43 protein-coding genes and 1 tRNA gene (1 of these 44 running past the window's edge) are annotated in these 57,671 nt (G+C 42.0%); 20 read left to right on the top strand and 24 right to left on the bottom strand.

Going from position 1 to position 57,671, the window contains the following annotated elements; translation table 11 throughout:
* Positions 1-26, top strand: partial view of a serine/threonine protein kinase gene (locus JW841_01470; protein MBN1959588.1) — the final stretch only. Its footprint begins 1,666 nt before the window's first position; only the last 26 of its 1,692 coding nucleotides appear in the window; its start codon lies off the left edge, out of view; it ends in the stop codon at positions 24-26.
* Here the strand turns inward: JW841_01470 and JW841_01465 are convergent.
* Complete coding sequence (locus JW841_01465; GenBank protein ID MBN1959587.1) at positions 19-2,715, bottom strand: PAS domain S-box protein; 2,697 nt, start codon at positions 2,713-2,715, stop codon at positions 19-21. The genes JW841_01470 and JW841_01465 overlap by 8 nt on opposite strands.
* A 249-nt stretch (positions 2,716-2,964) precedes the next feature.
* On the opposite strand from JW841_01465, the gene JW841_01460 reads away from it, so the two are divergent.
* The gene (locus JW841_01460; GenBank protein MBN1959586.1) at positions 2,965-3,411 is read left to right on the top strand and encodes a hypothetical protein; all 447 of its coding nucleotides are present in this window, start codon (positions 2,965-2,967) and stop codon (positions 3,409-3,411) included.
* Positions 3,412-3,763: 352 nt separating this feature from the next.
* Here JW841_01460 and JW841_01455 read toward each other — a convergent pair whose 3' ends face one another.
* Positions 3,764-4,810, bottom strand: a complete 1,047-nt coding sequence (locus tag JW841_01455) for a sulfotransferase (GenBank protein ID MBN1959585.1) — start codon at positions 4,808-4,810, stop codon at positions 3,764-3,766.
* 39 nt (positions 4,811-4,849) lie between these two features.
* Complete coding sequence (locus JW841_01450; protein MBN1959584.1) at positions 4,850-6,310, bottom strand: sigma-70 family RNA polymerase sigma factor; 1,461 nt, start codon at positions 6,308-6,310, stop codon at positions 4,850-4,852.
* Positions 6,311-6,678: 368 nt separating this feature from the next.
* Between JW841_01450 and JW841_01445 the strand changes: the two genes are divergently transcribed.
* From JW841_01445 to JW841_01425, 5 genes are all read left to right on the top strand, one after another.
* A tRNA-Met gene (locus JW841_01445) sits at positions 6,679-6,755 on the top strand.
* 300 nt (positions 6,756-7,055) lie between these two features.
* Positions 7,056-8,468, top strand: coding sequence for a hypothetical protein (locus tag JW841_01440; protein MBN1959583.1), 1,413 nt, complete (start codon positions 7,056-7,058; stop codon positions 8,466-8,468).
* Between the two features lie 43 nt (positions 8,469-8,511).
* Positions 8,512-9,774 carry a phosphoribosylamine--glycine ligase gene (gene purD / locus JW841_01435; GenBank protein ID MBN1959582.1) on the top strand — a complete coding sequence of 421 codons (1,263 nt, stop codon included), beginning with the start codon at positions 8,512-8,514 and terminating at the stop codon, positions 9,772-9,774.
* The gene (locus tag JW841_01430) at positions 9,771-11,072 is read left to right on the top strand and encodes an adenylosuccinate lyase (GenBank protein ID MBN1959581.1); all 1,302 of its coding nucleotides are present in this window, start codon (positions 9,771-9,773) and stop codon (positions 11,070-11,072) included. The genes purD and JW841_01430 overlap by 4 nt, the downstream gene beginning before the upstream one ends.
* A gap of 25 nt (positions 11,073-11,097) precedes the next feature.
* Positions 11,098-12,372: an adenylosuccinate synthase gene (locus JW841_01425; GenBank protein ID MBN1959580.1), complete on the top strand. Its 1,275-nt coding sequence runs from the start codon at positions 11,098-11,100 to the stop codon at positions 12,370-12,372.
* Positions 12,373-12,374: 2 nt separating this feature from the next.
* On the opposite strand, the gene JW841_01420 is transcribed toward JW841_01425, so the two are convergent.
* The 4 genes from JW841_01420 to JW841_01405 form a co-directional block, all read right to left on the bottom strand.
* Positions 12,375-12,944 carry a hypothetical protein gene (locus JW841_01420; protein MBN1959579.1) on the bottom strand — a complete coding sequence of 190 codons (570 nt, stop codon included), beginning with the start codon at positions 12,942-12,944 and terminating at the stop codon, positions 12,375-12,377.
* A 112-nt stretch (positions 12,945-13,056) separates the two neighbouring features.
* Complete coding sequence (locus tag JW841_01415; protein ID MBN1959578.1) at positions 13,057-13,512, bottom strand: D-tyrosyl-tRNA(Tyr) deacylase; 456 nt, start codon at positions 13,510-13,512, stop codon at positions 13,057-13,059.
* Positions 13,513-13,519: 7 nt separating this feature from the next.
* Positions 13,520-15,388 (bottom strand): serine/threonine protein kinase, encoded by a 1,869-nt coding sequence (locus tag JW841_01410; GenBank protein ID MBN1959577.1) that lies wholly within the window; start codon positions 15,386-15,388, stop codon positions 13,520-13,522.
* Between the two features lie 63 nt (positions 15,389-15,451).
* Positions 15,452-15,772 (bottom strand): hypothetical protein, encoded by a 321-nt coding sequence (locus JW841_01405; protein ID MBN1959576.1) that lies wholly within the window; start codon positions 15,770-15,772, stop codon positions 15,452-15,454.
* 332 nt (positions 15,773-16,104) lie between these two features.
* Between JW841_01405 and JW841_01400 the strand changes: the two genes are divergently transcribed.
* The gene (locus JW841_01400; GenBank protein ID MBN1959575.1) at positions 16,105-17,106 is read left to right on the top strand and encodes a diguanylate cyclase; all 1,002 of its coding nucleotides are present in this window, start codon (positions 16,105-16,107) and stop codon (positions 17,104-17,106) included.
* 38 nt (positions 17,107-17,144) lie between these two features.
* Here the strand turns inward: JW841_01400 and JW841_01395 are convergent, their stop codons facing one another.
* From JW841_01395 to recN, 7 genes are all read right to left on the bottom strand, one after another.
* Entirely contained in the window at positions 17,145-17,411 is a 267-nt protein-coding gene (locus tag JW841_01395) for a YggU family protein (GenBank protein ID MBN1959574.1), read from the bottom strand.
* A 58-nt stretch (positions 17,412-17,469) separates the two neighbouring features.
* On the bottom strand, positions 17,470-18,021 hold the full coding sequence (locus JW841_01390) for a DivIVA domain-containing protein (protein MBN1959573.1): 552 nt from the start codon (positions 18,019-18,021) through the stop codon (positions 17,470-17,472).
* Between the two features lie 15 nt (positions 18,022-18,036).
* Positions 18,037-18,714, bottom strand: coding sequence for a YggS family pyridoxal phosphate-dependent enzyme (locus JW841_01385; GenBank protein ID MBN1959572.1), 678 nt, complete (start codon positions 18,712-18,714; stop codon positions 18,037-18,039).
* Positions 18,711-19,268 carry a septum formation protein Maf gene (maf, locus tag JW841_01380; GenBank protein ID MBN1959571.1) on the bottom strand — a complete coding sequence of 186 codons (558 nt, stop codon included), beginning with the start codon at positions 19,266-19,268 and terminating at the stop codon, positions 18,711-18,713. The genes JW841_01385 and maf overlap by 4 nt, the downstream gene beginning before the upstream one ends.
* An 80-nt stretch (positions 19,269-19,348) precedes the next feature.
* A complete protein-coding gene (locus JW841_01375) occupies positions 19,349-20,287 on the bottom strand; it encodes a peptidoglycan DD-metalloendopeptidase family protein (GenBank protein ID MBN1959570.1) in 939 nt (312 codons plus the stop codon).
* Positions 20,288-20,397: 110 nt separating this feature from the next.
* Positions 20,398-21,159: a Stp1/IreP family PP2C-type Ser/Thr phosphatase gene (locus tag JW841_01370; protein MBN1959569.1), complete on the bottom strand. Its 762-nt coding sequence runs from the start codon at positions 21,157-21,159 to the stop codon at positions 20,398-20,400.
* A gap of 124 nt (positions 21,160-21,283) precedes the next feature.
* On the bottom strand, positions 21,284-23,023 hold the full coding sequence (gene recN, locus JW841_01365) for a DNA repair protein RecN (protein ID MBN1959568.1): 1,740 nt from the start codon (positions 23,021-23,023) through the stop codon (positions 21,284-21,286).
* A 424-nt stretch (positions 23,024-23,447) separates the two neighbouring features.
* Between recN and JW841_01360 the strand changes: the two genes are divergently transcribed.
* Together JW841_01360 and JW841_01355 are read left to right on the top strand one after the other, a co-directional pair.
* Positions 23,448-25,181: a DUF2341 domain-containing protein gene (locus tag JW841_01360; protein ID MBN1959567.1), complete on the top strand. Its 1,734-nt coding sequence runs from the start codon at positions 23,448-23,450 to the stop codon at positions 25,179-25,181.
* Between the two features lie 503 nt (positions 25,182-25,684).
* A complete protein-coding gene (locus tag JW841_01355) occupies positions 25,685-27,040 on the top strand; it encodes an HlyC/CorC family transporter (GenBank protein MBN1959566.1) in 1,356 nt (451 codons plus the stop codon).
* Positions 27,041-27,047: 7 nt separating this feature from the next.
* On the opposite strand, the gene JW841_01350 is transcribed toward JW841_01355, so the two are convergent.
* From JW841_01350 to JW841_01330, 5 genes are all read right to left on the bottom strand, one after another.
* The gene (locus tag JW841_01350; GenBank protein ID MBN1959565.1) at positions 27,048-27,962 is read right to left on the bottom strand and encodes a carbohydrate ABC transporter permease; all 915 of its coding nucleotides are present in this window, start codon (positions 27,960-27,962) and stop codon (positions 27,048-27,050) included.
* A complete protein-coding gene (locus tag JW841_01345; protein ID MBN1959564.1) occupies positions 27,962-28,861 on the bottom strand; it encodes a sugar ABC transporter permease in 900 nt (299 codons plus the stop codon). Before JW841_01345 ends, JW841_01350 begins: the two co-directional genes overlap by 1 nt.
* Positions 28,862-28,995: 134 nt before the next feature.
* Complete coding sequence (locus JW841_01340; GenBank protein MBN1959563.1) at positions 28,996-30,249, bottom strand: extracellular solute-binding protein; 1,254 nt, start codon at positions 30,247-30,249, stop codon at positions 28,996-28,998.
* A gap of 357 nt (positions 30,250-30,606) precedes the next feature.
* Positions 30,607-33,054: an endopeptidase La gene (gene lon / locus JW841_01335; GenBank protein MBN1959562.1), complete on the bottom strand. Its 2,448-nt coding sequence runs from the start codon at positions 33,052-33,054 to the stop codon at positions 30,607-30,609.
* A 223-nt stretch (positions 33,055-33,277) separates the two neighbouring features.
* Positions 33,278-33,973: an N-acetyltransferase gene (locus JW841_01330; GenBank protein ID MBN1959561.1), complete on the bottom strand. Its 696-nt coding sequence runs from the start codon at positions 33,971-33,973 to the stop codon at positions 33,278-33,280.
* Between the two features lie 229 nt (positions 33,974-34,202).
* On the opposite strand from JW841_01330, the gene JW841_01325 reads away from it, so the two are divergent.
* Complete coding sequence (locus JW841_01325) at positions 34,203-34,718, top strand: hypothetical protein (GenBank protein MBN1959560.1); 516 nt, start codon at positions 34,203-34,205, stop codon at positions 34,716-34,718.
* A gap of 52 nt (positions 34,719-34,770) precedes the next feature.
* Here JW841_01325 and JW841_01320 read toward each other — a convergent pair whose 3' ends face one another.
* Positions 34,771-35,946, bottom strand: a complete 1,176-nt coding sequence (locus JW841_01320) for a hypothetical protein (GenBank protein ID MBN1959559.1) — start codon at positions 35,944-35,946, stop codon at positions 34,771-34,773.
* A 182-nt stretch (positions 35,947-36,128) separates the two neighbouring features.
* Here JW841_01320 and larE point away from each other — a divergent pair, with 182 nt between their 5' ends.
* Positions 36,129-36,959, top strand: a complete 831-nt coding sequence (larE, locus tag JW841_01315) for an ATP-dependent sacrificial sulfur transferase LarE (protein ID MBN1959558.1) — start codon at positions 36,129-36,131, stop codon at positions 36,957-36,959.
* A 26-nt stretch (positions 36,960-36,985) separates the two neighbouring features.
* The gene (gene larB, locus JW841_01310; GenBank protein MBN1959557.1) at positions 36,986-37,747 is read left to right on the top strand and encodes a nickel pincer cofactor biosynthesis protein LarB; all 762 of its coding nucleotides are present in this window, start codon (positions 36,986-36,988) and stop codon (positions 37,745-37,747) included.
* 72 nt (positions 37,748-37,819) lie between these two features.
* Here the strand turns inward: larB and JW841_01305 are convergent, their stop codons facing one another.
* Both JW841_01305 and JW841_01300 read right to left on the bottom strand, forming a co-directional pair.
* Positions 37,820-39,637, bottom strand: a complete 1,818-nt coding sequence (locus tag JW841_01305) for a VWA domain-containing protein (protein MBN1959556.1) — start codon at positions 39,635-39,637, stop codon at positions 37,820-37,822.
* 48 nt (positions 39,638-39,685) lie between these two features.
* Positions 39,686-41,293: a VWA domain-containing protein gene (locus tag JW841_01300; GenBank protein ID MBN1959555.1), complete on the bottom strand. Its 1,608-nt coding sequence runs from the start codon at positions 41,291-41,293 to the stop codon at positions 39,686-39,688.
* Between the two features lie 200 nt (positions 41,294-41,493).
* Between JW841_01300 and JW841_01295 the strand changes: the two genes are divergently transcribed.
* The 4 genes from JW841_01295 (at position 41,494) to JW841_01280 (ending at position 46,949) form a co-directional block, all read left to right on the top strand.
* On the top strand, positions 41,494-42,882 hold the full coding sequence (locus JW841_01295; GenBank protein ID MBN1959554.1) for a response regulator: 1,389 nt from the start codon (positions 41,494-41,496) through the stop codon (positions 42,880-42,882).
* Between the two features lie 309 nt (positions 42,883-43,191).
* Positions 43,192-45,738 (top strand): MMPL family transporter, encoded by a 2,547-nt coding sequence (locus tag JW841_01290; GenBank protein MBN1959553.1) that lies wholly within the window; start codon positions 43,192-43,194, stop codon positions 45,736-45,738.
* A gap of 6 nt (positions 45,739-45,744) precedes the next feature.
* Positions 45,745-45,948: a cytosolic protein gene (locus JW841_01285; GenBank protein MBN1959552.1), complete on the top strand. Its 204-nt coding sequence runs from the start codon at positions 45,745-45,747 to the stop codon at positions 45,946-45,948.
* Between the two features lie 104 nt (positions 45,949-46,052).
* Positions 46,053-46,949, top strand: a complete 897-nt coding sequence (locus JW841_01280; protein MBN1959551.1) for a Fic family protein — start codon at positions 46,053-46,055, stop codon at positions 46,947-46,949.
* Positions 46,950-46,983: 34 nt separating this feature from the next.
* On the opposite strand, the gene JW841_01275 is transcribed toward JW841_01280, so the two are convergent.
* Entirely contained in the window at positions 46,984-47,397 is a 414-nt protein-coding gene (locus JW841_01275) for a peptide chain release factor-like protein (protein MBN1959550.1), read from the bottom strand.
* Positions 47,398-47,438: 41 nt separating this feature from the next.
* Positions 47,439-48,353 carry a CPBP family intramembrane metalloprotease gene (locus JW841_01270; protein ID MBN1959549.1) on the bottom strand — a complete coding sequence of 305 codons (915 nt, stop codon included), beginning with the start codon at positions 48,351-48,353 and terminating at the stop codon, positions 47,439-47,441.
* Between the two features lie 486 nt (positions 48,354-48,839).
* On the opposite strand from JW841_01270, the gene JW841_01265 reads away from it, so the two are divergent.
* The 3 genes from JW841_01265 to JW841_01255 form a co-directional block, all read left to right on the top strand.
* On the top strand, positions 48,840-57,119 hold the full coding sequence (locus JW841_01265) for a VCBS repeat-containing protein (protein MBN1959548.1): 8,280 nt from the start codon (positions 48,840-48,842) through the stop codon (positions 57,117-57,119).
* On the top strand, positions 57,116-57,457 hold the full coding sequence (locus JW841_01260; GenBank protein ID MBN1959547.1) for a hypothetical protein: 342 nt from the start codon (positions 57,116-57,118) through the stop codon (positions 57,455-57,457). Before JW841_01265 ends, JW841_01260 begins: the two co-directional genes overlap by 4 nt.
* Positions 57,454-57,671, top strand: a 218-nt coding sequence (locus JW841_01255) for a hypothetical protein (protein ID MBN1959546.1), incomplete at its 3' end; no start/stop codon positions are given. The genes JW841_01260 and JW841_01255, both read left to right, overlap by 4 nt.

The following is a 57,671-nucleotide window of genomic DNA, read 5'->3' as shown; positions in this document are numbered from 1 at the left end:
CAACAACAAAAATGAAAATTAAATAGAGTTATTAAACGATTCGGCAACGGTTATTTTCAATCTTTGTAATTGATGCTTAAGATTTTCAAAAAGTTTATCAATCGATACCATTGCATCATTACGGGCTGCCTGTTCGATTTTACTAGCAGCTATTTTTAAACCTTCTGCTCCAACCGTTGCTGCTGCTCCTTTAATAGTGTGGGCACGAAATTCTGTTTGCTCTGTATCATGTGCATTGATTGCATCATATAAGTGTTGCATTAATTGAGGCATATCCTCAATAAAACCAGTAATTATTTTATATGCCATAACTTCGTCGTTTAATACTCTTTTCATAAATGCTTCACGATCAAATGCGATTACTTCATCATGTTCAGCTTGGGGTTCTGTTGGTAACCATTTTGCAAGCATCTCGGCAACAATCCTTGGGGTAATAGGTTTGGCAATATAATCATTCATACCAGCGGCTAGACATTTTTCTTTTACTCCACCTAACACACTTGCTGTTAAAGCTAAAACTGGTATTTGATGATTCAGCACCAATGATGATTCATTACGAATACGTCGTGTTACCGTATAACCATCAATATCAGGCATTTGGATATCCATTAGCACTAAATCAAACGGATTGCTTTCAAGTATTTTCAATGCCTCATTGCCATTGCTAGCAATTTCAGCTTTGACACCAAGCTTACGTAAAATACCCAGAGCTAATTGCTGATTGGTGTAATTATCTTCTACGATAAGAACACGCGCGTTAGATGCAACTTTAGGTAAACTTTCATTAATTAAAGAAGGTACATATACAGAAGGATGTAAACCTATGCCTACTTTAATGGTAAACCAAAATGTTGCACCCTTACCTGCTTCACTTTCAACACCTATTTGTCCACCCATTAATTGCACAAGTCTTTTACAAATAGCTAAACCTAACCCTGTACCACCGTATTTTCTCGTATGAGACGGATCAAGCTGCGTAAAACTCTTAAATAAGAGTCTTTGCATTTTTTGTGGAATTCCTATGCCTGTATCACTAATTACAAAACGAAGTATTACCTTATTTCCGTCAGCTTCTACAAAATTTGCACGAATAGATACGCTACCATTTGAAGTAAATTTTATTGCATTACCGGCGAGATTTAACAAAATCTGTCGTAAGCGACCAGCGTCTGCATGGATTATTTTAGGAATCGCGGGATCAACACAACAGGTATATTTTAAACCTTTGTCATGAGCAGGAACAATTAAAGACTGGCTAATTTCATTAATCAATATATCAATATTAAAATCTACATTTTCGATCTCTAATTTGCCTGCTTCTATCTTAGAAAAGTCTAATAAATCATTTAGCAGTGCCATTAATGAATCAGCACTTGAACGAACCATTTCTGCATAGCGTCTTTGTTCGTCACTTAAATTAGTGTCAAGCAATAGTCCAAGCATACCAATAACACCATTCATCGGTGTACGGATCTCATGACTCATCGTTGCTAAAAATTCACTTTTAGCAGCATTTGCTCGATTGGCTTCAGCTGCCATAACACTAGCTCTAGATGTTGCTTCTTGAAGTTCGCGATTAAGTCTATCTCTACTTTCTTCTACAAGTTTACGTTCGGTGATATCCATCACCACACCAGCTGATGTTTCAAGATATCGTTGCCCTGGTGGTCCGGCAAAAGATGACCTTCCGCGAGCCATTAACCAACGAATCGAGCTATCTGCTCTACGAACTCTAAATTCAGCTCGTAGGACACCATTCCCATTTGGATCACGAGCTTGTGCTAAAGCACCAAGCACTATTTCTTGATCTTCGGCAATCGCAGCTTCAGCCATCCAATTTTCACCAACCGGCAGTACTCCATTTGGATCAAGCCCATGAAGTGCCAATAACCCGAGCGAAAAATCTCCCGTGTTTGAAACATGATCATAGCTATAAGTACCCATTGCAGCTGCTTCTGCAACTAACTGCAAACGTTCTTCATTTAACTTTTTTTCTGAAATTACTCGATGTTGTTCAGTAACATCACGAATTGATGCAATAAAAATTTTACAGCCAAGGTATGTATGGTAAGAGCCAGCAATTTCAACTGGAAAAACCGTACCATCCTTTTTGCAATGCCAGCACAATTGTACTGGTTTCTTTTCTATCAACTGGTCATTTTTGATATCCGCAGATTTGATTGCTAATGAAGTATATTTTTTTTCAAATAATTCTTTGCGCGTATAACCATACAATTGAAATGCGGCTGGATTAGCATCAATAATCATATTGCTATCATAATCAACTAATAAAATTGCATCAGCATCTGCTTCAAAAAGCCAACGATAGCGCTCTTCAGAGTCTCGTAACTGTTCTTCAAGATACTTAAGCTTACTAATATTGTGAACTATTCCTTCTACCCCTACTTCATGACCTTTAGCGTCTTTTATTAAGCGTGCGCTTATTGAGACTTCTAATGTAGTGCCACTTTTAGTTATTGCTGTTGCTTCAAAATCTTTTATCGAACCATTTCTTTTAACGGCTGCAAGCATTTTGCTACGCTGTTTTGGATATTTCCATATTATTGCGCCTGATTGACCTATCAAATCATTTGCATTGTCATATCCAAGAATTTCATAAAAAACGTAATTGATAGTAGTAATAATACCCTTGGCATCTATACGAATATAGGCTTCATTAAGCCCATTTATGACATCATATTCAGTCATTTTCATCCACGTACTCTTAAGAAACACTAACCCTTAACATAATAGTTTTCTATTGGAATCATTACCGTCACCAGTGGCCACGGTTTACTGTACTAACACAATATCTTCTTGCTCAAAAGTGCATGCCACTAAAGTTACGGGGACAGAAGTCCGCCGCCAAAAGCTCTCAACCGATGCTTGCAAAAAAAAATAACCGTCTTATAAAATCAGTGTGTATGCAAGCAGGGTTACTCATTTCATAATAAAAGTGTTTTTATGGCAGAGCTTACAAAAAAACAGAAAAGCGCTAAGCGCGACGTCTATTTTATCGCAGTTATTATAATTGGATTGTTCGGATATGCTACCGCTCAACTGGGCTACGCTATTTCTAAAGGTGGTGTTAAAACTGACATCGAAGTCGTCGCTAGATTGCTGCTTTGCCTCACCTTCATTGCGGCAGGGGTTAATTTATTGCTGCTCAAAAAATTGGGACGTTTCATTTATTCATTGTTAGTCGTCGGCATATTTATAGCTACGCTCGTGCCCAATGGGCTGGATGTAAAACCAGTAGTAATTGGTATGTTATTATTTTTTCTAATCTTTCTATCCCGTACCTCCGTCACCGAAATTCTAAAACCCAACAAACTCGCTGAAAATACCGCCATAACCGCTGCTTCTGTGTCGACAAACACGACTACTACGGATACGTCAGCAAAATTATAAGCGCCTAGGTAAGACGGCGCACGTACCTAACAAAGGATTTCATGATTAAAGGCATGCTTAATAGAACTTAGAAAGTTACAGAATACCGATTTTTAGTTGATTTTGTATTTAATTCTGAATCCTGACTTTTGGATACTAATAAATAGCAGTCTTAAGATTGTTTCTTTGATGTTATTTCCTGGCGCCGTTACCTGTTGAAGGGCTGAGTAGTTATATTTTTATTATAACTGTTTGTAGCAATATCTATTCTGTAGCAATGTAGCAACATCTACCGTATTACTAACATCATGTGCGCGAAATAATTGTCAGTGTGGCATAAGCATTATAATATTCGTAAAATCAGGGGGTGCACCTATGTACGCAGTAAAACATCGCAATAATAGCGTATCTTTTTAATTAATTTTCCGAATAGGTTCTTGTGAATATTTTTACGCAAATGTAATAAAACTTGTCGTTTAATGCGATAAATATTCAACGGTGTTTGTGTAGGACTTGCCCTACCACTACTTAATGCAGCAAAAATTTCTTCTTTGGGATATCCCCATGCGGCTAAATGATCTTCATCAAGTGATGCTATACTCCTTCTGGCAATAGCCATAACTTTAGGACGCGCGAGCAAATCAGGCACCCACTTTTCTATTGAATCCCCTACTGGTCTTTGATGCTTTTCTACTGACATCGGATCACCATAACTCTTTGAAATATGTTTATACTGACCATAAGTTATGGTTTCAGGTTCATAGCTTAGCCTTAAGTGTTCGCAAATATGTTGCATCTGTTTTTCTGGCTCATTCACTAAATCTTCGTAACGTATGTGTACAAATGGTACGGGACGCTCATGAATAAATGCACCAATCGCGGGTATGTATCGTTGTATAATCGGATTTGTTTCAACAGCGGTTTTATAATCACCAGCAAAAAATGAATGAGCTACTGAATGTAAAATTGCCAAAGGGTGTCTAGTTAATACTATATATTTTGCTTGCGGATATAACTTCGTTAAAAATGGCAACACCAAAGCATATGCGGGAGTTTTATCAAGAAAGAACTCTTTGCCACTGGCATTAAGTACTTTTTCATAAAGCGTACTAGCATAGGCACGCAGCGCCTCAAGATAATCATTTTCTCCATTAGGCAATTCTTCACAAAACTCACGTAACGCTTGTGCGGCATTAATATGATCATATGGTGCTTTATCTACATTGGTGTAATATCCCAAATAAAATAGCGGTGTAATTAAATGCGGTTCTGGATGGGTGAAAATTTTTGAATGTGAACCAACCATACGCTGCAACAAAGTAGAGCCTGAGCGCGGCGAACCAATAATAAATATAAGGTTTTCTTGATTTAGCATCGTTAAAAAGCATGTAACATACTTTTGCCTAACGATGCTAGACATGCCAAGATACTGCATATTTATTGGGATTTTTACAGATGTTTAACTAATTTTGCGACGTTCACACATACGACGCATTTTCATTAATCCCTGGGCTTGGATCTGTCGTACACGTTCGCGCGACAGATTGTAAATCTTGCCAATTTCATCAAGTGTTTGATCGCTATCGTCGCCAAGACCAAAACGTCGGCGAATAATATCTTTTTCTATAGGATTAAGCATATGTAAAAGTTCACGCACACGCTCATGTGTATTTTCACGAATAACTGCTTCATCTAAACCAGGGTTGGTATCATCTCGTACTAGATCTAAATATTTTCGAGGATCATCACCCCCAACTGGTTCATCAAGAGAGACTGGATCTTGTTGTACCCCATTTAAAATCTGTTCAACTTTTATTTGTGGAATACGTAACGAACGTGAAAGTTCACCGGCGGTTGGAGCTCGCCCAAGTTTCTGCTGCAATTTTGTTGCGGCTCTACCAACCTGCCGTCGTGAATCAATTACATGTACCGGTAAACGTACTTGCGAGCCTTTATTGATAATTGCACGCTCAATCGATTGCCGAATCCACCAATGAGCATAGGTTGAAAAACGAAAGCCTCTTTCATGATCAAAGCGATGTACTGCTTTCATCAAACCAACATTACCTTCTTGAATAAGATCGATAAAAGGAATGCGATGGTGATGAAAATTTCGCGCGACACTAACAACAAGGCGTAAATTGGCTCGCACAAAATTATTGCGTGCTCGAATAGATGCACCGTGTGCTTGTTCAATCTCTGCGAGTTTCGCATGAGTTAAACGAAACGCCGGATTTGTATCAAGAACTCGTCTTCCCCAAACCTCTCGACGACATCGCCTAATAACACGTTCAAGCATTTCTTTATCGTAATCAGCAAAACGCATGCTGCGAATGGCTGACTCGACAAGTTTATCGCGCAGAGGTGAATTTTTAAGTTCGCGACGTTTGCTACGTAAGGCTGCACGTCTAACATTTTGTAACAACTTATCAAGTTTCTGTTGTACCGGCGGTTCAAGAGAAGCTGATTCAATACATACATGCACTAATGCTCGTGGAGATGAAAGCACTAGATTCCAAGTCTTATACTCTAAATCTTGTAGCATTCGTGCATTATTCATCTCTTGTTCGGGAGAGAATAATGGAATGTGGCTAAGCTGTTCCATATAACTAGCTAGCAGATCTTTGCCAGCTGCTATAGTTTGGCGATCACGTCGCCCTTCTAGTTCTTCGTCAATTATCGACTGCTCAGCAGCTAATTCTTCAGCAGTAGGTTCAATATCAGAAATAGGAGCTGGTTTCGCGGGCGCTTTTGCTCGGCGCTCGTGATTATGAGACACGGGCGTTTCCTTTTTTTTAAGCATTTCAATAGCAAGCAAACGTTTAGTGCGACTGCTATTAGATACTGGAATTGTGTCTGTCGCAAGTTTGGGGCGTCGTCTATGTACAACAGTTTTTTGACGAGCATTATTTTTTGCCATGGCTATGTCGACAACTCCGCGGACTGCGTCCGGTCATCGCGCGAAAGACTCACGCCTCCACCCCCATGGCAAGGTGCAAAGCACCTTTGCAGCACAACAAGTGCTGCAAATGAACCTCTCGTCCCGATAACGAAACTAACGCCAATCTGGGCGATCGTCGCCTCCTTACCGCCTTAAGAGGTCCACCTTTTTCCTTGCGTGCTTTAAAAAAGTGTTTGACCACTCTTTGATATATAGCATGACGGATTATGCCACAAAAAATCAACATTATTTGTTAACGCGCCGCGTCTTGCGATTATTACAATTACTATTACCCACTTGACACAATTGTTTAGCTACCGTAATCAAGCGCTCGATTGCAGTTTGCTGGCGATGTAGCTCAGTTGGCTAGAGCAAGCGGCTCATAACCGCTGTGTCCAGGGTTCGATTCCCCGCATCGCCACCATCAATCCTTAAAAAAATTGGGTATATAGCGATTTGCCTATGGTAAAAATTCAGCACCTATGGGCCGCCCAATATCTCATCGCAACCAGCATAACAAAAGCTGATATATTAAAAAGCTCTAGCAAAAACTACAATCACATAACTTTGACTACCTTGAGTTTATTAAAGGACAGAAGCGATCTTTACTTAAATATATTCATAAAGATTTTTTGTTTCACGCAAAATGATAAAGATAGTGTAAGGCTAAGACTTATGTTTCATAATAACTGCTACTTGGCGATAGATATCGTGAGGTATTAGCGTGTTAAAAAACGCCTTACTCACAGCTATCGGCCTTATACTTATCGGCCTGACACGTCTTGGTTTTAATACTATTGCTTTAAGATTTTTTGGCGAGCAAATTACCGGAGAACTCAACGTTACTTTATCGTTAGGTGTTTTATTATCAATACCTGCTTCAACGGCATTCGGACCCACTGCTTTACGTTTTATCGCTCAAGCTCGTGGCCAAAATCGGCAAGATACAATCTCTTGGTTATATCGCAAAATGTTGACTGGTACTGTGCTATTGGCTGCAATATCGGTAGTACTGGCGATTATTTATCAACAACCGTTAGCGATAAAACAAAAAATTAATGTCGATTTAATTAAACAAGCCGCGATTATTGGCGCCGTCTATGCAGGATATCTCTTCTTTCGTAATATTTTATATGCACTTGATCGTGTTAGTTTTTATGCTAAAAGTGAAATTAAAGTTGGCATTATTTTCTTTATAGTTTTGTTGATGTTAACTTACTTTGGTTTATCTCAGTTCTTACTTTTCGCATTCATTACCGGTCATGTTACATTTATCTTAATAACGCTATATTCTACTCGTAAAGAACTAGTAATACCTTGCCCTAAAAATAACCATGTAGCTTGGCAATCATTGGCTAGTTTTTCAATATTGGCACTTTTAGGTACCGCTGCCTCCTTATCAGTAAGAGAATTTGCCGTTTTTATTACTCCTAACGCAGCAGATATGGGAGCTGCCGCGCATTTAGCTCTGTCGCTATCTTTATTAGCGCCATTACAATTTTTACCACGTATGCTTCGTACTGTTCTTTTCGCCCATACGGCTGTACTTGACGGCGGCGGATATCGCGACCAAATTTCTTCAAGTATTAGTTTAGCAAATCACTGGCTTCTATTAGTTACGGTTCCGATTTGCTCAATATTAGTATTATTATCTGAACCTTTGATTGCAATATGTGGAGGTACTCCTACTGCTGAAAGATTACTCGTTTTTCGTTTACTAATTGCAGCAGCATGTATCGATGTAATTGCCACTCCTTCTGTAAATGCATTGCCCGGAATAGGTAATGTAAAAACTACTGCCTATGCCGCATTGTTTGCATTGGGTATAACCGTCCTATTATGGATATCTCTAATTCCAAGCTATGGTATGCTGGCGATTGCTTTTGGTATGTTAACAAATTCAGTTTTTAAAGGTGGGATACCTATCATAATAGCAAGGCAAAAATTGCATCTGCATTTTAGTCAAAAACCAATTATTATGTTTATTCTATTTATTCTTGCAGCATTATGCTTAGGTCTTCTTCACTTTTGGCATCGACCAATTCTTGTTTCGCTTATATATCTACTGACGACCGTGCCTTTTCTATGGCGCGAAGGAAAAACTATGGTACTCGATATCATTGGTCGTAAGACTTGACCTATAAGCTTCCTTGCGCCACATGGCGCGTGAAGAGTGATCCATGAAAATGTTAATCATTGGTGAAGGTGGCCGTGAAAGTGCGATTTGTCGTGCCTTGATGACCGCTAACCCAGCACCAGAATTAATTATTGCTCCTGGCAACGCTGGTACTGCGCATTTTGGTAAAAACCATAATATTGCTGTAAAAGACATTGATGGTTTAGTGGCGCTTGCTCAAAAAGAGCACGTTGATTTTGTCATTGTCGGTGGCGAAACTTCTTTGGTTTTGGGCATTACCGATCGACTAAAAGCAGTCGGTATTGCCTGCGCTGGTCCTAGCCAACAAGCTGCACAATTAGAAGGTTCGAAGATTTATACTAGAAATTTAGCGCGTGACGTTAATGTACCCTCTCCAAGCTTTGTAGTAACACGTAGAGAAGCTGAGCTTGCATGGGCTATGGATGCTTGGGAGGGTGTGCCAGTAGTCAAAGCGGATGGCTTAGCTAGTGGCAAGGGAGTCTTTCTACCTGATACCAAAGCAGAAGCACTCAGTATCGGCAATGAATTATTACACGGCAAATTAGGTGATGCCGGTCGAGAAATTGTTCTTGAAGAACGTCTTACTGGTATAGAAGCATCTTTCTTTTATGCTTGTGACGGTGTTCATGCTTTACCCTTGCCTAATGCTAAAGACCATAAACGTATTGGTGATAAAGATACTGGACCAAATACGGGTGGTATGGGGGCTATTAGTCCGAATCCTGTGGTAACCATCGAGATTGAAGAACGCGTTCGTGATGAAATAGTCATACCTATTTTGGCTGAATTAGAAAAACGAGGTACCCCCTTTGTTGGTTTTCTATATACCGGGGTGATGATCACCGAAACTGGACCAAAATTAATAGAATTTAATGTACGTCTAGGTGATCCTGAAGCTCAAGCTATTTTGCCACGATTACCTGCAGGATCATTTTTATCTCTTTGCAAGGGAATAGCCTTTGGTGAACTCGGTGGCTTGTCTTTTGAAATTGAGCCTTGGTGTACTTGTGCATTGGTGCTATCGGCAAAAGGTTATCCTGATAAACCACAAATTGGTGATCCAATCACAATCGAATCTCAATGCGAAAATACTTTTCGTTGGATTGATTTTGCAGGTGTTACTCAACGTGATGAAACCATAGTTACCAATGGTGGCAGAGTATTAGCTATTGTTGGACGTGGTACCACCCCTACTGCAGCGCGTAGTGCCGCATATGCAGGTGTGCAATACATTGCTTTCGAAGGTATGCATTACCGACGTGACATAGGTAGAGAACAATCGTGATAGGTCGTTATAAAACAACTGCTATTGATGCTATTTGGCGTGACGAAGGGATTTTTTCACGCTGGACTCAAGTAGAAGTTGCTGCATGTGAAGCTTGGCATGCCCGCGGTGAAATTCCTAATACCGAAATGTCTCAAATAAAAGAACGAGCATCTACCCCTGATCCACAGCGGGTGCGTGAGCTTGAAAAAATAACTGATCACGATGTTGTTGCATTTGTACGGGCTCTTGCAGAAATTGTTGGTGAACCAGCCAATCGTCATTTGCATCGTGGCCTTACTAGTAGTGATGTTGTTGATACCGGCCTTGCACTTGCCATGTTAGCAAGTCTTGACGTTGTTCTTGATGCATTAAAATCCTTAAGCCAGGCAGTAGCAACGCGAGCTCGAGAACATAAACTCACCCCCTGTGTAGGCAGAACTCACGGAGTACATGCTGAGCCCACTACTTATGGTATACGTCTAGCTGGTTGGTATACTGAAATACAGCGCAATATCGAAAGATTAACCAATGCAAAAAGTGAAATTGGTTTTGGTAAACTTTCTGGTGCTGTGGGTACTTTCAGCCAAAGTGACCCTGAGTTTGAAGGTTTTGTTCTCGAACGTTTAAAGTTAGCCGCTGAGCCGGTTGCTACTCAAGTAGTGCCACGTGATCGTCATGCATCTGTGATTGCCAAGCTGGCATTACTCGCTGGTGGTTTAGAAAGATTTGCTACTGACATTCGCGCTTTACAGCGTACAGAAGTACACGAAGCTGAAGAAGCCTTTGCTAAAGGGCAAACAGGTTCTTCGGCTATGCCCCATAAAAAAAATCCTATTACCAGTGAACGGCTATGCGGTATGTCACGTCTAATGCGTGGATATGCGCTTGCTGCCTTTGAAGATATTGCTCTATGGCATGAGCGAGATATCTCGCATTCATCGGTCGAGCGTATCGCCTTCCCGGATGCTTTTCATTTAGCTTTATATATGACTGAACGCATGACAAAGTTAGTGCAGAATTTGCGAATTTATAAAGAGCAAATGCAACACAATCTCGATCTCACCGGTGGTTTAGTGTTTAGCCAAAATGCTTTAGGTCTTTTACTAAGAGCAGGGATGGATCGCCAAGCTGCATATGCTCTAGTACAAACCGCAGCTTTACGCGTATGGGAGAAACAATCACCTACCTTACAAGCCGCATTATGGAATACCCCTGAAGTGCGGCAACTTGTATGCGAAAATGATCTGGCGCAGGCATTTGATCTTAGTGCGTATAATCGTCATGTTGATGCAATTTTTTCAAGAGCTGGTTTATAAGGTAAAAAAAAGGAGAAAATGATCTATGCCGGTCGTAGTTATCTTAGGTGCACAATGGGGAGATGAAGGCAAAGGCAAGATCACCGATTATCTAGCAGCCAAAGCAGATATTATCGTACGCTATCAGGGTGGTAATAATGCAGGCCATACGGTTGTGGTTGGTGACACAACATATAAATTTCATCTCATCCCATCTGGGATCCTGTACAAAGATAAAATTTGTGTGCTTGGCAACGGCGTTGTTATCGATCCTGAAAAACTTATTGGTGAATTAGACGGTATCACCGCACAAGGTATAAGCAGCGAAAATTTGCGCATATCAGATCAAGCGCATTTTATTTTGCCGACTCATCGAATTTTTGACCAACACTCTGAAGACAAAAAAGGTGAAGCTAAGATTGGCACAACTGGCCGAGGTATCGGACCAGCGTATCGTGATAAAGTTAATCGCTCAGGCATCCGATTAGGTGACCCTCGTGATCCGGTATTGCTGCGCCAACTTGTTGCGACTCACTTTGAAGAGCATGCTCAAGAGCTAATAGATGTTGATTGGACCATTGATAGGATGGTCGATTATTTATTGCACACTTATAAAAGATTAGAACCCTATGTTTGTAATACTCCCGCTTTAATCAACGATACCCTCGAAAAAGGTGGCAATATTTTACTTGAAGGAGCTCAAGGTACTCTGCTTGATATCGATCATGGTACCTATCCATTTGTCACTAGTTCTAATCCTACTGCCGGTGGTGCCTGCATTGGCTCTGGTGTAGGACCCACTCGTATTAATGCTATTGTTGGTGTGGCAAAATCTTATACAACTAGAGTTGGTGCAGGTCCGTTTCCTACAGAACTTTTTGATGAAACAGGTGCACTATTAGGTAAATATGGTCATGAATTCGGCACTACCACCGGCAGAGCCAGACGTTGTGGTTGGCTTGACTTAGTTGCCTTGCGTTATGCCATGCGTATTAATGGTATTACTCACCTCTGTATCACCAAACTTGATGTGCTTGATTCTTTTGAAGAAATCAAACTTTGTACTGCTTATTGTATTGGTGAAAAAGAATTCAATGATTATCCCTCACAATTGTCAACGATATCGCAAGTTAAACCTATCTACAAGACATTAAAAGGTTGGTGCAAACCAACAAGCGCCATGCGTTCTTTTACTGAATTACCTTCACAAGCCATTGCCTATATTGCCCGTATTGAAGATTATTTAAAAGTGCCAGTGGTTTTAGTTAGTGTAAGTCCAGAAAGGACTGCTAATCTGATCCGTCAAAATATTTGGCCATAACTTTAATGCAATCTTACTTGGTATCGGCCAATGATATGAAAAGGCCAAGCTTTTAAAGCAACACCTTCAACACCTTCGGCAACAAGAATTACATCGTATTCACCAACAGGAAACGGGTCACCTGGCATTTCATTCGTATCTGAAGGTCCTTGCCATTGTCGCGCTTGGACCCATACATGTGAAGCAAATTCACCAGGTTCTAATGTAACTGTTGCTAGAGGTTCATTAGTGCATAATTGGGTATTGCATTGACAATAGACATAAGGGTCATCGCCAAATTGATAATGAATCACGAGACCGCTTGGTCCTGGTTTTTCACAATCGCCAGTATCAAGTGCGCGCGGAATTACATCTGTAATTGTTTCGTTAATCTTTACAATATAATCGACATAGAAGCCTAGCTGAGCTTGTTCAATAGTGTAATCACAAGACTGATGGGGAAATTCAATACTTACACCAGGTAGATCAGATTGTGTCAGGCTGTAGCATATAATTTGTTCTGTTTCTTCTTTCCCGCAACCGATTAAAGTTAAAAGCACAATAAAAACTATAGCTGATTTCCACTGATACATTGGTCAATTTATCCTAAAAACGACAAGAAAATATTAGTGTAGCCGAAAATGCGACCGATTGAAGAATAAAAGTGACATGAATGAAAAAAAATTAATTTTTTCTCTAATGTTATTATTTTTTTTTATTTTCTGCAGTGTCTAACCAAATAGTAACAGGGCCATCGTTGCAAGACTCAACTTGCATCATCGCACCAAAAACACCAGTTGCCACATAAATACCACGAGCGCGAAGCGTTTCACAAAACTGTTCACATAGCTGTGACGCGACATTTGGCATTTCTGCTTCTTTGAAAAATGGACGCCTGCCACGTTTAGTATCAGCATAGAGCGTAAATTGACTTACTACTAAACATGATCCTCCAACATCAAAAACCGATAAATTCATTAAATCATTAGCATCAGCAAATATGCGTATTTCAGATATTTTTTTTGCCAAGGCCGTAGTTTCAGATTCGCTATCGCCTTTTTTGATGCCTAATAAAATCAGCAAACCGTGTTTAATCTCTCCTACAATAGTGTGCTCAACAAGCACTTTTGCCCATTTAACTCTTTGAATAAGTGCACGCATATATTTTTTACTTTGGTATAGTGATCGTGCGAGATACTTCACCATTTGGTGGCACTCGCAAATCAAGATAACGATTAATGTTAGCTTCTTTATTCACCAAGTGCAGGTGTACATTTCCTGATGGTATACGATAACGTCTAATTGGTGTGGTGCCTAAACGTTTAGTACCCAAGTAAACATCCAACCAAGTACCAACTGAGCGCAACGATAAATAGCCCATAGTAGCTTTGCTCTTTTTATTAACTGGTTTAGGAGTGACTTTGGCAGCAATTGAACTGGTTTTCACCTTATCTGGTATTTTCGGCGGGTCAACTGATGTAGCCGCACTTTCTTTTTCTAGTGTTAAAAAAGGTGTAGTAATTGGTTCTTTATCAGTATCACTATCAGCAATATCCATATTAGGTATTTTCGGTTGCTCAAAAACTACCGATGATTTTGGCGAAGACTCTTTAAGTTTAATTTCTTTAACCGTGGTATTTTTAATATCAGATTCTTTAGTAGGCAAAATCGTTTTAAGTGCTTTTACCTTGTTTCGAACTTGGCTAAAAAATTGGTTATTGTGTAATAAAACACCAACTGCTGTTATTATAGTAGCTACTAATAAAATCAAAAATATGTAGTTGAAAATACTTCGTGACGCTGATTTTGAAGCATTATCAGTACTAATAGTATTAGTAACTTTATCATCATTTGTAAGGTTAGGTGTAGGTGAAACCAAATTAGCTTCTGGTGTTGTTATTTTATTCTGAGTTAAATCTAAATTAACAACAGCTGTTGGTACTATGCTATCGGTCATAATTGCTGTTGGCGCAGTTGCAGCAGTTGGTTGAAAATCGTTAGCCTTTGCTGCAATTGCATTACTTGGAGTTTCTAATGTCTGCGATATAACTGCTTGCTCATCATTTTCGTCTTCATCCGCTGGCAACGTCATAGTTTGACGTTGTTTTTTATTCGTTTCAGAGTTCTTAATATCCACTAATGAGCCAAGCTGCACTGCACCTTCAACGCCAAGAGAATAACGAAAACTAGACAATTCTTTTTCAACATTGCTTAAACTTGCATAACGTTCGCTTGGTTTGGCTAACAAGCAACGTGAAATAATATTTTCAAGTTCTGTTGGAATATCTGTACGAATGCTACTGAGCTTTTTAATGTCACATTCAATTACTCGTCTTATAATATCAAGATCTGAATTACCTTGAAATAATCGTTGTCGAGCGATTATTTCCCATAATACAACCCCAAGACTGAATTGATCGCAACGACTATCCAATTCTTCGCCAGCAGCTTGCTCTGGCGCCATATAAGCAACCTTGCCTTTAATAGTACCTGCAGCAGTATGAGTCGCACGTGCCGCGGCTTTGGCAATACCAAAATCCATTATTTTTACATCACCAGCACGACTAATCATTATATTGTGAGGACTAATATCTCTATGAACGATATGTAACGGCCCTAAACGTTCATCTGCAAATGAATGTGCATATGCTAAACCACGCGCGATTGATTCTCCGATGGCTGCGGTTTCAGCAAAAGTTAAAGGTCTATCTCGCTTTTCACAATCAATTAATATTTGGCGTAAATCAGCACCGTCGATATATTCCATTGCCATAAAATAAACACTATCGACCTGCCCAAAATCATATATCTGCGTAATATTCGGATGCGAAAGGCGGCCAATAACTACTGCTTCATCAATAAACATCTGCACAAAGTTGGGGTCTAAACTAAATTGGGGCAGAATTCTTTTAACTACTAGGCGCTTTTTAAAACCAGCATCGCGATCGATAACAGCAAGAAAAATCTCAGCCATACCGCCAAAAGCAATTCGTCGTAGCAGACGATATTGGCCGAAGATTCCTTCGTCCGCATTCACTTGCGAACACTCCTTTAAAAAAAGACTAAGCTAGCAATAATTGATACCTACAACTACTGGCTATTATCCTTTTAAAATTACTGTGTCATCATTTTGATCACGCCCAAAGGTTTCTCGCTGCTGTGGATGTACCAGCCCCGGACGAGGTCCCTGACTAGGTAGAGACGCACGTTTTTTTTCTTTAATGCTAGATGTTGTTTTTTTGTTATTACTCTGTTTTTTGCTTAATACAGTTAAAAAACTATCATTAGGTTTAGGCGTTGAGCTTTTTTCTAATAAACGTTGTCTTTCTTCAAGTTGAGCAATACTTTCCGGAGTAACACCCATGCCCTTGCCAACAAGAACTGTATGTGGTTCAACACGACGATCATCATACTCACCCACAGCCCTAACTCCTACTTATATCTTTGATGGTAAAGCTATTTATTATCATAGCACTTTGCTTATGCTAAAAAAGGGCAAATCGCTGCAAAAAATTATAAATATCCGTATTCAATTGATTAGGGACACCCCCTAACTTACGAGAAAATTATTATCACTCTGACATTAATATTATTATCATGCTAAACTCTGATAACAGCTTATTGTTAGGGACACCCCCTAATTTGGTATTAATATAGTGTAAAAATATATACTCACTGCATAACCAGCAGTAAGTGCATATTGTGGATTTCGATTGGTTCGCTTGTTTTAGTTAAGGATTATTAGGTGCAAATATGACGCAAGAATCTCTTGACGAACGCTTGGTCTGGTTGCTTCAGGTAAGTCGCAGTATGCTAGCAACACGTGACCTTGATCGACTGCTTATGCTGATTACCGATGCATTTATTGAGTTAACCGAAGCAGAACGTGGATTTTTATTACTAAAAGACCGAGATAGCGGTAATTTAATACAACGTGTTGGACGAATGAAAAACGGCGTCAATATTAGCGAACAAGAAACCCGTATTTCAACGGTCGCCACTCGCGTTTTCAAAGAAAATAAGCCTGTCTTTGCAACTGATACTAGCGCGCAAAATGATTTGGCTACAAGACGTTCTATTCACGAATTGCGTTTAAAAATGATGGTTTGCGTCCCATTGGCAAGTGAAAATGAGCCTTTGGGGGTAATTTACGCTGATGGCAAATCAACATTAGATAAAGTCTTCACTCATACCAACCGCAGAACCATAGAAATGCTGGCCGAACATGCTACCGCAGCAATAGAAAATGCTCGTATGTTTGAGCGTGCCACAAATGATCCGCTTACCGGCCTGCCAAATTCTAGCCATTTCCTTTTACAATTAGCAAAAGTCATGCGTGAAGCGACACCAGATCAACCAGCAGGAGTCATTTTATTGGATGTTGATGCTTTTAAGCGTGTTAATCTCTCTGCAGGCGCTGAAATGGGTGATCGTGCTTTGGTTGATATAAGCATTACCTTACAAGACGTTTTGCGTGCTGACGGTCTTATAGCTCGTTATGGCTCTGATAAATTTGCCGTATTATTACCGCCTGATGATAGTGCACCAATTGCTATACGTTTACGCGATGTCGCTGAAAGAGCCCGCGCCGCCATAGCTACTAAAAATTACCATGGGGTGCAAATGAGCGCTTCTATAGGCGGTATTTCGTTTACTGGTACAGGCGCAGAAAGTGCCCCAGATTTGGTTGCAGCAGCCGATGACGCACTTGCAAAAGCAAGAGCTCGTGGTCAAGGTCATGTAGAGATATTTTAAAAAATTCCGCAGTTCGTGGGGTGTCCCTATTAAAACCTTCATTCTGCTGCTGGTGGACTCAACTTAAGCAACGCTAAATGAGACGGTATTCCAGATAATCTAACTGTTTTACGTCGATTAGTCGCCCCCCCGACAATTTCAATTTGTGCACGTGAAATAGCTAATGATTCAGCTAAAAATCGAATTAAAGCATCATTTGCCTTACCATCTACCGGAGGTGCGGTAAGCTGAATTTTTAATCGATTATCATGCACACCCATAATACGATTTCGTGAAGCACGTGGTGCGATTAAGACATCAAGCATAATACCATCAGCCTTAGGCGATAACCATTCAGGATAGCGAGTGATCACTATTACTATCTCATCCGATTAGGTCAGCTTGTGCCAAAGATTCAAGCGAAGGAGGTGTAGGAGCCCGAACCCTATCTAAAACTGTTACGGTAGCTTGTTGAGTCTCTTGATGGCTTTCATGATCATGAAGTTCAAGTAAGCGTACATGCGTTTGCAGCACACCACGTAATTCTTCAATGGCTCGGACTCGTTGACGTTTCAGTTCATTAATTTCTTCTATAACCTTGGTTACTCTTGCATGCGCACTATGCACTATTTTTTCAGCGCGCCCTTCTGCTTCACCAATAATTACTTCAGCTTCTTTGCGGGCTTGTTCTCGAATATCTTCAATGGCTTTTTGGGCGGTCATCATCGCTTCGCGCAAAGTTGCCTCACGGTCACGATGTTCCTCAAGCTCGTGTAAAAAACGACGTGCTTCGCTTTTTAGCTCAATATTCTCACGAACAAGTTCTCCCATTTGTTGTGAAACCACATCAAGAAAACTCTGTACCTCGCGGTGGTCACAACCCCTAAATACCTTACGAAATTGTTGCTGTTGAATATCTAACGGAGTTAATTTCATGTGGAGACTCCAGGTTTACGTACGTTCACCAAAAATAGCGGTACCAACACGAACCATAGTGGCGCCATGTTGAATTGCCGCAGTAAAATCACTGGTCATACCCATTGATAGTTCAATAGCCTTAATACCATCGGGGGTGGAAATGAGTGCTTTTTTTAAATCTGACATGTGAGCAAAATAGGGATTAGGGTCCACATTATATGGGGGGATACCCATTAGTCCAACCAACTCTAATCCATTGATGCGAGAAACATTTAAAGCTAATTGCACTGCTTGCTCAGGTTCAACCCCACCTTTTTGTGCTTCTTTACCTATATTGACTTGTATTAAAATTTTCGCCGTTTGCGATGTAACTCGTTTTGCTATTGCTTGCGCCAATTCAATGCTATCAACAGAATGAATCATATGGGCATATCGCAATACTATATTAATCTTATTGGTCTGCAAACGACCGATAAAGTGCCAACGTGCTGATAACCCACGCTCAGCAAAAGCCTGCGCCTTTTCTTGTAAACCTTGTGCAGTATTTTCGCCAAAATCTCTAACACCAGCTTCGTAGGCGGCAAACACCTTAACAAGGGGCTGAGTTTTTGAAACGACAATCAGCTTAATTGTATCTGGATTACGGTTGCATAAACTTGCACTTTTAGCAATTTTATCTCGCACTTGTGTCAAGTTCTCAAAAATATTCACGATACATCCTCAATAGCGCTAAGAACTTCTTTAAGCGGCAAGCCCATAACATTTGTGTATGAACCTTCAATACGATGAATTAAACTGCCGCCAACACCCTGTATCCCGTATGAGCCAGCTTTATCTAAAGATTCTCCAGTTCGTACATACTGTTTAATTTCAGCAGCACTTAAATTACGAAAACTAACTAATGTGCGTTCAACCCCTTTGATAATTTGATGGTTTTTACTAACACAGTAACCGGTATAAACTTCATGGGTTTTACCGGCTAATACAGTCAACATACGAATTGCATCTTCGTTATCAGTAGGTTTTTCAAAACGATTTTGGTCTAAAGCTACAATAGTATCAGCCGCTATTATTATTTCATTGCTTGCTTTTATTGCGGATAACTTACGTAACGCTAAGGCTATTGCACCTTCTGCAAGTTCACCTCCAGGCCAACTTTCATCTGCCCCAGATGGACGTACTTCAACTTCAAGGCACGCTGCTTCTAATAACATACGCCGACGAGGTGATACCGAGGCGAGAATTACGCGCCCTTTATTAGTCATGTGACAATATTATGAATTGATCTGCAGATGAGCAATTTTCTGGCAGGTTTACTTGTATAAACAATACTTAGGGGGTGTCCCTAATCAAGAATAAATTTCTCGGGGTCTTGAGGGATGCCATGGAGACGTACCTCATAATGCAAATGTACACCTGTAGTACGACCCGTTTTACCAACTGCGGCAATAAGATGGCCACGCTGTACTTTATCACCAATCTTAACTTTATAATCCGATAAATGAGCATAATGTGTTTGAATACCATAACCATGGTCTATAACTACCGTCTTGCCATATTCACCACGATAACCAACTGCAACAACTATCCCATCAGCTGGTGCAAAAACTGCAGCTCCGTGCTCCGCGGCAAAATCAACACCTTTATGCATTACTCGCCGATTGGTATAAGGATCTATACGTGTGCCAAATGAACTAGTAAGCAAACGAGATTTTACCGGACGAATAGATGGGGTTGAGGCAAGCAACATTTGATCTTCAGCAAAATGCTCTTGAAGATCGCGAATACTGCTTTCTTGACGTAATACCTCACTACTTAATGTTTCTATTTTCGAATCGATTAGACGCATTGCCAATTTCGAATCAAGAACTTCATCTTCATCGTCGATTCGTTCACCAGGAGCATAAAGAACTTTTGGGGTCTTCTTTGGGGTGGAAACAGGGCCAATGGCTAAATTACGATCAGGGTCATTTAATTCAGTAATGGCTCTAATTTTAGCTGATAATTGCCCTATTCTCATCAAGTTAGAATCAATTCGGGCGACTTCTTCTTGCATTACCCGCAAACGTGCCTTGAGCACGACATTTTCGTCTTTAAGAACGCCATTGCGTGAAGCTTGATCAATAATAAACACGTAGTGCACAACCATAAACATGGCTATGCCAATCACGACAGCCGCCCCCAAAGCCAACTGAAATAGGCGAGCTCGTGGAATTTGTATGCGCCGAACTTTAGAAGAACGTTCGGGAACAATTATAACCGTGAAGGTTTTGTTATTCGCCACAAAGTCCCTGTAACAAAGGCCTAAAGACCTGGTCAATAATAAACTGCACCACAAAAACAATACATTTATTTATATATTAATCATAAAAAAGACCTAACGCACGAAAATATCTATTCTTCTTCTGCTAAAGAAACACAAATAATTGTAATATTATCATCTCCGCCACGTTCATTGGCGAGATCAATCATTCTGGAGGGTACTTCAGTAATCGCAAGAGTTGCTAAGGCTAAGCCAATTTCGGTGTCATCAACAAAATTGGTTAATCCATCTGAACAAAGCAGAAGATTATCGTTAACTTGTATAGGCAAAGCAAAAGTGTCAACAGCTACATCTCTTTCAAAACCAACTGATCGTGTAATTATATTCTTCAGACGACTTTGCCTACCCTGCTCTCTTGTTATTAAACCCGCTTTGATTTGTTCATTTACTAAAGAATGGTCATCGGTAATTTGAATAATTCGATCAGCACGTTGCAAATAACAACGCGAATCACCAACATGGGCAATGAATGCACGATTGCTATTTATAAATAGTGTGGTGACCGTAGTGCCCATTCCTTGTAATTCTGGGTTACCTTGCGCTGCATCAAAAACTGTAGCGCAGGCACCACGCACAGCATCTGCTAATAGCTTTGGTACTGGAGAACTTTCAATTGGTTCAATGCCAGAACCACTGCACAGTTGTTCAAAAACAACCTTTATATTATCGGCAACAGCTTGTGCAGCTAAACCAGAGGCCATTTGGCCGCCAAGGTGCCCACCCATTCCATCGGCGACTACATACAAACCAAGCTCGTTCGAGATAAAATGAGAATCTTCATTTTTTTCTCTAACACGCCCAACATCAGTCTGTGCAGCGGAGTTAATAAGCAAGCAATAACCTCACGCTAAATTACGTTTTACTATACGAAATAGTAAAAACGAAGAAGTATTAGGTTGTATGATTACCAGCCACGAAGCTTTGGTCAAGTAAAGTGTTAAGAAAACTTAAATTTTCTTAAATTATTTGAGAAGGAGAGTTAAATTTATTATGCTGCTGGTTTGTTTTGGCTCGAATAAGCATCGCTTTAGCTGCATCAATAGTGGCTTGAGTGATACGAGCGCCATCAATCATACGAGCAATTTCTGTAGCTCGTTCTTTTTCTGATACCGATACAATCTTACTAACCGTACGGCTTTCATGTACTTCTTTACTTGCAAACAAATGATAATCAGCTCGACATGCTATAGGTGCCAGGTGAGTGATTGCTATAGCTTGATGATTGAAAGCTACAACTTGTAGTTTACGACCAATAGCATCTGCAGCACGACCGCCAAGCCCCGTGTCTACTTCATCAAAAACGTATAAAGATACTAAATCACGAGCTGCTAAAACTCTTTTAACTGCCAACATTAGGCGCGATAGTTCACCACCACTAATTATTTTAACTAATGGTCTAGTTGGCTCACCTTTATTTGCGCTCCATAAAAACTCAACTGCATCCACGCCATTCTGACCAAATTTACTATTATTTACCGATTCATCTTTTAATGACAACGAGGTAATTTTAACTTCAAAAGCTGCGTCATTAAGTTCCATATCAGCAACTTCAGCTAATACAGCTTTGCTAAATCTTATGCCTACCTCAATTCGAGCCTTTGTTAATTGCTGAGCTATTATTTCAAGCTGCTGCTTGGCAAGCAGCTCTTCGGCTTCTAATGTAGAAATTCTATCTTCGGCATTATCAAGATTAGTAAGCTCATTTTCCATCGCATCGCGACGATTTAAAACTTCTTCTAAAGAGCCACCATGTTTGCGCATAAGGTGCGTTAAAGAATTAGCACGATCTTCAAGCCATTCTAATCTTGTTGGATCAGCTTCAATGCGATCACCATAACGCTGTAATAATCTAGTCACTTCTTCAATATTACGTTTAGCGGCAAATAGCGGCTCAAGCATAGAAGTAAGCTCGTCATCAATACGGGCTAATGATTCTACTTCAGCAGTAGCTTTGCCTAATTTATCAAAAGCAGAACCATCCTCACCATATAGGAGACTCTCCGCCGCCATAGCACCATTATGCAATTTTTCTGCATTTGATAAACGTCGACGTTCGACATCTATTTCACTATCTTCACCAGGTTTAGGATTTAAGCGTTCGATTTCCTCAATTTGAAAACGTAAAAAATCCGCACGCTTTAGATTTTCTTCACTGCTTTTAGTAAGATTATCTAATTCTTTATTAATATTAAGCAAATAGTTATATGCTTTGCTATAGTTTGCTTTAATCTCGTCAAGCTCCCCAAACGCATCGAGAATTTCAAGATGCCTTTCAGTGTCTAACAAACTTAATTGTTCATGCTGACCGCTCATATCAACTAAGCCGCGTACTATTTCACTAAGTGTAGCGACTGTAGATAAATAGCTGTTAATCAATACTTTTGATTTACCTTTACTACTAACGACTCTTCTAATTAATAGCGAGTCGGGATCATCACCAATAAGATCTCGTTGCTCTAAACGAGCACGTATAAGCGGCTGCTTACTAATATCGAAGATTGCTTCGACTTCAGCTTCCTTTGCACCAGACCGTATAAGATCACTAGATACACGACCACCTAAAACGACAATTAGGGCATCAATAATTATTGATTTACCAGCCCCAGTCTCACCAGTGATAACAGTAAAACCGGGCGGAAAATCAATTTCAATAGTATCAATGATTGCTAAATCACGAATTTTAAGGTGAACAAGCATGGCGCCTTTTGCACTAGCCTAAATTTAGCCATCTTTCTAGAGCAAAATAATACTGTACGCTTTTGACAACGAGTATTGGAGTATTTGGGGAGTATCAATAAAAAGAAAAAAGTAAATGATAGCAAAATTAAAAATGTAGTATCAACACTTACCAACACTGCTAATGCAAACAAAAGTAAGATAACAACACACAAACGTTGCACCCATAAGACCAATACAGCTCCAGGATCCTTTTTTTTATAGCTTTTAAAAAAACAAATTTAATCAATTGGTTATAATGATTTGTTAATGAATCTTTTTACCTGTAAATCACCACATTTACTGTTAATATAATATAAGGGGGATGAAGTATTACGTTGTAGGCGGCGTATAACCTAAGCCAGCTAAATTGCTTAGTTACGTCATCTGCAGGACGATGAGAATTATGAAGTTTGTGTTTGCTTGGTTTTGGATAATAGCGTTAATATTTGTTAACAGCTGTGTTGAAATCAAGCGACAATATAATGGTTGGTCTTGTACTGCTGATACCGATTGTCTTGCTGGCTATGTTTGCGATTTAGATAACTCTGTATGTGTCAGCTGTATAGATCATGATGATGATCATTATGGTCAAGGATTACAATGTTTAGGCGCTGATTGTGATGATTCTAATCCAGAAGTAAATCTTGATTGTTCATCTATTACTCATATTACCAAAATAGACTGTAGTGTTCCCACATGTATAGATAATGATGGTGATGGTGTGGGTGATGGCACATGTGGCAATAGTAGCTGTGTGATTGCGACCACCGATAGTAATGATAATGACTCTCGCAGATGCACAAATCTTGATAGTGATACATGTGATGATTGTAACTCTGGTAAATGGGACCCTTTTAAAGATGGTAGCGATGGACAAGATTGCGGTGGAGGTGTAGTTACTCCAACTGATACAGACAATGATGGTGTTGATGATATAGATGACCCATATCCAAATGACCCAACCCGTTGTCGAGATGTAGATAAAGATACCTGCGATGACTGCTCAAAAGTGCGTAATCCTCCTGACCCATACAATGACGGGCAAGATAGCAACGACAATGGTATATGCGATCTCGCGACTTGGTATGATACAAATTGGCAATATCTTAAAAATATTACCTTAAATCGCGCAGCGCAAAATACTAACCTTTCTAATTTCCCTGTGCTTATTGCAACAACAGATATAGATTTAGCAAATAAAGCCACTAGTCGTGGTAATGATATTGTATTTACAACAGTCGACGGCAAAACGACGCTTAACTGGGAAATCGAAAGATGGGATAAAAGTAGTGGTCAATTAATTGCATGGGTAAAAATACCAACCCTAAGTGGAAGTGGCAATACCATAATTTCTATGTACTATGGCAATAGCAATGCATCATCACAACAAAATCCAACAGGTGTTTGGGATATTAACTATATGGGCGTCTGGCATTTGGCAAACAATACCAATACTGGTACTGCTTCTATTTTAGACTCAACTGCAAATCACAACAATGGTACAATGGAAAATGCAATTTCAGAAAAACGAGTCGATAATGCTAAAGTTGGCTATGGTGTAGCTTTTGATGGCACTAATGATTTGATAAATGTTGGTAGCAACCCTAGCCTCGATAATTTAAGCATCTATACTTTTTCGGGGTGGATGATTACAGATGGTTTAGGAACAGGTGTAAAACAAAGATTCATTAATAAAACTCCATCAGGCACTTATGATTATGGTCAAAACCAATTTAGTATATTTAGAGACAGCGACAACGAATACCTGTACGCTCGACGCTATCGTGATACTTCAGAACTAGGAGTTATTAGCCCATCGGCATCCGTACCGCTCAGTCAATGGAATCATGTGGTAGCTGTTTTTGATGTTCCAAATGATAGCGCTGAAATTTGGATAAATGGTGTTCAACGTGGTGCAATTGATTCTACGGGTGCGGGCGGTATTAAAGATGATGCAAGTTACGATTTACTAATTGGTAATAATCCAGGCGCAAGTCGTGGTTTTGCTGGTACATTAGACGAATGGCGTATTTCAAATACTGCGCGCTCATCAGCGTGGATAATTACTTCATTTAATAATCAAAATGATCCCAGTAGTTTTTATGTCTTTAGCAATGAAGAGCCTATTCCGAATTAAAGAAAAATAGCTAATTTTTATAATTACATCTTTTTATAAAAATATAAATCGCCATAATTCATATAACTATTTAGAACTTGATAACGCTTAATAAATTTAAGGTTAGAAATATTTTTTTGATGTTTTAAACGATTATACTGTTGATACTGCAAATTAGTGCTATTTCTCTATTCTGGAAAGCAATTACTAGTATAGGTTTATTATTAACTCCTGTAGTTGCAAACAGTGCATTAGCAAACAGTGTCAGCGACCCCCGCAGCAACTCAACGCAGTAGTCAAATCTTGGTACACCTTTTGAAAAATTACGTTTTACTAGCTCATTACATGGTAACGTCGTGCTATATTTTAATAAACCAAGAGGGTTTGCGGTTTTTATCGCCAAAGATGATTCTTTTAATAATTATACTTGACCCCTACCACCTTTACGCGTCAATTTATCATTAATAATGGAAATGTTGTCTTTGCTAGCGGCGTTCGCTTTAGTTGGCCTAAACGCGTTTTTTGTGGCCACTGAGTTCGCTATTGTTAAAGTTCGCCCTACCCGTATTGAAGAGTTAAATCGACAAGGCCGCCCTGGATCAACAACAGCTAGGCGAATTATCGCAAATCTTGATGCTTACCTTTCAGCAACGCAGCTAGGTATTACACTTGCCAGCTTAGGTTTAGGCTGGATTGGCGAACCAGCATTCGCACGCATTATTGAGCCCGTGTTAGCATGGTTTGGTATTGTTGACCAGGTATGGGTCCACCGCATAGCACTAGCATCAGCATTCGGCTTAATTACTGTCTTACATATTGTTTTAGGCGAATTAACTCCAAAAAGTTTAGCAATTTTACGCTCTGAATCAGTCGCTCTCTCAGTCGCCTACCCTATGCGTCTTTTTTATGTACTGTTCTATCCGTTTATTTTTAGTCTCAACAAACTTGCTACTATTGTGTTGCACTTATGTCGTTTGGCACCGACAAAAAACCTCAATGATGGTCATTCTGAAGAAGAAATTCGCATCATATTATCACAGGCTCGTTCTGCTGGTTTGCTTGAACCCTCACGTGCTGCTTTGCTTAGCAAAGCTCTAAGCCTTCCCACCAAAACTGCTCGTCATTTAATGATACCTCGCAGCGAAGTTAATATCTTAGATGCTAATTTAAACTGGCAAAGCAATTTAACTCGCGCCATGGAAGCGGGACACACTCGATTTCCACTATGCGAACGTGAGCTTGATGATGTCATTGGTATTATTGATATCCGACGTGCCCTTTTTAGCTGCCAAAGCAATAGCGAAGTCGATTTGCGTATGATTGCCACTTCTCCTGTCTACTTGCCTGAAATGATGTCGGCAGAGCGAGTTTTGTCTGAATTGCGCGCCCATAATGTAAAAATGGCAATTGTCGTTGATGAGTATGGTAGTGCTTCAGGAATTGTCACCGCAGCAGATGTAGTAATTGCTGTCATGGGCGAATTTAACAACAATGATACTATGGAAGTTGTATCTTTGCCTGGAGGAGCGTTTGAAGTCGAAGGAGTCGCTACTTTAGAAGAAGTAGAAGAAAACTTACATATTGGTTTAGCATCTGAAAGTTCACATACTTTAGCTGGATATCTTATGGAGCGTATAGGGCGATTACCTCGAGCTGGTGATCGCGTTGTTCAACAAGGATATATATTTGATATAATAGACGTTTCAGGTCCGCGAGTACAAAAAATTCGTATTCAACGAGAGAGTAACGAAGTTCGCTCAATTTCAAATACTACTAATTTATCGGTGAAAAAAACCGAAACTTCACATCAATCTGATGTGAAAATCACTGACCAACAACCTAATAATCCATCTCAAAATGACAAAGAACAACGACGGTAATTTTAATTTATTCTTTAATAGCTCCAGCGAGTGTACCCCGAATAATCCAGCGATATCCTAAAACATAAAGCAGCAATGTTGGAGCCGCAGAAATAATTAATGCGGCGGCATAACGAGGCATACGATCAGTACCATAAGCATTCATAAACTGGGCAACACGAAGTTGAATAGTAAATTTATTCTGATCATTTAGTAGAATAAGACTAAGTATGTAATCGCTCCAGGCACCAATGAAAACCAAAATAGTTGCCAAAATAGTTGCAGGAGCAGCAAGTGGTAGCATTACTGAAAAAAATGTTCTGGTCTCACCAGCACCGTCAATATGAGCAGCATCGACCAGGTCTTTTGGCAAACTCCTGAAAAATGAACGATAAATAAGTGTCCAAAACGGTATACCAAATGCTGCCATAGGCAAAAACAAGCCATAGAGAGTATCGGTCATCCCAAGACTTATATTCATTTTATATAACGGTACTAAAACCATCTGTACCGGAACAAAGTAACCAGCCATTATCGCGTAAAAGGCTATTTCAGTGTATTTGCTTTGAAAGCGTGCAAAAATATACCCTGCCATTGCTGCTGGTGGAATTGTGCAAGCAATCGCCCCAGCACATACTATTAACGTATTTATAAAGCCTTGCCCTATTTGAATTGTCTCCCAGGCCATACTGAAATTTTCCCACAGTAACTCTTTAGGGAGACTCCAAGGGTTGTAGGCATATTCAAGCTGAGTCTTAAAAACAAACAACCATGGCAAGCCTAAAGGAAGCAAAACCGCAAGAGCTAAACCAATCAACATTGCAGTCGCTAAAAATTCGGCGATACCATAGCGAAAGAATGGTTCACCACGAACTTTAGGTGCCTTAGGGCTTAATTGTTTTTCTGCGCTTTGAGTTTGCGCACTATTTTCTTTCTGCTCCATTAGGATTCCTCTTTTCGTGATTTACCCCAAGAGAACTGCAGGATTGTAAAACCAAGCGAAAGAATGAAAATAACTACACCAATTGCTGCAGCCTTACCATATTGCCAATTAATAAAACCATCACGATAAAGGGTAATACCTAGCGTTACTGTAGCGTGGCCAGGACCGCCCCTAGTAAGTAGATAAGGTAAATCGAAAAGTTTTAAACTACCAACTGTACATAACACCGCTAAAATACGCAGTGGATACGACAATGATGGGATAACAATATAACGAGCATAGGTCCATCCTGTGACCCCATCAAGTTCTGCAGCATCACGGATTTCTCTAGGAATTTGCTCAATGCGAGCCATTAAAAATACGATAGGGAATCCAGTATATGTCCACGTAGCAACAGTGAAAACTGTCCAAAAAGCAATTGATGGATTTCCAAAAAAATCAATCTCCATAATCCAAGGTATATGGAGCACCTCTGCAATTCTATTGATTATACCGTAGTTGGGAGCAAATACGAATTGGCCGAGCATTGCAACAATGGCAGAAGGTAATACATTTGCTAAATAGTAAATAGCTCGCAAAGGCCCTGTGAGTTTGTTCTTATAAAAAGTTAAAGAAAAAGCGACAATAAAAGCTAGTGGGATCTGAATAACAATACTCCAAAAAGCCCACACGAGCACATGCCATAAACCTGCGCGAAATTCTTCATTGCTAAATAGACGAATATAATTTTTTAAGCCAATAAACTGGTCATTACCTAAACCAGTTGAACGCATTAACGAAATTCGAAATGTCTCTTCGATAGGATAGTAAAGGAACATCCCTAAAAAAGCGAAAGCTGGCAGCAAAAAAAGAATAATGAAAGCTGTCCGTTGTGCTTTAATAGATAATCTCAGCTTCACAGACCTTCCTCCCGTCGTTTAAAAAAACGATGGCTCTTCTTTAAATGTAGGTTATTTAAGAGGAGCCATCGCAATCGAAACGCTAAAAGAGTGCCCTGTTGCTGCGCTTTCGCCCAGCTACTTTTTTGGCTTAGTTACTTCTCAACTGGACCAACGTTTTCTTCAACAAGCTCTTCAAACTTGGTTAACGCTGACTTAACGTCGGTGTCCGCCAAGAAGAAAAATTGAATTGTGTCATTTAAAGGAGAAGTAACAGTTGGTGGAAGATCTTGATCCCACCAGAACTGAACACTCTTTGCCTTAGCGAAAACTGCTGAAGCCATACCAGTCATCTTACTTGGGGCTTTAACACCTGGCACTGAGCTAATACGACCAGGCTCCTTTGAACCTGCGTCAACACTCATAGCGAATTTCATAAATTTTACCACCGCTGCTTTTTTCGCTTCGGATTTCTTACTGGCAATGAAGCCGATGTCAGTCATACCCATGATATCAGTTACTTTACCTTTGCCGCCTTTAAGAGCAGGGAAGGCATAAAAACCGAGAGGTTGATCAGTGAATTTAGGATTGGAATATTGAGCGCACATCCATGAACCAGTCACGTGCATAGCTGCTTTGCCTGTGGCCATTTGCTGTTGAGCATCGCCGTAACCTTCACCAAGAGGTTTATTGCCGAAATAGCCCTTTTTAACCCAATCTTGGTACTTCTGAGCAGCTTTAACAAAAGCGTCAGAATCAAAACGCGCCTTACGTGACTGCGCCAGCCCGAAAGCATCGCCACCATAACGATTAACTAAGTACATATATAAAGCAAGCGGCGGCCATTTATCTTTTGCACCGCAGGCAAAAGGTTGAATGCCTTTTTTCATTAGTTTATCAGCGGCCTTCTCAATGTCAGCAACACTTTTTGGCATTTTAAGACCGTTTTCTTTAAACAGTTTTTCATTTGCAAAAATACCCGCGATTGCAAAGAAAGGTGCGACGCCATAGATTTTACCCTTCCAGGTCATAGCACCGCGTGCCGCAGCACTGCCTGGCACCTTCTTCAGTTCATTGGTAAGGTCGAGGAGACGACCAGCATCAGCATAACCGCCCATAACTGAACCACCCCAGCTTTGAACAATATCTGGTGCAGTGTTATTGGCCATTGCAATCTTGGTTTTATCTGCGAGACCTGGGTCACCTAGTGGAATGTATTCAAGCTCAATATTTGGATTCGCTGCTTGAAAGTTTTTAATTAAGGCGGTTACGTAAGCGTGGTCAGGTTGACCGTCTAAGAGATCACGTCCCCAGACAGTTAACTTAACTTTCTCTGCAGCACTAGCAGTACCTGCAAATATACCTACGCACAATATAGCCATCAGGAACTTGAGGGCTTTACTCTTCATTACGTCTCTCTCCTTGTTACAAAGTTACGAAGTTGCGAATTTCATGGGAAGAACAGCCACCTCTACAAAATAAGCATCCCGATAATCCTACAGCCTCTTTTTGGTCTAATAACCGCAGGCATACTGCCAGTTGTCGTGCAAGTCGACAAGAATTAATTTGTCAGACTCCCTGACTTATTGCATTTATAAAAGCATTCATGATCATCTGTAATTACAATGAGTTCGGCGTATGTAGGGAGTGCCCCTAAATGTCTCCCGTCGATCTTCACGAAATCCGCTACTTACGGCCATGTGCTCGCAGAAATCCTGTCTGCGACTTACCCTTAAATGAACCAACTTATTGATAATATTACGGTATTAATTGGGTAGCACAGGCTCAGTTGAAGGTGCTTCTGTTGATGTAACTGTTGTTAATGGAATAGGCTGACTTATTAAAGCGGCTTTAAGCACTTCATCGATACGGTGCGCATATTCAAATTCAATACCTTCAAGATTAGCTGGGGGGATTTCAGTTAGATCTTTTTTATTACGTGCTGGCAAAATTATTCGTTTAACCCCTGCTCTTTTTGCTGCAAGGACTTTTTCTTTAATACCTCCGACTGGCAATACATTGCCACGTAATGTGATTTCACCAGTCATGGCAACATCTGCACGCACTTTAATACCTGTAAGCAGTGAAACTAGCGCTGTAAGCATAGTAACACCGGCACTAGGACCATCTTTTGGTATAGCACCAGCAGGAACGTGAACATGTAGATCAAACTTGTGAAATAGCTCATCACTGATCCCAAGCGTTCCTGCTTGCGATCTTGCATATGAAAGCGCAGCTTGCGCTGACTCTTTCATAACATCACCAAGTTGGCCAGTAAGTGTCAGTCCACCTTTGCCAGCCATTTTTGTTGCTTCGATAAAAAGTATATCGCCACCAACAGCTGTCCACGCAAGGCCAGTAGCAACACCAGAAATTTCAGTGCGCTCGGCTACTTCATTGAAAAACTTCTCTGGCCCTAAAATTGGCTCAAGATCTTTTTTCTCAATTATACGTTTTTCAGTCTCTCCCTCAGCAAACATAACAGCAACGCCGCGACAAACTGAAGCCAATTCACGTTTGAGATTACGAACACCTGCTTCGCGTGTATAAGTAGCTATCATCTCTTTTACTGCTTCATCGGTTATATCTAATTTATCTTTTGATAAGCCATGTTCTTCAAGCGCTTTAGGGAATAAATGACGCTTAGCAATTTCTAACTTCTCTTCATGTGTATACCCAGGTAACTCAAGAATCTCGAGACGATCTTTGAGTGCCGCAGGAACAGGATCAAGTTGATTGGCTGTAGCAATAAAAAAACTCTTTGACAGATCAAAAGGAACATCAATGTAGTGATCTGCAAAAGTATGGTTTTGTTCTGGATCAAGAACCTCAAGTAATGCTGAGGATGGATCACCACGAAAATCATGTGCTAATTTATCAACTTCATCGAGAACAAATACCGGATTATTCGCTGCCGCTTTTTTCATATTCTGAATAATTCTACCCGGCAGTGCCCCGACATAAGTTCTGCGATGGCCACGTATTTCAGCTTCATCACGCACGCCACCCATAGCAACACGCACAAACTTTCGCCCCATAGCACGAGCAATTGATTGCCCTAATGAAGTTTTGCCAGTACCTGGAGGTCCAACAAAACATAAAATCGGGCCCTTCATATCGCTTTTCAGTTTTCGTACCGCAAGGTATTCAATAATACGTTTTTTAATCTTCTCTAAACCATAGTGATCTGCATCTAAAACTTCACGTACTTCTTTTAATTCTATGCGATCAGAAGTCCATTTGCTCCATGGCAAATCGCACAACCACTCCACATATGTACGAGCTACGGTATATTCAGCTTGAGATGGCGACATATTACGTAACCGTCGCAATTCCTTGCGTGCTGCTTTATCAGCTTCTTCAGGAAGTTTAGCATCATTAACTCTAGTTTCTAACTCCGCCAAATCATCATCACTATCATCACCTTCTCCTAACTCTTCTTTAATCGCTTTCAATTGTTGGCGCAGATAATATTCACGCTGAGTTTTCGACATCTCTCCCTTAACTTGAGAGCTAATTTTATTAGAAAGTTTTAATACTTCGAGTTGCCGAGATAAAAGTTCAAGTACTCTACGCATGCGCGAGACTAGTTCAATCGTCTCAAGCACAGATTGTTTTTCATCAACCGATGCTTCAACGTTTGATGCAATTAAATCTGCTAATACGCCTGCATCATCTACTCTTTCTAACAACTCAGCGGCCGACGGTGGCAATTCAGGAATAAGCCTTAAAACTTCACGTGCTGTCTTTTTTAACGACATAGTTAATGCTTCGACCTCAACCTGGTTCGTCGTTACATCTTCAACAGCACTAAGCCTGGCTTTTAAGTATGGTAGAGATTGAGTATATTCTGACATTCGCACTCGCGAAAGTCCCTGTACTACTACCGAAAAGTTGTCTTTTGAAGCTTTTACCAACTTTACTAAACGAGCCGCACAACCCATTGAATATAAATCTGCCGGAACCGGGTCATCAACCTCAGGATCACGCTGTGCTACTACTGCAACAATGCCATTGTCTTTAATACTCTCTTCTACCAAACGAACGGTCTTGGGTCGACCGATCCCAAGGGGTACAATAGAACCAGGAAAAAGCACCGTGTTACGTAATGTAAGAACTGGTAATTCTTCAGGAATTACAATTATACCGTCTGTCTCACCTGGTTTTGTGAGTGCGTGTTCAATTGGGGGTGCTTTTTTTTTGCTTTCAGCCATTATTGCCTCTTTGTTAATTTTAAAAAAATCTTCGTGTATATAACCCCTTACCATTTTATGCGGTGCATTATCAATGCACATCAACTTACGATATTATTAGCCGACACCATAAAAAATGCATGAAAATTTACATGCCAGAACTGCTAGTATTGAAAGCACTATGCCGTCTATTGTGATTTACGGCAAGTTGTCGGTCTAACACGCGAAGTTTAATGTTTATGATTTAGGTTGCTAATTCATAAAGTCCAGTCTGACTTTTAGTGAAACCATATCTTTTTAAACACTTTGGGCACTTATAGTCATTATCAAGACGTGCAGAGCATTCACATACCCAGCCAATTTGGCGGCCAGGATTACCCACAATCAATGCGTATGCTGGTACATCATGAGTAACAACTGTACCAGCACCAATTAGCGCATATCTTCCGATATTGTTTCCAGCAATAATAGTGGCGTTAGCACCGATACTAGTACCATAAGCAAGGTGTGTCTTTGCATATTGATCAAGTGGTACCGGATGAGCAACACGAGGCCGTAAATCATTGGTAAAAGTAGCATTGGGACCAATAAATACATAATCTTCTGTAGTTACACCGGTATATAGCTGCACCCCATTTTTAACCGTGACATGATTTCCCAAAATAACGCCATTTTCTATAAAAACGCAGTCACAGATATTGCAGTCACTACCAATAATTGCGCCATTAAGAACATGAGCAAAAGCCCAAATGCGAGTACGTAGACCGATTTGAGCACCCTTATCAATAATACTTTTGGGGTGAACAAAAAACGCTTTTTCATGATCTTTAGGATGTGGTTGTTTTCGTTTTTTAGTTATCGTGATCTTTTTTTTTCGCGAAATTGTAGATTTTATTCTGTGACTTTTTGCAGAAGAATTTTGTTTTTCATTTGCAGCCATTCGCTGATCCTCGCTTCAAAGTGGGCAAAATTATTGCAGGAATCATATCTAGATAGCTGAATCAAGTCTCGAAATTGTAGGTGTTATACTTACCTTAACATTTTACGATCCTTAAGTAGTAGTTTAAGCAATTGACTCGCGCTTGCTAATTTGTTTACGTCCGGGCGTTAATCGCATCGAACGTTGTCCAAAGAGAGCTTGAACTCCACTGGACTTAAGGAGCAAAAGCGTGAATCCGCATTTCGAAGAAAATGTAGCAAAAACACAATTAATGGCGGCGACACGAAGGAAAACCGTCAAGAAAAAACCAGCAAACAACAAACAGGACGAATCTGATCATGACGAAAATATAGAAGATGATTTTGAAGATGATTTCGATGATGATGAAGGCGATGACTTTGATGATCTCGACGAAGACTTCGACGATGATGAAATATCAGATGATGAGATTGATGAAGAAATAGATGACGAGGTAGAGGATGACCTTGATCAAGATGATGATGAAGCTGGCGATATTAGCAACAACGATGCTTTCGGATTCGATGATGATGATGAATTTAGCGACATCGAAGATGATTTCGATGATGAACTAAATGATGATTTAAATGATGATGATGATGATGACGATGACGATGATTTTGACTTCTCTGATGACGATGATGACGATGAGCAGGAGGTAGAAAAGGAAGAGGACGAAAAAGATGAGTATGGGTATGATTATGACTACGATGATAATGACCGTTAAATAATATATAATTTGTAGATTAATTATTTAATCATCGAATTGAAATATAAAATTAAGATTCATGGCTTTGAAGGGGTTTGCCTCCAAGGCCTGCCAAGACTTCTTTAGCTCTTGCTATAATAGCATGCCAAGGTGGTTCACTATTTACATCAAGAGCCAAAGCCAGCAAACGATCCAATTCACGATCACAGCCTTGTATATCTGCTAAAGCCGCCATACTTTTTGCAATGTCATAACCAGGTGATTTTGAAAAATTTTCAAGATTATCTATCACTTTTTGCAATGCAGTACGATCGTGATTCATTAAACATTCACGATAGTTGATTACTTCTAACGCTTCTAAAAAACGAGCCAATAAAGAAATTGCCCGTAGTGATGGTTGATAGCGCATTGGTGACCAAAAAGTCATTAGTTCTTCAATGGCTCGATGCTGTTCAATTATGCTTTGCTTATCGCCAGCACGCATCCATTCAAAAGCTGGAGTATTTTCAAAATCATCTATTAATCGTCCAACATCTTGAAGAATATTTAAAATATCTACATTAGATTGCTGTTTTGCCCGAGTTTCTAAGCATAATACATTGTCTCTTAAAGCAAAAATGCGAGTGCGCAATTCAAGTGCCGCTAATAAATTTGCACTATTACCACTATTTTTTGTCAGTCCAGTGCTACCAGGAAGGCATCTTACTAGACCATTTAGCAACGCAGTTATAGCGTTTTGTAAATGGCCAAAATGTTCTTGAACTGCTCCAACTAATTCCCAGCTATCATCAATTTTAAGAATAGCTGGTAGTCGCTTTTGAAATGATTCAATTTCTCGAGTAATGGAGTAGCATACTACCCATGCTGTTTCACAAAGCTGCGTAGGTATTCCATCTAATAAGGTTTTTGGTTTACCGATATTTTGGCTGGTAATTTTCTCTTGAGTTTCAATCTCATCTAAGTTCGTATCATGAATTAACACCAATGAATTAAGTATGCGATGTAAATCTTCGAGACTAATCCATACCTTGCTTAAAGTACCTTCAGCGTATTGCCATAATTCATTAGGCAAACTTATTTCTGCTTGTTTTTCAAAGTGAACAAAATCAAAATTATTAATTCTTATTATACTACTGCTAACACAATCTAATATTTCATTATATTGAAGGCGTACTTGTTTATTGGCTATTCTAGTAATTCCTGAATACAAATTATCTAAATCAATGCCTACCGAAATTTTCAGCATAAAAATTTATACTCCAACCAAGTGCTCAATAATGAGCAAATACATATATTCTAATTATTGCCATACTTACGTTGATCTTCCAGTTAACAATATTCATATTTTATAGACGATGTAGGTAATCCTATGAAGATCAGCGATAGTAGTATACACAATAAGCCACTAAAAGATTAATTGAGGGTTGCATGACGTCAAATGAAGTACGAGATAGTAAAACCATTAAACTTCAAATAGGATTAGAAAAACGCTTAAAAGAATTATCTTCTGTAGTTATAGCACTTTCTGGTGGTGTCGATTCTTCAGTATTAGCAGCAATTGCAGCTCGCTCCCTCGGTTCAAAAGCTCTTGCGGTAACTGGTGTTTCAGCGAGTCTTGCGGTTAGTCATCAACGCGAAATTATTAAACTCTGCCAAGAACTCGGCTTAACCCATTTAAATGTTCAAACAAATGAACTAATACAAGCAGATTATTGCACCAATACCACAGAACGATGCTATTACTGTAAATATGAGCTTTTCTCTTTACTTTTAAAAACCGCACATGAACACGGTTATGCTTATGTAATCGATGGTACTACTGCGGAAGATTTGCATGGGCATCGTCCAGGACATAAAGCTGCACAAAAGCTTGGCATAATTTCTCCATTAGTTGAACTAGGTGCCACTAAAAATGATGTGCGTGCTTTGGCACGTAATTTAGGGCTTGATGTTGCTGAACGTCCCGCCTCACCTTGTTTAAGTTCACGTATCGCTTATGGAGTGTCGATAACTAAAGATCGCTTAGAACTTGTCGGTAATGCCGAAGAATTCTTGCATAAGCTAGGTTTTAACGAAGTACGCGTTCGTCTCCATCGTGATGCTATCGCGCGTATTGAAGTGCCACTTGCACAACTGACAACAATATTACCACATGTGTCAAACATAGTTAGTGAGTTTAAAAAGTTAGGCTTTGTTTATGTAACTCTTGATTTAGCTGGTTTACGTTCTGGGAGCTTGCTTGAAATAATTAATGCATAAATCAACAACGACAACAGGGCCTATCAATGCATAACGACCGCTTACGTAATATCTTATCGCAGATTGCAAACAATGAACTCTCTATCGATGATGCAATACAAAGGCTGCGCAACCTTCCATTTGAACAATTGTCTGAAGCTAAAATCGATCATCACCGTGAACTGCGACAAGGCACTCCTGAGATAATTTTCGGCCAAAATAAAACGCCAAAGCAAATAGTTGCTATAGCTCAATCGTTGCTAAAAGCTGATAGCAATGTATTGTGTACCAGAACCAAATATGAAGCTTATTCTACGCTAAAAACTGAAGCACCAGATGCTGTTTATGATGAAGTTGCCCATACTATTAGCATTATACGTCATCCCCCAGATATGATTGGAAAAGTCGGAGTTTTATGTGCTGGCACTAGCGATATGCCCGTTGCTCGCGAAGCTGCTATCGCTTGTGAATTTTTTGGTGCTCAAGTTGTTCAAATCAATGATATTGGTGTTGCTGGTCTGCATCGATTGCTTGCCTCTCTAGAAACCATAAACACTTGCCAATTACTTATTGTAATTGCAGGTATGGAAGGAGCCCTACCATCAGTTGTAGGCGGTATTTGTGCTCAACCAATCATCGCTGTACCAACTTCGGTTGGCTATGGAGCTAGTTTGGGTGGCCTGACCCCCCTATTAGCCATGCTAAATTCCTGTGCCTCGGGGGTAACCGTAGTAAACATTGACAACGGCTTTGGCGCTGCGGCGGCAGCGCATCGAATTTTAACAGTTGGCCGTCATGAAAAATTATAATTCGTTAAACACTTATATAAGTACTTTATTAAGTGTTTATATGGTCAACGATAAACTTGATAAATGAAAATATTACTTAGTAGCATCATAATAATCGGTACTAAGAATGAAAATATCGTAAATATCTCCGATTAAGCGGTCGAAACCTACTAAACATATCTGCGGTTTTTGGGTGCTGCTAATAAGTTCTGGGTCAGTTGGTATTACTGGCGGCACATAACACCAACCAGGCCCTTCTTCGTTACAATCAAGTAGTTGATCAACCATAGTGGTGGCGGCATCGCTGCCTTCTTGAGCGTTGGGCGTACGCATAACTTGGATATTACTAGGGCTGTCGTGAGCAGGTCTTACTTCCAAGTCAATTTCAAAACAGGCGCTAATAAGTTTTTTGGCAAATGCCTGCAAGGCACCGCTATAATCTGACTGACAGATACTATCAAAAGTTAAACGCGAAAAACTATCGGTCATAGTCCTGACATAACGATTACCAGCCATGGCAATACAGCCACCATTAATAGCCGGGGAAGTAGTATCTTGAGTATAATCACACCATCTCTGGTCAGTTGAAATATTATCTGCTAAGCATGAACACTCATACTCTGGATCATAGGTTGAAGCAGTTTGAGAATCTTTAGTGCAATCGGCCGCTCGTCCTGAAATATACTTCTTTTCATCTTCATCAGGACCTGTTGGCTGTGCCCCACCAATCAGGCCAAGAGCAATACGAGCACCTTTGCGACCGGCAAACAGTTGCCCCAATCGAGTGGTGTCAATTAATAAAGCTTGGCCGTCAGTTTGATAGCAGCTAGAACCATCAGGACCAATTCCTGATTGCGGGTAATCTGGTGAATCTTCTAAAGTTATTAATGATTGAAAAGCACCAGATTGCATCGAACAATCTTCTTCATCAGTTAAAAACATTACCCCCAATATAGCTTGATCGCGTAGCCATTTGGTGTCTGGTGTCGCTGTATTATTGATATAGTCTGTGAACCTATTAGGTCCATTAAGCGTACTATTGGCAGGAGCTAAAGCGTTATCACCAATTAGTTCAGGATTGACGCCAATAGCCAGCAAAGCTGTTTTGATCCCTTGCTCCCAACCAATACCATTGGTGCCAAGACCTTCGATATTTGAACTAAAGTAAGCTTTCACCATGGCAGCGGCAACATCTTCAACACAATCAGTATAGCAGTCACTATCTTTATAATCGTCAATAGAGCAATCACAACTACAGGCATTACAGGCATTACTACGAATAATATCGCGGTCAATAACCCATGGCACACCTTGAGTGCCGGTCACGCTTGTTGGTGTAGTACCATTCACCGGTCCTGCGGTTACTGAAGTTGGTCGCATTGCTTCAAAAGCTGTTTGTTTTACCGTTGTATCTAGCAATAAACTGTAGATCGAAGAATTGAAAGATGCTGAATCATATGCAGCAATTAATCGCCCCAAAGCACCATCATGCGGTCGGCGTATTTTAATAGCCGGATCGACATTTGGGCAGTTTAGATAAGGATAGTTAGGGTCAGAATCACAACGATCAATAGCGGTGGCATAGCCCAAGCCATAATCATTGCCACAACAGTCAGTAGTGCGACCTATGGCATCAGTAGAAATAATACCTATACGATAGCTAGTATCATTAGGTCCTAACTCATCAAGCAGCATACCAATTGAATTTTTAAGGGCAATTTGATTTTCTTTCATACTCGGTGAGTTATCGATAACAAACAAAATATCCGCTTTTGAGGGGGTCTCAACCGTAAAACGCAAATGCACGCCACGACGTGTAGCATCAGGTTGATATAAGAAATCATAACCTTGGCATGCGGCAATACCTATAGTTAAGGCAAATAAACCTATGCGAATTATTATGCCATGCATGCAAAAACCTCTCTGGCAGTCTTTAGCTTGCATTTAATCTCACTTAACTTAAGGGGAGAGAATGTAAATTTCAAATCGATCATTAACAGTTTTTTTCAAACCACCTTCAAGGCAAATTTCTTGAGAACCTTCAACCCAACTCCATCCGGGAGTTCGAGATTTAACTTCAACATTTGCTAGCTTGTTGCCATTAAGACTCACGCTGATATCACTCACACTCGTTGGAGTTATGTTTAATAAAAAGCAGTTCTTAATAATAATGTTGTTTACGATATTGTACAAAGTATTATCATAATGCGCTTGGCAAATAGAGTCGATAAATACATCGGATGCCTTACCTGCATTAATATGACGCTCAGAAAGATCACGCATAAATTGAGAATAGCGCGTACCAGGTAAGCTTTGGCAGCCGCCTTGCAGGTCAAATGTAACTTCAGTTGCCAAATCGCCCACACATTGTGGCACTTTAAGAATTTCGGCAACCCCAGGATGACGTTCTCCGCCGGTTAGGTCGCAATATAATTGACTTGGACTTGTAGCTAAACAACTACAATCAAGACTTGGGGCGCCACCAATGCCTGTATAACATGCTGCATCATTAAAACCTGCTAAGCTATCACTGCTATCTGGCATACCGCTTATAATAGCCGCAGCGCGAATACGTGAGGCATCACCCTTAAGGGCAATTAATTTATCAAGATATGTAGATACTGCCGTAGGCTCAGGTGGGGCAACTGAACGGTCTGTAAGTCCACATCTATAGGTATAATTATCGGGAAAACCTTTAAAATAGTAAGAATAACATTCAGATGCTGAACATAAATGATCTGCTTGGTAATCTGGATTAGCAGCTCTAGATAAATCGGATTGGCGATAATATAAAGGATCGTTTGCAGCACGAGTACTTGTATCAAAGCTGCAATCATCTTCGTCGGTAATAAAAATAATTACTAAATCAGCATCTTGCCTAATAAAACCAGCGTTAAGTTGCGCAACGTTATGATCAGGACATTCATCAGCACCAACACTGCAACTTATCGCACGCCACATTGCTTCAAGGCCGGCTTCATAGCCCGAACCTTGCGCGCGGTTATTAGCAGGATCACAGTCAAGTATTGCGATCGCATTAGAAAAACGATCTATCCAATCTTGACGCTCAGCAGTGCTCGGACGGGTAAAAATGCGATTAGTGCCATCTGAGCTACGCAATCTGCCACCATCACAGTTAGTGTAATCAAATGTGCCATCGTCATTGGTATCGCGATCTTCACATTTGTAACCTGATGTCGAAAATAAGGTACGACTTTTATCAAGACAGCAATCTGCTGAACTCAAACCTGCACTACTGCAATCAAGAGTAGGCAAATTGCACTCGACATCAGTAGTTATTAGCCCGACCTGAAAGTCCGTGGCGCTCTGCGTTAATTCATCAAGAAAATTTGCAACATTTTCGCGCACTAAAGCACGCTCTTCCATCATACTGCCGGAATTATCAATAACAAAAAGAATATCTGTAGGACGCGCCGTAAGCACAATTTGCTCGATTTTCTGCACATTTTCACGACGAGGTTCACGAAGCTCAAAGGGATAGTTCTGGCAGGCACAAATATTAATTGTGCATATGAATAAGAGAAAAAATCTAATGTTGTACCCCATAATTGTCTTTTTAAAGTGTAACCTACACTTCATCATAAGCAAATGCACAACCATATTTTCTTAAATATTTTTCTTCTTATAGCTTTTTGCAGAATATATGCGATAGCTAAACAAAGCAAAGCTTTAAGATAAGACAAAATTTGACCCTGACTAAATGGCGGCGTTATAAATACATATTTAAAACCAAAAGGGATTAGCTAATGGCTTATCAACTGCTGCTCGTTGATGACAGCGCGACCATACAAAAAGCTGTGCAAATTACGTTTGCTTGTGAAGACTTTAATGTGGCTGCTGTCGCTACTGCTGACGAAGCTATTGCACAGGCGCAAAAAGTTAAAATCGATGCGGCGCTTGTTGATGTGCATCTAGCTGGTGTTGATGGTTACAATGTTTGTCAAACAATAAAAAGTGACCCATCATTAGCTAATGTACCAGTGCTGCTGCTCGGTAATAACGCCGACCCTGTTGATGATGGTCGCATCCAAGCTTGTGGTGCTGCTGGCCATTTGCTTAAGCCATTTGATACTCAGTCATTAATCGATCGCGTAAAAAAACTTGTGGGAGCGCCGATTAGCGCCAGCGGCCCACAACCTATTGCCGCAACCATGAAAACCGCAACCGCACCTATGCCACCTGCAGCTACCGCTGCTGCTGCAAAACCTGCGCAAGGACCAGCAATCACACCACCATCGCTGCCGAGCAGTCCACCTGCGATGCCTTCTGTAACTGCAACACCATCGCCATCTGCATCTGCATCTTCTATATTTGCTCCTGCGTCTGAAGCTACGCTGCCTAGTTTTGCAGCACCAACTTCAACACCTACACCGTCTCCAACTCCTGGTTTTGCACCAGTAGCAGCCCCTAAAATGGCTCCTACTCCAACTTCTATTGCAGCGCCAAAACCAATGGCTGCACCAGTAGTCACCCCATTTGGTCCGCCGGTATCAACGCCCAAAATGCCAAGCGCTTCTCCTTTTTCAACCCCGCGTCCACCACCTACACCGGCTAGTTCTGGTTTTGCTCCGCAACCACCAGCTCGTCCTGCGACAACGCCAACTACAGTGCCACCAACGCCACCATCTGGGCCAACTTCACCTTCTATTTGGTCACCAGGACCAACGACATCTTCACCATTTAATGCTCTCACATCGACGCCAGCTCAAAAACCACCTGCTCTTGGAGCTACTAACGCTTCTTTTGGTGGATTTAATGCGCCGCCTACCCCACCAGTTGGTTCTCCACCTGCTCCACCAGTTGCAGCGCAAATCACAACACCTTTTAAAGCACCAGCTATTGAATCGTCACTTGGATCTTCATTTGCCATTGAACCCAATTTACAGCAGATAGCACCAGCACATGATGGTGCTGCACAGATGCCTTCGTTACCTGAAGCAACACTACCATCAGCTAATATTGCTGCTGCTGCAACTGCTACTACATCGACGCAACCTGCATCTTTATCGGGAATCGATGAAAATATGATTAAAGCGCTGGCCAAAGAAATTATCGAACGGATAGCATGGGAAATTGTGCCAGAGTTAACCGAAGCAATAATTAAAGAACACTTAGAAAAACGCGAAAACAAATAGGGGGTGTCCCTAAATATTTTCGCATTATTTATCGTCTAATTAGGTATAATTTAATTTTATAAATAGCTGCGCTAGTAGCTTGTTGTTTTAGCACAACGACCATACCACGCTTGTTTAGTTAACGGGTTGCAAATTCAGTATAGACATGCTCACTTACCTACTTAATATCAATCAGATAAATTTACATTTTAAGTATCACTAATAGGGAATTGGTTTGTTGAATATTTGGTTATGATCTTTGCTTTATTCATCAGTTAATAAAAGGGTTTTTATGAAAATTCAAATAACTAATGTTTTACCAAGGAGACAATGTTGTCAAAGATATTAGGGCGTATCATCGAGGTAGTCTCGATAAAACGCCGCACCACCATTGCTATTGGCATAGCTGTACTTTGTGCTTCTCTGCCATTTTCAGTAATGCTGTATACAAATTTACGTTCGGCCATTGAAGAATTACTGCCTGCAAATGCTCCCAGTATTAAAGCTCTTAATGAGATGCATAATCGCCTTGGCGATAATATGCAGCTTGGATTACACTTATCTGGTCCATCTGTTGATAAACTCCACGCTTTCGCCGATGAACTAGCAGCACGTAGTAATAATTTAGGCAAAAATGCCCCTCGCCTCATTGATTATCGCCCTAGCGAAATTCAGTCATTTTTTACACCAAGGCGAGCACTCTATATTGATCTTGAGGATTTAAATAAAATTGAGCACCGTTTAGATGAGCATATCGCTTATGCACGGCGTTCTGCTAATCCTTTTGACTTAGGGCTTGAAGACCCGCCACCTTCATTTAACGAAATATTTGATCGCTATAAAGAACAACAAACCATTCTTCGTAATTATCCATCAGGCTATTACGATGGTGCCGATGGTCATTCACTGGCAATGGTATTTTATCCACGCCAAGGCGCCAGTGGCTATCAAGCTAGTCTTAGATTTCGCGATGCTATTGCAAATATTGCAAATATAATTAAGCAAGAAATGCATCTTGCTGACCTACACCTAGAATTTACCGGTGATGTTGAAACTGTGATTCAAGAGCAACACTCCCTGCAAAAAGACTTGCTTACTTCTAGTATTTTCGTTCTCTTGCTTGAAGCAATTTTATTGCTGATCTTTTTTCGTTGGTTCCCCAGTCTGCTGGCGCTTGGTTTACCTTTGGCTGCTGGCACTGCGACAACGCTTGCAATATCTTATGGCTTTTTAGGTTCACTTAACGCCAGCACTGCTTTTCTTGGTGCTATAATCGTAGGCAATGGCGTCAACCCGGGTATTATCTTACTTTCGCGCTTTGTTGAAGAACGACGACAAGCTACTCCTCAAGAAGCTGCCATGCGTATAGCGGTACATGCAACCGCTTTACCCACCATTATTGCTGCAACTGCCGCAGCACTTGCATATGGCGCATTACTAGTTACTACTTTTCGCGGGTACAGCCAATTTGGTTTCATGGGTGCTATTGGTATGTTTCTTTGCTGGGGTGCAACCTATCTTTGCTTGCCCCCATTAGCATTAGCACTTGAAAAGCGTTGGCCGATAAATGGCAAAGTAAGAAGTTTAAAAAGTTCTGCGCTCAATGCACGTATTGATCGCTATTTTGCACACATAGGTACTCTAGCTGTTAATAATTCGCTAAAAGTTATAACATTTGGGGCTCTCGCAACCGTTTTAGCTATTGTGGCAGTATTAAATGTTGGCAACGATCCTTTTGAGCAAGATACTACTAAGTTGAGATCAAGTTGGGCAACCGAACCTAATGGCTATATAAGTGTCGCTAAAAAAATGGACGCAATATTAAAGCGTCTAGTTACTCCTATCATTGTCTTAACCGAAACTACAAAAGAAGTTGAACCCATAGCTGAACGTTATCGTCAACTTGTTGATCAAGGAGAGGGAAAAACTCTTATTGGCGGTGTGTTGACTTTGCAAGGATTAGTGCCCAAACAACAAACAGAAAAACTAGCAATCATCTCCAATATTCGTAAAAAACTCACTCCAGTAGTACGACATCAATTAGATGTAGATACACAAAAATTAATTAGTGATTGGATGCCACCTGTTGGTCTTAAACCCTTCTTACGCAAAGATCTGCCACAAGCTCTGATCCGACAATTTACTGAAAATGATGGTACTGTTGGCCGACTGATATTACTCTTTCCACGCTATGGTATAACCACTACCAATGGACATGTTGTACAACGTTTAGCCAAAGAAGCACGCTCGGTACCTATACCAGATAATGTATATATCGCCGGATCATATTTAATTTTTGCTGATATGCTTTCTTCAATAGGCCATGATGGTCCAATCGCTACCATTACTGCTTTTTTAGGTGTACTAATTCTCTCGCTGCTCTTGGCACGCATGGTACGCGATAGTAAAATTGCTCGTGGTATGCACAGTACTCTTGGTGGTTTGCAAGTAACTATCGCTCTTTTAGTAGGTGTTATCTGGACAGTTGGCATCGCGGCAATTGGCGGAATGCGCCTTAATTTTCTTAACTTTATCGCACTGCCAATTACTTTTGGCATAGGCGTAGATTATGCGACTAATATATATGGTCGCTATCGCCAAGCAAAACCCAGCAGCAAAGAAATTGTTAGCGCCGTTAGCCATTCAGGTGCTGCTGTTGCAGCCTGTTCAGCAACTACCATTATTGGCTATTCTTCATTATTATTATCTCGTAACGGAGCTTTATTTTCGTTTGGTTTGCTAGCTGTTATGGGTGAGATTGCATGCCTGGCAACGGCTTTACTAATATTACCCGCTGCTCTTTCTTTAGTTTCTTTAAATAAAAATACTAATGAAAAAATTACTGCAGAAGAACAGCTAAAACGTCGGGAAGGCTAAAACCTTATGGAATGTAAAACCGAGCGTAATTTAAAAATTTGTAATTGCAGTTATGAGCCTTGTTCACGTAAAGGATTTTGCTGTGAATGTATCGCTTATCATCGCCGCAATAACGAATTGCCAGCATGCTACTTTCCGAATACTGCCGAACGTACCTACGACCGTTCTTTTAGGCATTTTGCAAAAGTGGTGCTTGGGCATAAATATTAACGACATACCCAATATGACAAATATTATATATAATAAACAATTTAATATGACAAATGTCATACAATATAATTGCATTTTAGTATGACAAATGTCATACTAAAATAATGGCTTTTAATCCTTTTACTGATCAAGAAAAACTTCAACGTATAATTAAAGTTACCGGCCTTGGACCAGTTGCTCTCGCCAAAGAACTTGAAGTTACCTATAGAACGATACGGCGTTGGCTAAATGGTGAAAGCAAACCACAGCCACGTGAATCACACGATATTGATGACCTATTTAAGGCTCATGTGGACTTACGCCCCTATGTTTTAAAACTTAAAAATTCGCTTAAAAAACCCGCTGATTTATTAAGAAATAATTCTCAGTTGCGTGAGCGTTTAATTTTAATGATGACCTATCATTCAAATGCTATTGAAGGCAGCCGGATGACTATGCGTGAAACTGCGGATGCAATCGCTGGTAAAAATGTTCGTGGTAAAGAGTTTTTAGAAGTACTTGAAGCAGTAAATCATGGTAATGCTATGTTGCATATGATTGAAACAGTTCGTCCTGCTTTAAAAATCGATGAAGACTATTTAAAAAAAATACATTCAATAGTTATGTATAATTTTAATGATAAATTACCAGGCAAGTACCGTACTGGCTATGTTAATCTTACCAACACTGAAAAAGTTTTACCAAACGCCCAAATGGTCCCGGTTAAAGTGCGTGAGCTAATGAAAACAATTAATGCTAGTGAGCCTGATATTCTCACCCAAGTTGCTCGTGACCACTATGAATTTGAGGCAATTCATCCATTCTTTGATGGCAATGGCCGCACTGGTCGTTTGCTTATGCAAACACAATTGTTAAAACATGGTTTACCACCTGCCATTATCGAAATCGATGACCGCTATAAATATTATATGGCGCTAGGCAGAGGTGATTTAGGTGATTTTAAAAATATGATTCAATTGATATGTGATGCGGTACTTAAGGGATATGCTCTATTTTCGTAAGTTTATTTAAAATATAACTATGGTGTGTTTCTAATTACTCACCTTGATCAGGTTTAACTCTTGCGGCTTTTTTTGCAGCTTGATGATGTTTGCCAGCGAGGATTTTTTCTTTAGCGCGACGTGAACGGCGACGTTTTTGTTTACGCAATTTAAAAATTGCTTGTTCATGGGCACTTTTTTCGCCAGCAATTTTTGCTTCTAAGCATTCAATTAATTTTTTGCGCGCATAATAACGATTTAGCCCTTGCGAACGCGCTGTTTGACATCGCACTTCTATACCGGTTTTTAAGTGTTTTAAATAAACTGAAGTTGCTGTCTTGTTAACGTTTTGCCCACCAGGACCGCTGGCGTGTACAAATTTTTCAAGGAGGTCGTCTTCAGATACTCCCAAACGCTCCATGCGTTCTATTAATTCGCATTCTTTTTCTTGACTAACCGGGAAACGCATACTGCACCAAAAAAATTAGACCAACACTAACAGATGTTTAATTAAGGGGTGTCCCTAGGTAAATTACGACCTGAAATTGAATTTCGTTTCTCTTTATACAAATAAAAGCTCATTAGCGCCCCTGTAGCTGCTACTAAAAAAACCGGTACCAAACCTGTTAATAAATCACTTCCGACCCATATGCTTGGTTCACCCTTTAATCGTCCAAACTGTTTAAAACCTTTTAAAGCAAACACCCAACCAGCGTGCAAGCCCATAGCTGCATATAATGATTTAGTTTGAACTACGGTAAATCCAAGAACCAAACTGAAAATAATTAAAGTTAAAAAACCACCAAACAACAATATGGGATCACCATATTGCCAAAACAGTTGTGGAAATAACTCAAAACCGCTTATCCAAGTAACTGTGTCAAATTGAATATTATCCGGAGGTTTTAAAAAATGTAGCGCCGCAAAAACAATAGACAGAATAATTAATGCCTTTAACCAAGTAAAACTTTTTCTTAGAGCACCAAATAAGGCGCCTCGAAATAAACTTTCTTCAATAAAAGCTACAACAACTCCTGATAGTAGGGCATTGGGCAAATTTGCATAACGAATTGCATCCCGCATATATGCACGATCGGTAACCACAAGAATTGCCGCTGTTATTCCTAAACCTAAACTTGCAAAGAGAAAACCAAGTAATATGTGACGTATTCTCGCTGGATTCGCTGCAAGACCCAAATCTGACCAACGACGAATTTGCAAAGCACGCAAAAGCGGCCATAACAAAACAATGGCAGCGATCAATATCGCGCGAGTAAAATAGCGATGAAATTCAAACTCAGATAGAAAAGGCCAAAGACCGCTATCACCAACAGCGTGGCCTAGCCAATATAAAGGCGGAGCTAAAATGCAACCTAATAATACTGTGGATATTATAAAGACTAAGATTTTAATTAGTTCACGCATGCAACTGATCTACACTAGGCGGTATGCAATATTATGTCTAGGGCATGCCTCTTAAACGGTGGTTTCAAGTAGTATGTTGCTGCGTCCACTGCTTGAAATCACCAGCACTACTGCGGACATTTATCGTGGCGCTTACAATTAGTTAATTTAATGGTTGCATTCGTCCTCAATCGTATCTAGTATCCCCTGCTTGCGCGTAGCAAATCTTAAAAATCATAATCAATAGCGGATAATGCAACACCCATAGTATTTAGGAATCATTTTTATATATGGGGTGTATAACTTTTTAATGGGTAGTTACAATAATACATATTTTTAAGTTGCCACCGCTTAGAGGGATTGGTGGGGGACACCACCATGTAAACATGGTGGTTTTGCTCTTGAAAAATGTGTTGCTAGTTTAAAAATGACTAGTATTGCATAAAAAATAAATTAGTTTTGCTGCAAGAAAAAATTATTAATGCGTTAGCATCAGGAGTGCATTGAATGACCGGCTTTCGTGAGACAGCCATTAGCGATCTGTCAATAGAACACGAAGTCGACGTCAATACTCTTACTGGCACCGCACGCTTGTCGGTACCTGTTCGCCTGAGTTTAGGACGAGAATCGTTCACTCCTAGCCTTAATCTCAATTATTTAAGCGGCGAGCGCAACTCGAGCTTTGGTGTGGGTTGGCTGCTTACTGGTGTCGCAAGTATTGGGCTCGATACGAGTCGAGCTTTGCCTACCTATGAAGAAGCCAAAGATCGCTATACTTTTTCAGGTGGACAACCGCTCGTCCCTTTTCGGCGCAAGCAAGGTGATCAATGGCAAGTGGTAGCAGACGACCGCGGTGACTATCGCGTTGAGCGCTATCGCAGTAAAGTTGAGCGATCATTTGAAAGGTTTGAAAAGTGGATACACCATGCCAGCGGCCGGATTCACTGGCTGGCATACGCGCGCAATGGTGTAGTCTCGGTATTTGGTCTAGCCGCTGACAACTCTACACGTATTAGCGACCCCCAAGACCCTAATCACCGTACCTTTCAGTGGTTGCTAGAAGCGCAATATCATCCAAAGGGCAACGCCATTGTTTTTCTTTACAAACCTGAGGACGGTGTCGGAGTTGATGTAACGCAAAGCTTTGAAACAACACGCCGATACCACGGTTATGCGCAGCGCTATTTAAAACGCATTCTCTATGGCAACAGTAAGCCACTATCGCTACAAACACCGGTTGTTGCCGGGAACGAGTGGCATTTCGAGGTAGTGCTAGATTACGGCGAGCATGCGACCGATGCGCTCGCCACACCTTCCGATGACTCAGCCCCTGGCCATAACTGGAGTGTTCGTAGCGATTCATTTTCAACTTATCGACCGGGCTTTGAGATCCGCACTTACCGTCTATGTCGCCGTATTTTAATGTTTCATCGCTTTACCGAGCTTGGTGCCTCACCTCTATTGGTTGGCGCTACCGAGCTTAACCATCGGCAAGATGCTTCAGGCTCGGTGTTAGAGAAAATTACTTATCTTGGCTATCGCCAAGATCCATCAAGCGGCATAACGCAAAGCCGCGCGCTGCCACCGCTTACTCTTGCTTACAGTCAAACCAATATTGCTTCATCGTTTACCACACCGGTTTTAGCCGACAACCTACCGGTTGGCCTCGACGGCGCTTTGTATCAATGGATAGACATCAATAATGAAGGTATTCCCGGCGTGCTTTGTGCGCAGGGAGGTACTTGGTATTTTAAAGAAAACTTGGGAGACGGACACTTTGGACCATTAACAACGGTCAGCCAAGTTCCTGCAGCCGTATCAGCGGCTTTTGCGCTGCAAGATTTTGATGGCGACGGTAACTTAAATTTAGTTGCCTTTACAGGACGTGAAGCTGGGTATTACGAGCACGATCGTGATCGTAGCCGCTGGGAGGGTTTTTGTGCTTTTCATCATCTGCCACGGATAGACTTTGCAAATTCTCGCGCCCAGTGGGTCGATTTGAACGGCGACGGCTATGCCGACCTCATTGTTGACCAACACGATCAGATGGTGTGGTACCCTTCTCTAGGGCGAGACGGTTTTGCATCTCCGCTTACCATCGCCAAACCGGACAGACGCTCAGGTGGCGCTCCAACATTTATCCAAGACCACCGCTTGCGCACCTTCTTTGCCGACATGAACGGCGACGGCCTTTTAGATATGGTCTGCGTCGACAATGGTAGGATTGAGTATTGGCCAAATCTAGGTAACGCCGTCTTTGGACCTAGTGTATTAATGGAGAATGCACCGGTTATCGACGGCTTCGGTGAGCTTGATACTAGACGACTGCGCTTTGTCGACCTCGATGGCAGCGGCACTGCAGATCTGCTTTATATTGGTACTGGCGAGATACGTTATTGGATCAATCAAAGTGGTAATAGCTTTAGCGATGTGCACAACATAAAAAACCTGCCAGTTATCGATGCGCTCGCATCAGTGCAGGTATTCGATTTCTTAGGTGACGGCACCCGTTGCCTCGTCTGGTCGACACCACTGGCTACACATGAAGGCCAGGCGCTTCAGTATCTAAGGCTTACTGATTACTTGCCACCGCGGCTATTAGTAGCGACAACTAACAGCATGGGCCGCGAGACGCGGCTAGCTTACCGTTCCTCTGCTCGTGAATATTTACGCGATAAGCAAAGCGAGCGGCCATGGCATACGCTCCTGCCACGTCATAGTACAGTCGTCACCAAGATTGAGGGAGTTGATCATATCGGTGGCGGCCATATGACAACTCGCTACGCTTATCATGATGGCTACTTCGATAATGAAGAGCGACATTTTGTTGGTTATGGGCTAGTCGATGCCTATGACACTGACGCGCTTATAGCGGATGCATCGCTGCCGGTCGAACAAGTGATGCCACCAACGCTAATACGTACCTGGTATCACACCGGCTCTATGGACGCGCTACATAAGCGCGCTGCCGATAGCTACGCGCTTGATCCCTTACGGCAAAGACTACCTGAGCCGGTAATAGAAAATGTAACCGAGCTTAACACCGCAGAACAGCTTGACGCCTATCGAGTACTTGCCGGGGTCGAGTGGCGTCAAGAATACTATGCGGTTGATGGCAACGGCGTCCCAGCGCAGCATCCCTTACGCGTAGTTGAGCTTGCATATCGCATACGAGGTTTGCAGCCGATCATAAGCAAGCACGACGCCGTGTTCTCGTTTTGCCAAAGCGAATCTCTATGTTACGACTATGAAGGAGAATCTAGCGACCCGCGCGTCAAACATGATTTACTGATTGCTGCTGACCCCTACGGCAATGTCACCCAACGTGCATCATTAGCTTATCCGCGACGTGCAAGCGGGCCTGAAGTAAGAACCGAGCAACAGCTTCTATATGCTGAAATTGTGCTTAGTGCTTTTAACAGCATAGACAACAGCGAGCGTTTCGAGCTTGGCATTGAGACAGAAGAACAACGTCTTGCGCTTAGCGGCCTAGACCCTGGTCCGACCGGTATCTTCACGCGTGAAGATTTGCTGCCACAAATAGAAAACGCGCTAGTAAGACCTATTGAGTTTCATGAAGTACCAGCCAGCGATCGCCCACAGGCCCAACGCCTCAAGCTTACTCGTAATATTTTTTGGGACGATTCTCACCTAAGCCCACTACCTTTCGGGCAGGTCGGCAATGTGACTCTTTTACATCATGTTGCGCGCGCGTTTCTGCCCGAGGGGGCGGTTGCTGCAGCATATGACGGCCGGGTGACCGAGCCCATGCTGACCGCAGATGGTCATTACCTACGTGCCGAGGGTCTATGGTGGGCGAACGAAACGACATATCATTATCACGATGCTTCAGCTTTCTATCGTATACACGAAGAAAGGGCGCCAAATGGAGCACGCCAGACCTTTACCTTCGACCAATATTTTTTGTTTATCACCGCCATTGAAGACTCTTTCACTAATCGCATTGAATATACGCCTGATTATCAGGTGCTCGCTGCCAGTCGTATAACCGACACCAATGCCAATATATCAGAAGTGCTATATGACCCTTTAGGAGTTGCCAGCGTTATTGGGTTACGGGGAGAGCAGCTCGGCAGTGACGGTAACCCCCATCCCATAGGTAGCAAAGACCTGGCTACCCATGTTGTACCTGCGGGTTTAACTGCAGCCGATGTACTAAGTGATCCCGCAGCAGTGCTACAACAAGCGCAACGGGTATTTTTCTATGATCTAGAAACCTTCATGCGCGGCGAGGGGCCGCCGCTTACAATTCACCTTGAGCGCGAGCAAATGGTGCACAACGGTGAAGGCGCTACGCCCGTAGCAACTGGCCGCATGCGCGTGGCGATCCAGTATAGTAACGGCTTTTGCCGATCTATACAGAGCAAAATACTAGCCGGAGCTGGGCCCGCGGTGCAACGCAGCGCAACGGGTGAGATTAGTGTTGATGCTGAAGGTAAACCAATACTCGCCGATGCGGCGCAACGCTGGCTGGTCAGCGGTCACGAAGTCTTCAATAATAAAGGCTTCTTAGTACGTAAGTATGAGCCGTTCTTCTCTACGCAACCGCAATTCGAGTCAGATGCTGCTTTGCGTAGCTATGGTGTTGCTACCCAAAACCACTATGATGCTGCCGGCAGAGTCATTCGCCAAGATCTGCCAAATGGTACACATCTTAGTACGATATATAACGTCTGGAGCACCCAGCAAGCCGATGCCAATGATAGCATTGTCGGCTCTGCTTATGAAGCTCTGCGGCTGACTCTACCACCAGCGCATCCCGAGTGCGCAGCGCTTGAAAAAGCGCAAGCCCACGCCAATACCCCAGTGGTAATTGAAACCGATGCTCTCGGTCGAACTATTAGGCTGCGCGAAATTGCTGGAGGTGGAATCGAACGCCTTACTACTACTCTATATGGCGTCTCGGGTCTGGTGGAGCAAGTGCGTGATCCACGGGGTCTAATCGCCTTAACTTATCGCTATGATATGCTTGGTCGCTCTTTGCTCGAGCATAGCAACGACGCCGGCGAGCGCTTTATATTGCGTGACACTCGTGGTCTACCTATTCATCGTTGGGATAGTCGCAACGTTCATACCCAGCATATCTATGATACCGGCGGCCGCGCTAGTGAAACTAGGGTAGATGGTGCGCTGGGGCTCAACCATATAGTAGAACGCCTCACTTATGGCGATAACCCTGCTGTTTCACAAGCGACATTAAAAAATGCCCGTGGTCGGGTAGTAGAATATTATGACGAAGCTGGTGTGCTATATATCGAGCGTTTTCACCTCGATGGTCAAATTGCTGCCAGCCATCGCTCGCTACGTAACGAATATAAAACCACGGTTGATTGGTCAGATCCTGCTCGCGTAGCCGTATCAGGAACCGAGCATCAAACAAAAACACGCTTTGACGGCTTGGGCCGAGTAGTAGCGCGGACCTTGCCGGACGGTACAACACGTGAATACGACTACGCCGCACTGGGACATGTTAATAACATACAAGTAACAACTGCCGACGACCTCTGGCACCAGAAAGTTATAGCCTCAGGTATTGAGGCAAATGCTAGGGGCCAGCGCACTTATCTGCGTTATGGCAATGATATCGAGACTCGCTACCTTTATGATCCTGAGACTTTTCGCCTTCAACGATTGACTACTAACCGAGCAATTGGCTCGCCACGAGACTATTTAGATATTGAATATACTTATGATCCCGTAGGCAATATCTCACGTTGGGTTGACCACGTTCAAGATCCCGGAGCTACCCATCCGCTCATTGAAGGGCTCACTGTGAGCTCGGCTTGCGAGTTCACCTATGATCCCTTCTATCAACTCAAAAGTGCCTCCGGCCGCGTACACCAGGCTCTGCTACAACATGACTATCGTTACGGGCTTGCTGATACCAACGCAATTAAAAGCACTCGCCATCTCAGTCTCAATAATGGTGCTGCCATTGAGCGCTATACGCGCTCGTATGAATATGACCTTGCCGGCAATATCGAGCAAATTCATCACCAAGGGGTAACGCAGAATTGGACTACGGCGATGTGGACATCAACCACATCTAATCGTTCACTTCTGCGTCATGACCTTTACGGCACTGAACTTGTAGACCCAGAATCTTGCTTCGATGCCAACGGCAATACGATTGTGCTGCCGCATTTACGCTCTTTGCACTGGGATCATGCTAATCGCCTTACACGCGCGGTTATCATCGATCGCTCAAGCTCGGGCGAGCCGGACGACGCTGAATACTATGTCTACGGTGTCGATGGTCACCGCGTACGGCGTATAACCGAGCGACTGGTAGCTGGTCAGATTGAAATTACCGAGACTACTTACTTCGACGACTGCGAGATCCGCCGGATCACGCATGGTGATAATACCCGCTTACTACGTCATACCTCGCATATAACCGATGGCTCGGCTCGTTTAGCTACCTTGCATCAATGGAGCATTGATCAAAGCGGGCGCGAGACCGACAACATCGGCAATAAAAAACTTCACTACCTCACCCACAATCATCTCGGATCGGTATCCTTAGAGCTCGACGAAGCCGGAGAAATTATTTCTTATGAAGAATATTTCCCCTTCGGTGGCACAAGCTTTATTGCCGGAGAGAGTATTCGTGAGGTAAAGCTCAAAGAATATCGCTACAGCGGCAAGCTGCACGATGATGCCACGGGCTTCTATCATTACGAATACCGCTACTACGCGCCGTTTATCGGCAATTGGCTCTCACCTGACCCGTTAGGACCTGCTGACGGCCTCAATCTTTATCGTTTCGTTCACAATAATCCCATATGTTTTATTGATGCTGATGGACTGCGCACGCTATTTGGTAGTCTCGAAGAGGTTCCTGAAAATATTCGCCAAGCCTTTTACACTAATACGCCCGAAGCCAGACGAATAGTCGAAAACTATGTCGAGAGCTTGCTTATCCCTATTGGCGATTCTGTCTATCAGCTCGATGTTAATATTGTCGCACGTACGACGCGTTCTGGCGAGTTTCGCTGGTGGGCTGAAGAAGTCTCACGCACTCGTGTTGGTGATCTTACCGCAATAGAATTTGACGACACCGAGGTCGAGTCAATTGTCGGCGACCCTAATGCCGACCCTCCCCCTGAAGAAGAGCCTCCTGAAGATGATACCGCTGCCGGTGATGGGCATGGCGCTGGCAGCGATAGCGGCGGTGAAGATGAAAACGGCCATACCGCTCATCCGGCAGATGGCAGCTCAGGTATCACCACGCGACCTGGTCATACCGCTGAATCCGGCGGCAGCGGCAGTGGCACCACAGGCGAGGGCCCTGGCGCCGGTAGACATGGCCAAGGTCGTGGCGGTGGTGGGACTGGTACCGGGGTTGGACAAGGAACGCAAGGTCGCTGCGCAGGAGCAGGCCCAGGTACCGCACCGGGAACAGGAGCTGGTAGCGGCGCTGGTACCGGAGCTACTCCTGGTGCCGGATCAAGTGCTAGCCCTGGGGCAAGAACCGGCTCATCAACAACCGGACCGCGCGGTGATGGTACAGGTCCGGGTGGTGGCACGCGCTCAGGTACTGGGAGAAACACCCGACGTGGTACCGAGCCGCCGGCCTCAAGTGGTAGCGCCCGTGACGGCGGTACTGATCTACCGCCGGTTCCACCCGGTTTACCTACTGGCCCTGACGGCATTCCCTACTCGCCTGACACCGAGCCCGGAGAATCCTCGGCGTCTGGTACTCCAGTAACTGATCCCAATGAAGCACAGCACGGTAACGGCACTACTGACCCTCGCGGTGAGCCAGCATCTGAAAACGGCAGTGCCACACGGCCAGGTGGCAGACAAGGCGGAGCCGCTGAAGGAGTAACCGGAGGTGTATCGAATCAAGGCGCTGCGGATGGAACCCCGCAAGGCAATGAGCATGGGCGCCCTGGTGGCGGACGCTATGGGCTAAAAGGCGGCGTTGGTGAGCATGAATTACCCTCATGGCTTTCATGGCTCGATACTGCAATTGATGTTTTACAAATTGGGCTTGATATTGTTGGTTTGATTCCCGGCTTCGGCGAGGTTGCTGACCTTGTTAATGGTCTTATCTCACTAGCCCGTGGTGACTACGTTGGAGCGGGCTTAAGCTTTGCCGCTATGATTCCCTTTGCCGGTTGGGCGGCTACTGCCGGCAAGTGGGGCCGCCGTGCGGTGCGCGCTGCAGATGCTATCTCTGATGTTACGCGAGCAGTAACCCGCTACGGAGATGAAGCTGTAGCAGCGGCAGGTGCCGTCACGCGCCATGCAGATGAAGCGGTTGAAGCTGCTGGAGCAGCTTCACGCAGCGCCAGCGGCGCTGTTCGTCGAATTTTTGCTGATACCGATGTACTGGTTAACGCTGCTGAGCATGCCAGCACTACTTTAGGCTCGCGTGCAAGTGCCGCTCTTCGCGCCGCCGACGAAGTCTTGATAACTCCAAACCAGCTACGTGAATTTTTACACTTCCCTGGCATTACTAGTGCTCAGAGAAGTGCGCGCCGCGCCTTTCTCGAGCGCGAAGGTATCCGCCTATTTGGAGGACCTCGGGCAGGGGCTACTGCAGCCACCAGTGCGTTCCAAGAAGCTTTTCAGGCGCTGCGTCGGCAGCAAGGTCGTGGGGATGCTGCTTTGATGGCATTCTCGCGTGCCACCGGTATTCCCGCAGTCACTGCTAACACTAAGCTTTTGCGTTTCATTGATCAAACACTGGGAGCTTCGTCACGAACACGTCCGCTCGCTGACGAGTTGCTCCGCTTAGCAACGAACATTAGGCCATGAGTCTTTACAATACTATAATAGCGGTGATCCGCTGCCCATCATGCGGGCAAAAGCCGCAAGTCGAGATGCAAATCGAATTCGGATTAAAAAATTTTCTGCAGTATAAAATCGGCGATACCGTCCAATGGCTACCGCGCAAAGCGGTGCACAATGGTGGACGACCTGAAGACGGCTGCTTGACTGTAGAGGCATACGGTATCTGTCCTCTTTGCAGACATGATTTTTTTGTACCAATAGAAATCGAGCACGACCGGATTAAGCGCGTTGTCACTGAAGCAGCGCGTGTTGGCTATGACTCCCAAAAACCATCCAATACCCATAGTGGGGACCCGCAATGAACAAAACCAACTTACTCAAGCTCGAGCAGAATTCCCGTTTGACCCTTACCGAGCTACGCCGTACGCAACCAGCGCTGGCCAAAGAGCTTGAAACGCGCCTCGAACAACGTGTACAGCGTATGGCTAAAGCGGGTGCAAGATCAAAAATTGCTTTTCTTGAGAGAATGATAGAGACGATTTCGAATAAGCTCTCACTTAAAATTCCCTATTCCCT

The sequence above is a fragment of the Deltaproteobacteria bacterium genome (genome assembly GCA_016931625.1).
Classification (GTDB): domain Bacteria; phylum Myxococcota; class XYA12-FULL-58-9; order XYA12-FULL-58-9; family JAFGEK01; genus JAFGEK01.
The sequence above is the reverse complement of the archived record's forward strand: the minus strand, read 5'-3'. Positions and strand labels throughout refer to the sequence as shown.

Excerpts from the sequence above, each read along its gene's own strand:
- JW841_01465 (MBN1959587.1), bottom strand. The coding sequence starts at position 2,715 with ATGAAAATGACTGAATATGATGTCATAAATGGGCTTAATGAAGCCTAT.
- JW841_01460 (MBN1959586.1), top strand. The coding sequence starts at position 2,965 with ATGGCAGAGCTTACAAAAAAACAGAAAAGCGCTAAGCGCGACGTCTAT.
- JW841_01455 (MBN1959585.1), bottom strand. The coding sequence starts at position 4,810 with ATGTCTAGCATCGTTAGGCAAAAGTATGTTACATGCTTTTTAACGATG.
- JW841_01450 (MBN1959584.1), bottom strand. The coding sequence starts at position 6,310 with ATGGCAAAAAATAATGCTCGTCAAAAAACTGTTGTACATAGACGACGC.
- purD (MBN1959582.1), top strand. The coding sequence starts at position 8,512 with ATGAAAATGTTAATCATTGGTGAAGGTGGCCGTGAAAGTGCGATTTGT.
- JW841_01425 (MBN1959580.1), top strand. The coding sequence starts at position 11,098 with ATGCCGGTCGTAGTTATCTTAGGTGCACAATGGGGAGATGAAGGCAAA.
- JW841_01420 (MBN1959579.1), bottom strand. The coding sequence starts at position 12,944 with ATGTATCAGTGGAAATCAGCTATAGTTTTTATTGTGCTTTTAACTTTA.
- JW841_01415 (MBN1959578.1), bottom strand. The coding sequence starts at position 13,512 with ATGCGTGCACTTATTCAAAGAGTTAAATGGGCAAAAGTGCTTGTTGAG.
- JW841_01400 (MBN1959575.1), top strand. The coding sequence starts at position 16,105 with ATGACGCAAGAATCTCTTGACGAACGCTTGGTCTGGTTGCTTCAGGTA.
- JW841_01395 (MBN1959574.1), bottom strand. The coding sequence starts at position 17,411 with ATGCTTGATGTCTTAATCGCACCACGTGCTTCACGAAATCGTATTATG.
- JW841_01390 (MBN1959573.1), bottom strand. The coding sequence starts at position 18,021 with ATGAAATTAACTCCGTTAGATATTCAACAGCAACAATTTCGTAAGGTA.
- maf (MBN1959571.1), bottom strand. The coding sequence starts at position 19,268 with ATGACTAATAAAGGGCGCGTAATTCTCGCCTCGGTATCACCTCGTCGG.
- recN (MBN1959568.1), bottom strand. The coding sequence starts at position 23,023 with ATGCTTGTTCACCTTAAAATTCGTGATTTAGCAATCATTGATACTATT.
- JW841_01360 (MBN1959567.1), top strand. The coding sequence starts at position 23,448 with ATGAAGTTTGTGTTTGCTTGGTTTTGGATAATAGCGTTAATATTTGTT.
- JW841_01350 (MBN1959565.1), bottom strand. The coding sequence starts at position 27,962 with ATGGAGCAGAAAGAAAATAGTGCGCAAACTCAAAGCGCAGAAAAACAA.
- JW841_01340 (MBN1959563.1), bottom strand. The coding sequence starts at position 30,249 with ATGAAGAGTAAAGCCCTCAAGTTCCTGATGGCTATATTGTGCGTAGGT.
- lon (MBN1959562.1), bottom strand. The coding sequence starts at position 33,054 with ATGGCTGAAAGCAAAAAAAAAGCACCCCCAATTGAACACGCACTCACA.
- JW841_01330 (MBN1959561.1), bottom strand. The coding sequence starts at position 33,973 with ATGGCTGCAAATGAAAAACAAAATTCTTCTGCAAAAAGTCACAGAATA.
- JW841_01320 (MBN1959559.1), bottom strand. The coding sequence starts at position 35,946 with ATGCTGAAAATTTCGGTAGGCATTGATTTAGATAATTTGTATTCAGGA.
- larE (MBN1959558.1), top strand. The coding sequence starts at position 36,129 with ATGACGTCAAATGAAGTACGAGATAGTAAAACCATTAAACTTCAAATA.
- larB (MBN1959557.1), top strand. The coding sequence starts at position 36,986 with ATGCATAACGACCGCTTACGTAATATCTTATCGCAGATTGCAAACAAT.
- JW841_01305 (MBN1959556.1), bottom strand. The coding sequence starts at position 39,637 with ATGCATGGCATAATAATTCGCATAGGTTTATTTGCCTTAACTATAGGT.
- JW841_01300 (MBN1959555.1), bottom strand. The coding sequence starts at position 41,293 with ATGGGGTACAACATTAGATTTTTTCTCTTATTCATATGCACAATTAAT.
- JW841_01295 (MBN1959554.1), top strand. The coding sequence starts at position 41,494 with ATGGCTTATCAACTGCTGCTCGTTGATGACAGCGCGACCATACAAAAA.
- JW841_01290 (MBN1959553.1), top strand. The coding sequence starts at position 43,192 with ATGTTGTCAAAGATATTAGGGCGTATCATCGAGGTAGTCTCGATAAAA.
- JW841_01285 (MBN1959552.1), top strand. The coding sequence starts at position 45,745 with ATGGAATGTAAAACCGAGCGTAATTTAAAAATTTGTAATTGCAGTTAT.
- JW841_01280 (MBN1959551.1), top strand. The coding sequence starts at position 46,053 with ATGGCTTTTAATCCTTTTACTGATCAAGAAAAACTTCAACGTATAATT.
- JW841_01275 (MBN1959550.1), bottom strand. The coding sequence starts at position 47,397 with ATGCGTTTCCCGGTTAGTCAAGAAAAAGAATGCGAATTAATAGAACGC.
- JW841_01270 (MBN1959549.1), bottom strand. The coding sequence starts at position 48,353 with ATGCGTGAACTAATTAAAATCTTAGTCTTTATAATATCCACAGTATTA.
- JW841_01265 (MBN1959548.1), top strand. The coding sequence starts at position 48,840 with ATGACCGGCTTTCGTGAGACAGCCATTAGCGATCTGTCAATAGAACAC.
- JW841_01260 (MBN1959547.1), top strand. The coding sequence starts at position 57,116 with ATGAGTCTTTACAATACTATAATAGCGGTGATCCGCTGCCCATCATGC.